The following is a 57,671-nucleotide window of genomic DNA, read 5'->3' as shown; positions in this document are numbered from 1 at the left end:
AAAGTTGAAGTCAGAGAAGAATATTTTTGAATCTTCACTGAATATTATAATAGAAAAATTTGAAGAGTTTGGACTTGAAGAAAGCATGATTACAGATGATAAAAGCATATATGTTAAAAATTTTGTCAGTTTCGTTGATAATTCTATCACTCAGTTTGAAAATAATTATTTATTTGTTTCGAGCGAAGTAGAAGCTCTTAAAGAAAATCTGAAGAATACTGAAAATGAAATTAGGGATATAGAAATTGAAAATAAAACAACAGGAGAATATGTCGAGAAAACAGAAAATGATATAAGAATTCTTATGAACATTCATGGCTTTGATGATTTTGAAGCTGTAAAGAATTCTATTGTCAGTGATGAAACGCTCTTGTCTATCACTAGTGAAATTGACGCTTTCGAGAAAAAAACGAGTGAGCTAAGAGTTAGACACAGTGACAATATCGTTAAGCTAAACGGTAGAAATATATCGGACGAAGAATTGGAAAAACGAAAATCAAGTGTAAATCTTCTAAAAGGCGAAATCGAAAAAGAAAAAAATAACAAGTCGGGACTTGAGGCTATCAATAGAGAGTTGCAAAAAAATATGGAGATTGCTAGGAAAATTTCTGATGAATTGTCTAAAAAACAGATCGAAAAAGATAATATTGACAGCTTGGAAAAAGTGATGAGAGGTAACCGATTTGTTGAATTTTTGTCCAAAATTTACTTGAAAAATATTGTTGTAGATGCTTCAAAGAGGCTGGATAAGATTACAAATGGCAGGTATTCTCTGGAAATTGATTCAGATTATATGTTTGTTGTGAGGGATAATTACAATGGTGGATTAAGAAGGTCAGCAGATACACTATCAGGAGGTGAAACTTTTCTAACTTCACTATCTTTGGCACTAGCTCTATCTTCACAAATACAACTAAAGGGATCGGCACCTTTGGAATTTTTCTTCCTTGATGAGGGATTTGGAACATTGGATGAAGAGCTGCTTGATGTAGTTATGGAATCACTTGAAAATTTAAAGAGTTCGCCCCTGAGTATAGGAGTGATTTCACATATGGAAGAGATGAAAAATAGGATGCCAGTGAAACTTGTTGTTGAGGTGGATCAAATTGAGATGTCTTCAAAAGTATATATTGAGTAGAAAAATACAAAAAGATATAGCAAAAATCGACTGATGTTGTATTCTATAAGGAAAAGAAAAAAAGGAACAAAATTTAATAGACGAGTAGTAGCGATTAGAAAGATTAATTGCAAATACATTGCCATATTCATTACAGTGTATTGACAATAACCGATATAACAGCTATAATATAAGCAAGAATGGAGGCGAATATTATGGCAACTACAAATCTAAACATTAGAACGGATAAGGATATAAAAGAACAAGCCGAACTTATATTTTCTGAATTAGGACTTAATATGACTACGGCTATTAATATGTTTCTAAGAACAACCATTAGAGAAAATGGAATTCCTTTTAGTTTAAAATTGGAGATACCTAATAATACAACTATCGCTGCAATTGAAGAAGGAAGAAAACTTGCACATGATACAAATGTAAAAGGTTATTCCAATATGGATGATTTAAGGAAAGCATTAGAAGTATGAAGTACGAAATAAAATTTACAACACAGTTCAAAAAAGATCTCAAACTTGCGAAAAAACAAAATAAAAATTTGGAAAAGCTATTTGAGGTTGTAGATTTACTGGCGGAAGGTAAAAAGTTGGATTTGAAGTATAGAGATCATGACCTTTCAGGTAACATAAAGGGACAAGAGAGTGCCATATAGAACCTGATTGGCTTTTAGTATATGAGTATCAAAACGATGTGCTTGTATTAATGCTTTATAGATTAGGTTCACATTCTGAGTTATTTAGAAAATAAAAAATACAAATAAATATTAAACCATGAGAGAAGTAAAAAATGCTTCTCTTTTTTTATTTGTCATTATTTGAAAAACTTTGTTGACAAATATCAACCGATAGTACATAGTTTGATATTTTTTAGTGTACTATGATTTATTGTTATGTTATAATTGTATTTAATAAAATATTTTAGGAGAGTGGTTTTTTTGGAATCTGGTAGTCTGTGGATTCAGGTGATAATATTATTGGTATTGATGATTATTTCAGCGTTTTTCTCTGCATCTGAGACAGCATTGATGTCTGTTAGTAAGGTAAAGATTAGGCACTTGAGAGAAGAAGGCGTACGTGGAGCTAGTGTGGTTGAAAAGTTAATATCTGAACCGAAGAAATTGTTGAGTACAATTTTGGTCGGCAATAACGTTGTAAATATTGCTGCGACGTCTATTTCTACATCTTTATTGCTAAAGCTTTTTGGTGCACAGGGAGTTGCAGTGGCAACTGCGATGATGACTGTTTTGATATTGGTTTTTGGTGAAGTTACTCCAAAGACAATGGCTTCAAATAACAAGGAAAGAGTGTCTCTTGGCGTTGCCAAAGTATTGAATGTAATCATTCTTGTTTTGTCACCAATAGTATTTATTCTAAACTTGTTTACTACCATTATTTTTAAGATTTTCAGAATAAAAGACGACGATCCAAAGTCTCTGATTACTGAAGAGGATTTGAAGGTTATGGTAAATGTCAGCCATGAAGAAGGTGTTTTGGAACAGGAAGAAAGAGAGATCATCAACAACGTGTTTGAGTTTGGTGATATGCGTGCAGAGGATGCGATGATCCAGAGAATTGATATGGTTTCTGTCAGTGTGGATGCTACTTTTGATGAGGTTTTGGAGATTTTCAGGGAAGAGAAAAAAAGCAGATTGCCTGTGTACAAGGAAAATATCGACGATATAGTGGGAATTCTTAATATAAAGGATGTTTTCTTTATCAGCAAGGAAGAAATAGAAACATTTTCTGTTGAAAAGTATATGAGAGATGTATTCTTTACTTATGAGTTTAAAAAGATTTCGCAGCTTTTGGAAGAAATGAAGCTGGCAAAGAGTCAGATTGCAATAGTACTAGATGAGTATGGTGGTACTTCTGGACTCCTTACTGTCGAGGATTTGGTAGAAGTCTTGGTGGGTGATATCGAGGACGAATATGACGAGGAAGACGATGAGATAGTTAAAGTGGGCGAAGGTGAGTACATAGTTGATGGTAGCACAAAAATTACCGATGTAAACGACTATTTGTATGATGATTTAGAATCAGATGAATTTGATTCTATCGGTGGATATATACTCGGACATTTAAATGGTTTGCCAGATGAAGGTGAAGTGATTGAGTTAAACGACTCTGTGACCGTCAATATAATTTCTCTTGATAAGAATAGAATTGAAAAATTAAAATTAATTGTCAGAGAGATAGAAAAACAAGAAGACGAAATTTCTTTTAAAGAATATATCGAAAAGGAAAATAGCAAAGATAACGATTAATTTATACTGGCAAAGATAATTTGTACAGATAGAAAAATACAGTTTATTGAGAAAGGCGTCGCATTTTACAGAAAAGATGTGACAGCCTTTTTTAGATAGTAGAAAATGATTTACTAGAAAAATACACGAATAGCGTGTGGGATAGAGGTTTTTTATGGGGAAAAATATTACAATTAGATCGAATAATTTGGACATTTCGACCGATATTAAAAGAATATTGATTGATAAATTTAAATCATTGGATTATACTTTGAGTGAGGATCTAACTGAAGATACAGAGCTTGTTATATCAATTGGTGGAGATGGTTCTTTTTTGCGAGCTGCAAGAGAGATGAATTTTCCGGATATTCCATATTTTTGTGTAAATACGGGACATTTGGGTTTTTTTGCTGAGATTTTGCCAAACGAGGACCAAATTGATTATTTTATAGAGTCTTATCTAAAGGGCGACTACAAAATTAATGAGTTTGACCTTTTGGAAGCAAGTATCATTGGCAACGATTTTACGATTGAAGAAACTGCTGTAAACGAAATTGTCGTTAGGGGAAACAGATCTCGTACTGTACATCTGAATCTGTTTGTTAATGGAAATTATATGGAGACATTTAGTGGAGACGGTTTGATTCTCTCAACTTCTACTGGGTCAACTGCCTATAACTATTCTGCAGGTGGTAGTATCGTCGATAACAGATTAAATACAATCCAGATTACTCCAATTTCTGCAATCAGCACAAATGCGTTTAGAAGCTTTACCTCAAGTATTATTCTGCCAGCAGAGGATACTGAAATTTCAATTTTTCCAGAGTATAAATTCGACCAATCCGTCTTGATAGTTGTTGATGGAGAGGAGACTAAATACAATGATGTAATAAAGATTCAAACTAGAAACAATGGAAAAAAGATCAAGCTTATGCGGCTGTCGGATTATGAATTTTGGGATAGAGTTTATTTGAAATTTTTGAAAACATATGACTATAAATCGTTGGAAAATTATGTTAGAAAAAAATGATAAGTGATAAGGGGCAGATATGTTTACTAAAGAAAATCAAAAGTGGAATAAGTTCGTTATTTCCATTGATGAAGATTGCAAACTAAAAGATTTTTTAATAGATGAAATGAGTTTTTCCATTCGTTCAATTTCTAGAATGAAGAGGGAAAAGAATATTTTTATTAACGGTAAGGTTTCAAAACCTACTGCAGAAGTAAAAAAAGGCGATATTTTAGAGATTGTACTGAATGAGGATGGATCGCAATTTATTCCCCAAAATTTGGGGGTAAGGTGTCTATACAACGACGAGGATTTGCTTATCTTTGATAAACCTCCATTTATGGTAGTGCATCCTACAAAGAGCCATCGGGAAAGCACACTTGCGAATCATGTTTCGTATTTTATTGATACTTTGGATGAAAAGTTTAAAATTAGGTTTGTAAATCGACTGGATATGAATACTTCTGGTATTGTGATTGTCGCCAAAAATGCCTATGCACATCACAAATTATCAAAAGATATGGAAACTAACGACATCTCTAAAAATTATTTGGCTATTGTAGAGGGTGTAATTGAAAAGGATAGAGATACAATTGATCTTCCTATTTACAGAGAAACAGAGGACAGTATTACGAGAGTAGTTGATTCACGTGGTCAAAGAGCAATTACTCATTATGAGGTATTAGAAAGGTATAAAAATCATACATTGGTTAAATTGAAGATAGATACTGGAAGGACTCACCAAATTAGAGTTCATTTGTCATCGATTTCAAAGGGCATAGTTGGTGATGAGCTGTATGGAGTTGTAGATGAGGATTTAATAGGCAGACAGGCGCTTCATGCGTGTAAAATTGAGTTTAATCAGCCGAGATCTTGTGATAGAATTTTGGTGGAATCTGAGCTTCCAGAGGATTTTATACAATTGATTGATAAGCTGAAATATTTGTAGATAGGTAATGTATTTTTTTATGTGGAGGAAGTATGATAATAAATAAGTTTATAATTCATGTACTGGACAAAAATGCGGAATTTCCGATACTTAACGATGTGGAAAACATGATTTCGCCGGAAACTGATGCTTTTTATCAGAAAGTAATCAGAAGAATATTGAGAGATGAGGATCTTAGAAAGGCATCCTTTAACGATTATAATGAAAATGAAATAAGAGTTTGCTGTGACCACATAATTTATGATGAGAAAGCCTTTGTCATGAGTTCTCAAGGTATAGCAAGGTTTTTGTTTGATGCTATGAAGATAAATTCGGAGTTGGACTCGTGTGACCTAGCAGTCGTTTTGTTTACTCACAAGGATCAAAAAAGGGTGGCAATAATAAAGCTTGATTACAAAAAACTATATACTCATGAAATAGGGTATGACGATGACAATAAAGTTGTATCAATCAAGATGATTACTAATGATATTGGAATACAGGATTCACAAAAAATAATTCATTCAGCAATCGTCGGTGTGAGTGGAGTAAATGATGAATGGCATTTGCAGATTCTTGATAAGGTTGCTGAAAAACAGGAAGCTGATTCAAGCTTTGTGACTGATTTCTTAAAAGCTACTAAGGTTAAAGACGAAAAATTCCTTACAAAGACTTTTAGAAACTCTACCGACAACTGGATAACAAATTCCTATAGTAATAATATCAAAGCAGCAGAAAACCTTAGAAGTCTGTTGAACTATACTTTGAAGGAAGGCAACGATATTAATGTCGAGAAATTTATTGAGGAAGGGATATCAGACGAGGATAGAAAGCAAAGCTTCAAGGAAATGATGCAGGAGAAAGAAATCGTTGAAGAATTTCCAATTGATAAAACTTGGGTTGAGAAAAAACTGAAGAGAAGAGGTATTAAGACTAGTACTGGTTTTGATATAAAAGGGTTGCTTGAAGATTTTGAAGATCCGATGAAGTATTCAATAAAGCAAAATGAAGATGGAACAGTGGACATAACACTAAAAAATATTGAATTTTACGAAGAAAAATAGATGTGATTAAGGCAAATAGAAATGGTTGACATTATTGTGGATAAGAATATCCGAAATTAGTGTGAAGAAAAATAACTGCATCTAGGAAATATACAAAAAATAAAAATCTTATCAATACCATTCCGCAGAAGTGCACTCAATAAAGGTACTGGTGGAAAGTAATTGATAAGATTTTTTAATTGTTTGTTTAATTATCTACTTAATTATCTGTTAGATTCAATTAATGAAATTATATCACCGATAGTCTTAACATTGTCTATTTCTTCGTCAGGTATTTTTATTTCGAATTCTTCTTCGATGTTCATAATAATTTCGACAGCATCTAGTGAGTCAGCATCCAAATCCTCAAGAAGATTTGTGTCCATTTTTAGAGTTTCTGGATTTTCGATATTTAGTTGCTCACTAATTATTTCTCTAATTCTCTCAAACATTTCGAACTCCTCCTATGTAATATTGTTATAGAACCTTTAGTATATAATAATATACTATTATTTTTTTTTCAATAAAAAAAATAAAAAAACTATATTTATTTTTCTGAAAATAGTATATAATGAAAATAAGGGAAAATAAAAGCTTTTTTTAATAATATTTACTATTCATTTATGCTAATTATCGGGTAAACGTTATTTTAAAAAATAATATTTTTATAATTTTACATATTAAAATAAATTGGAAGGAGAAGTAAAATATGGTAACAAAGAAACCTACTACAATTAAAGACGTTGCTAGAAAGGCTGGAGTATCGATATCTACTGTTTCTAGAGTTATAAATGACTCAAAACCAGTGACAAATGAAGTTAAACAAAAGGTTTTGGATGTAATAAAGGAGACTGGATATGTTCCAAATCCATTGGCGAGAAGCCTGGTTACAAAGAGAAGTCAGTTAATAGGAGTAATTGTTCCAGAGTTGACTGATACTTTTTCTGCTGATATTCTTAATGGTATTGAGGAAGTATCAAAAATGTACAGCTATGATATCTTGATAGCTAATACATATTCTGAGAGAGAATTGGAATTAAAGAGCATTAATTTGCTTAGAGCAAAGCAGGTTGAAGGGATTGTCATTATTTCATGGGATATAGATGAAGAATTGGTGAATGTACTTGAAAATATAGGAATACCAGTTGTTTTTGTTAGTAAGATGACTGGAAATTTCGATATCTACAACGTGTCCATAAAGAACGCTCCAGCAACAAAGGAGATGACAAATTTCTTAATCGGAAAGGGGCACAAGAGAATTGGTTTAATTAGAACAAATTTGAATGTTCCAGAAATTGCAGACGAGAGATTGAAGGGATACAAGGAAGCGTTGGAGGAAAATGGAATAAAGTATGACGAGAAAATAGTTAAAAGCTGTAATTCAAGCTACGATGACGGTTATGCTACTGCAAAATTGATGCTTAAAGGTAAAAAGAACAAGCCAGATGCCCTATTTGTAACTAGCGACGAAGCTGCAATAGGTGCTATAAATGCTTGTTTTGATTTGGGATATAATGTTCCAGACGATATTTCAGTTGCAGGTTTCAATGATATCAAGTTCGCGAAAATATATAGACCAAAATTGACTACTGTTTCTCAGCCTTTGTTCGACATGGGAGCAGTTGCAATTAGAATGGTTATCAAGATGATAAACGGAGAGGATGTCGGCGATAAAATAGTTGAATTACCTTATAGAATCATGGATAGGGAAAGTGTTTCTGAAAGAAAGGAAAAATAGATTAAATATTTTATCGACATTGGTATGTTGAAATTTAATGATGGAACAAATATTTTTGAAAAGTCAAGATATTAATTATGATTAAAGTACTTTAATATTACAACAATTTGATGTATAATGTTAATATAAACTGAAACATACGATACGGCTATTGTAAGTTCAACCTACATATTTTATACGGGAGACTTCGTTCGTATGTGAATATGATATGCTCGACCTATATAGCTTGAGATTTCAGAAAGCGTAAGACGGGTCACCCATCTGGGTGATGCTCGGGTGTGAATTTGATTGGTCTACGGTGTTTTGGTAGTAAAAGTGTTGTCTTATGGCAACACTTTTATTTTGCATATTTGATATTGCAATTTAGATTTTTACTGTTTTAGAAATTTGTAATATTTAAGATTCTTACAATATTCAAAGTTTTTTGAAGTATTCAATGGTTTTGCAATATAAAAGTGTTTTGTAAAATCAAAGCGTTTTGCAATATTAAAGTGTTTTGTAAAATTAAAGTGGTTTATAATATTTTAGGCGGTTTTGTACTTACATTAGGGGTGGTTGTTTTGCAAAGATTCAAAATGAATTTCGTTTCAGGTATTAAGTATATTCAGGTTTATAATAAAATAAAAACAATGATAATTGTTGGAGATCTAAAAGTCAATGAGAAGCTTCCTGCTATAAGATCGCTGTCAAAAATTTTGAATGTAAATATATCTACTGTCGTTAAGGCATACGAGCTACTGGAAGCTGAAAACTACATTACAAAAAAAATTGGCAGTGGAACCTTTGTATCAGGTGTTTTATTTAGTGGCTATGATAATTCTGGAAAGGATTTAAGTTCAGAAAAAATTTTCAGGTTGGATACTGGAAATCCATCCTCTGATATTTTTCCAATCGATGATTTCAAGAAGGCTATTAATATTGCACTAGATAATGACGGAGATAGTGTTTTTGAATATGATGAAACAAACGGTGTAATGGAATTAAAAGAGGTAATGGTAGAGTATTTGAAAGAGAATGAGATATCGACATCTGTTGACAATTTGATGATTATTTCCGGAGCTCAGCAGGGCTTGGATATAGTATCAAAAACGTTGATAGATTATTCCGATGCAGTTTTTGTCGAAGAGCCAACTTATCCTGGTGCGTTGAACGTTCTGAAAAATAGAAACGCAAAAATCATTAGAATACCATTATTAGATGATGGTATCGATATTGGAATTTTGAAGATGAAAATTGAAAAGATAAAACCGAAGCTGCTTTATGTAATGCCAAACTTCCAAAATCCTACTGGAATTTCATATTCCGAAAAAAAGAAGAAAAAGCTTATAGAAATGGCGGAAGAGATGGATTTTTATATTCTGGAAGACGACTTTATAAGTGATTTTAAATTTGGAGCACAAAATAATAGAACGATGAAGAGTTATGATGTGTATGACAGAGTCATTTATATAAAGAGTTTTTCAAAAATATTGATGCCTGGTCTTAGAGTTGGTATTTTATGCTTGCCTAATGAATTGATGAGTAGGGCGAACTTTTCGAAGCAATCTTCGGATTTGGCTACTTCAACCTTGATACAAAGGTCTTTGTATAGATATATTAAACACTGTGATTGGAAAGCTCATAGAGAATTGGTTGAAAAAATATATACAGAGAGATTTTTTTGCATTAAAAAATATATTAATGAGAAACTATCGCCATATTTTAATATCAGAAAGACAAATGGTGGAATTAATTTCTTTTTGGAACTAAGACGTGGTTACTTTTCCAGAGAGTTTGTTCCATTTATGCTCGAAAGGGGAGTTGCTCTAAAATCTGGATCAATGTTTTATGATAATGAAATAGATGATAGGTATTTTAGAATTAACATAGCGAGGGAACCAGTTGACAGATTATATCAGGCGATAGACATAATCGCCGATTCTATGAATGAGTTTTATAGTGAGGATGATACTATTAAAGAAGATATTATCAAAGAAGATACTTTTAGACAAGTATAAAATTTTTTGTTGGAATATCATTCAAGTTGTAGTATAATCGTTGTGAGTTCGAAAGGAGGTAAAAGATGGATATTTCTAATGAATTTGATAAGGTTAAGCTAGCCAGAATAAATGAATTGGCAAAGCTTGCTAAGGAGAGAGAGCTTACTGAAGATGAGCAAAAGGAAAGAAAGATTTTGAGAGAAGAGTTTTTGGCTAATTTTAGAGCAGGTTTTAGACAACAGTTAGATAATATTACTGTTATAACTCCTGAAACTGATAGTATCAATTAATAGTCTATTATTAGAGTCTAAAGTACACTATTAAAATCTAAGATATATCAAACAATGAAAATAAAGTGGTGCAATGCAAAATGGCTCACGTTATAATACTGTGTGAGTGTTGTGCATTGTACCACTTCTTTTATGCCAGTTATACTATATAGCCTGTAAAAAATTCCTCCCATGATAATTTAATTTTATCACGGGAGGAATTACAATTTTCAGTTTTTTCATAGACAAATATAGTATATTTTTTAATCATTAGAATTAATTACTTTGTCTTCTTCTTCATCTCTAATATCATAATAATCCACAAAAAACTCTAAGAACTTCTTTTCAGTAGGAGTGAATATTTTCTTGCGAGAGTGAATAAAATAAAAATTTCTTTCAAATGAATAGTCTTTTATTCTATATGCATTAATTTCTCCTCTTTTTGCCATTTCTTCTATTGATATAAATGACACAAAAGAACATCCAATTCCCTTTTTAACCATTTCTATTACAGCAGAATTAGATTCAACATTCGCTCTTGTAGTCAGCTGTGATAGGGGAACAGGGCTTGAATTTAACGCCTTTACAATTACGTTTCTTGTGCCTGAACCATCTTTTCTCATAATGAAGCTTAGGTCTTTTAATTTATGTATGTCGATATAGCCATTTTCATTTGGTAGCTCGATTGATTTTGGACAGATTAAAACCAACTCGTCATGAACAAATTCACTATATTTGATGTGTGGATGCTTCTTCTTGGAACCAACTATACCAAATGTAACTCTTTCACTTAATATCTCAGGAACTACCAGATTTGAATCGCAGTGATCAATCGTCAAAGTGATATTTGGGTATTTTTTGCAAAATTTTTCTAAAAAATTAGGTATAATAAATGCCTCGGGAATTGAACTACACACCAAATTTAGCGATCCTTCGATTTTTCCAGAGTATTCCTTGATATCGTATATAGCTTTTTTACAGTCATTCAATATTATTATGGCATGATTATAAAGAACTTTTCCTGAATCTGTCAACGTAATGGATTTGCTGTTTCTATTCAATAATACACATTGCATCTCGTTTTCTAAGTTTTGAATATGTGAACTAACAGTTGGTTGTGTCAGGAATAATTCTCTTGCCGCTTTAGAAAAGCTTTTGTACTTAGCAACAGTTACAAAAACCTCTAATTGCTTAATATCCATAGTTTCACCTCTTTTATTATTTTAACAAAGACAACAATTATTAATAATGTCTTAATATTATCTTTGTGTTTGCTATAAAAATCTTTACTTTTTGTTATGATTATATTATACTATTTTTCTGATAATATTTCAATTTATTTATAGATATTATTTATTGCATATATAGAAAAAAGCTATATTTTTGTTTTTTTTTTTTCAAAAAAAAGTTAGAAAAACGATGAATTTGATTTGATAAGTACTATCTTTTGTTTTTATTTAGAATTTATTTAAAAAATTTTAATTTTTTCTTTATAAATTATTGACATTTTTTGAAATAATGGTATCATATAAGTGTAGAAATGAGTTGTTCATTTTTATAAGTATAATTACCCTATAAACTGATGGCAAACTCCCTCACATCCTCGAATGCCATCAGGGCTATTTTTTCCTATAGACGACACGGTCGTCTATAGGTTTTTGCTTTTTTGTAGGAAAATAATTTTCTATTTGATCATTTATTTCATTTTTTTAAAACCATTTATTATCATGATTTTATTTCTTTGTGTGATAAATTATCTAAAATATTGCGTCTTTTATTGAATCTTTTACTGTATAAATGTCGTAGTTGTATAATAATTTTTTATTTCAGTTGGATGATATAAAGATTTGAAAAATATGTCTATAATTCTCTAGTAGAAAAACAACATTATATAAGATATGGAATTAGACTTAGGAGGAAGAATGAATAATTTAAGAATAAAAGAGATGAATGATGATGAAAAACCAATTGAAAAAATGTTAAAAAAAGGTGCAAAAAGCTTGTCAAATGCCGAATTGATAGCAATTTTAATAAGAACTGGAAATAGGCGCAATAATGCGGTAACATTGAGTTCAAAAATCTTGAAGAAAAGTGTGGATGGAATAAGAGGCTTGAGAGATCTATCGGTTGAAGAGCTTTGTGAAATAGACGGTATTGGAAAAACTAAAGCATCAATACTAAAAGCAGCCTTTGAACTGGGTGACAGAGCGGCTTGTTTTATGCCGAAAAAGCATAAGATTGAAAATCCTTGGGATGTATATTCTTATTACATAGAGGAAATGAGGTATTTAAAAAAAGAAGTTTTCAAGGTAATTTTGCTTAATACAAAAAATGAGATAATATGCGATGTAAATGTATCGGTGGGGAGTTTGAATACATCTATAGTACATCCACGAGAAGTCTTTAGCGAGCCTGTCAAAAAGAGTGCAAATTCTGTAATATTGATGCATAATCATCCATCAGGAAATCCAAGTCCATCAAATGAAGACAAGAGTGTTACACATAGACTCCACAAAAGTGGTGAAATTTTGGGCATAAGTGTTCTGGACCATATTATTATTGGGGATGGAACATACTATAGCCTTAAGGAAAACGGAGATTTTTGATTCCGACAATGTTTTTTTGCTGAAATATAACCTCTTAAAAAATATTTATTTTTTATACCATATTTTAGATAATTTATCACACATTACATACAGAAATTATGGTATACTAAAGAGTGATATTGTAGAATATTATTTATGAAAGTACCTATTAGAAATTAATAGTTAAAATATTTTTCGGGAGGATTTTATGGGATTTTTTAGTAAATTTTTTAAGTCGAATATTAATAACATCATTACTAATGATATGGGGATAGATTTGGGAACTGCAAATACTCTTGTTTATATAAAAGGTCAAGGTATAGTAGTTGATGAGCCATCTGTTGTGGCAGTTAGGGAAGATAACAACGAAATTTTGGCAGTTGGTAAAAATGCCAGTGAAATGGTAGGTAGAACGCCAGAGAATATTATCGCAATACAGCCTGTAAAAGAGGGAGTAATCAATGATTTTGAAGCGACTCAAGCCATGATGAGCTATTTTATCCAGAAAGGCTCAAAAGGAGTTGTAAGCCCCAGGATAGTTATCTGTGTTCCATGTGGAATTACGAAAGTTGAAAGAAAGGCAATTGAAGAAGCTGCTATTCAGGCTGGTGGTAGAGAAGTGTACATACTAGATGAGCCGATGGCGGCAGCAATTGGTGCCAACTTAAATGTAAATGATCCAGAGGGTAATTTGATTGTAGATATCGGTGGTGGTACATCTGAGATAGCAGTTATTTCCCTTGGTGGAGTTGTCGTTGCAAATTCAGCGAGAATTGGTGGGGATGAATTTGACAATGCAATCGAAAACTATGTCAGAAGATCCTACAACATAATAATAGGATCTAGAACCTGTGAAAATATAAAGCTGATGATAGGTTCGGCTTTTCCTGGTGAAAATGAAGCAGAGATGAAGGTTAGCGGAAGGGATATTTTGACTGGACTTCCAAGAACAATTACAATAGCCTCTACTGAAGTCAGAGATGCATTGAGAGAGCCTCTTGCTGAAATTATTGAGGCAATAAGGACAACTTTGGAGCAAACTCCTCCAGAACTGGCATCTGATGTCATGGAAAAAGGGATTTTCCTGACAGGAGGAGGTTCTCTTTTAAGAGGTATGGATAAGCTGATAGAAGCAGAAACTGCGCTTAAGGTCACAATTGTCGAGAATCCGTTGCAATGTGTTGCAATTGGTGCTGGAAGGTCTATAGAGAATGAAGATATCTTCAACAGTATCGTAAAAATGAATGCTGAAAGTTAGTTGGTGGTCTCTGTGAAGCTTAGTAAAGATAGTAAATCGAAATTTACCATCAAAAGTATTGTTGCTTCAGGGGTGGTAATACTTTTGGTGGTTGTGACTGCATATTCTTTTTCTAATAGAGGTAGGGTGCAGTTTTTAGAAGAAACGCCATTTTCTAGTGTTTTTTATGGATTCGGGAAGCATCTAAACAACGTCGTTACTACTACAGGGGGATTTATTGATGATTTGATAAATTTCAGAAGTAACTCGATGAAATTAAAAGAACTAAATGCTGAAAATGAAAAGCTGAGACAGGAATTAATCGAACAAAGCGACAATGAAAACAAACTTGAATCACTAGAGATGTTAAAAAAATCTCTGAATTATGTAGATAGCAATAAGAGAAATCAGCTTGTTTCCGCAAGCATTATCGGTAAAAACGAGGGTGATTGGTATAAGACCTTTGTCATCGATGCTGGTGCTGACAGTGGTGTGGTAAAAGATAGTATTGTCATCAATGGAGATGGCGTTGTCGGTATTGTGTTTAGTGTGAGTAACAAGTATTCAAAGGCAATATCAATTATCGACTCAAGAGCGTCTGTAAGTTTTAAGATATCGGGTAAGGAAGCAAGCAAAGGGGTAATTACAACGTCATCTGATGTTGGTAGCTCTGATTTTAGTGATGTCGATAAGCTATTGCAAGGATATTTCTTTGACACAAAGGCAGTTGCAGAAAAAAATGATCTGATAGTGACGTCTGGGCTTGGTTTGTATCCTGAAAATATTCCAATAGGTAAAATTTCAAAAGTTACGTACGATAAAAATAAATCTATGAAATATATAAAAGTCAGACCGAGTGTAGATTTTAAAAAGCTTGATATCGTGAGCATAATACCACCTAGAAAGCTTGATTAGGAGGTAGCTATGAAGAATATATTTGTATTTATAGTCGGTTTGATAATAATAGTGCTTGAAACATTTTTTACAAACTATATTGGAGCCTATTTTAGCGTAAATATTCTGTTGATTTTCGTTATTTTTATTTCGTTGTATATCGACAGAAGTTATTCTCTAATAATTACAGGTATTCTAGGGCTTATTGGTGATTTGGCAACGGGAGGTATTATTGGTGTTACATCAATACTATTTCTTGGGACATCGTATTTTTTGTCAAGTATCGAAAAGTCAATTTTCAAGGATAATAAATTGATAGTTAGCTTGTTGGTTTTTGTCGTAAGTATTGTATATTCAATACTTGATGTGGTTACTGCCTCAATATTTTTTATGCCAACTCCACTTTTGGTGGGCTTATTAAAGTCTGTTATCGTAATTCCAATTTCAAATACAGTGGTGGCGTATGTTCTATATACAATATTTAGCGATAAGCTGATCAAGCTTAGAGTGGAGTAAATATGAGTAAAACGAAGAAGAATTCAGAAATAAAAGTCAGACTTAGTATGATTAATAAAGTTTTACTTGTTATACTTTTGGTTGTTGCAGGTAAAATTGTCTATATGACAACCTTTAGACATTCATACTATACTAATATGGCAAATCAAAAGACCTATAAGCAAATTATGGTCCAAGCTCCAAGAGGAGAGATAAGAGATAGAAATGGAGTCCTGTTGGCTGGAAACGAACCTCAATTCACCGTGCAGGTAGTGGCAGACTCCTTTAATAAGGTTGGAAAAGAAAATCAGAAAGAAGCGAATAAGATCGCTTACTCTATTTTGAATATACTGGAGAGAAAAAATGAAAAGTATACCGATGAGTTTCCGATTACTATAGAGAACGGAAAGTTTTCTTATACTTTTGACAAGAATATAAGAGCATTTAAGGATGACAATGCAATTCCTCAGAATTATAACGCAAAGCAAAGCTTCTATCATTTTGTGGATTATTTGATAAAAAATGAGGTTCTAAGCCTAACTGACAGAAAGCTTGAACCTGTTGATTTACAATCAAAACTAAATTCCTTGGGATATTATCCACCGATATTGGTATCGAATTGGACGTTTACTCAGGAAAAAGATAAGGAAGACTGGCTTGACGGTTATAATAAGCTGGACAAAAATACGTCTGCACAAAACGCTTTTAAAGCGATTAGAGAGTACTACGAAATAGACCCTTCTATGAGCGATAAGGAAGCCAGGAAGATTATGATTGTAAGAGATATGCTAAAGTCAAAGGTATATACACAATACAATCCTGTGACCTTGGCGAGAGGTATCAAATCTGATACTGTTGCTGAAATAGAAGAAAATTCCATGAATTTGTCGGGTATTTCAGTTGCTGTCGAGCAGAAGCGTATATACCCACAAGGAAATCTCGCTGCACATATACTGGGGTATTTGGGAAAAATACCATCTACGAAAGCGTTGAAATATATAAAAAATGGATACGATCCAAATGAGTTGGTGGGAATATCGGGAATTGAAAAAAGCTATGAGGAAAAGCTGAGAGGATCTGCCGGATATAAAGAGGTAAAGGTCGATAGTGTGGGAAGAGTGATAGAAGAGATGAAATCCGTTAATCCTACTTCAGGAGGAAGCGTTCAGCTAACTATCGATAGCAAATTACAAAAGGTTGCCGAAGAATCATTGGAGAGAGCAATAAAATCTGCCAAAACTGGATCGACCTTTAAGAGCCAATTCGGAAATATTAATATTAAAGAAACTGCACCAAAGGCAAATTCGGGTGCAATTGTCGTGATGGACGTTACAAGGGGTGACACATTGGCGATGGCAAGTTATCCTAATTTTGATCCAAATAAATTTGCAAATGGGATAACTTCGGAGGAGTATAGTAATTATATGCCAAAAAATAAAAACGACACTCTTGCTCCAAACCCACTTTTGAATTTGGCGACACAGGGTGCGTTTCAGCCGGGATCGACCTTTAAGATGATAACTGCTATGGCAGCATTGGAATCTGGATTAAATCCCAATTATACAATCAATGACCCTGGTGTTATCAGACTTGGAAATAGAAATTTTGCAGATTATATCTGGCATCATGGAGGCAAAAATCACGGAATAGTAAATCTTTACAAGGCTATTCAAGAGTCATGTAACGTTTACTTTTATATTATTGGTAGTGATAGGAATTGGGTTACAGGCGAAAACTTAAACCATGGAATGGGTGCTTCCAAAATACTTGAGTATGCCAAAAAGTTTGGATTAGATGAAAATACAGGTCTTGAAAAGCAAATCGAAACAAGAAATGGTAAAGTACCTAGTGAGAAGCAAAAGAAAGAAAATATCAAACTACAGTTGAAAATTGCACTTGATAGAACTATGAGATTCCATTTTGAAGGTCTAGATTACACAAAGAATAAGGATGAATTCGATAAAAATATAGACGAAATAGTCAGTTGGATAGATGAAAAGGAAATACCTGGAAGAACTGAGACGATTGAGCGTTTGAAGAAGATGGACGTGAAGGAACAGTATGTGACTTCGGATGCAGACTATATCGTTTATAGCTATTTTAATTTTGCAAAGTGGAGAGTAGGAGATACATTTAACCTGGCTATCGGTCAAGGGGAAAATGCATATAATCCAGCTCAGGTTGCCAGATATATTTCTGTTATCGCAAATGGAGGGTACCTAGTCAATATGAATGTTGTCGATAAGGTTGAATCTTCCAGTGGCAAAACTATAGAAGAGCCAACTCGTAAGCTTGAAAAGGTAGATTTCAAAAACGATTCATACCTAAAAGATTTGAAAATAGGTATGGTGAGAGTTTCTGAAATAGGGCTGGCGAAGGATGCTTTTTCAAAATTTCCAATAAAGGTGGCTTCAAAAACTGGTACTGCCGAAAAGACAGGAAAAATTCCTAGCGATAATGAGTTCGAATATCTAAAATCACATTTGTCATCATATTCAGTCAGTGAGAGTGAAGTTATGGCGAAATATGAAAAGCTAAAATCTGACAAAGAGTACGAGTTGACAAATAACAAGATTAAAGAGTTAAAAGCCAAAATTTCGAATACCAACACGAGTAGGGAAGATAGAGAAAAATATCAGAAGGAGCTTGATCGTGGAGTAAAGGTCAAATTGGAAAATAACGATAAAGTAAATGCAACATATTTAAGAATGGCAATCAAACAGTTAAACCACAATATAACCGACGATGATATTGATAGATTTAAATCTGACTATGGTTCATTCGCTTGGTGTGTGGCGTTTGCACCTGCTGATAATCCAAAAATTGCAGTGGCTTGTTTGATTCCTCAGGGAGAAACGAGTTCTTACGCTGTATTACCAATCAGAGAAGTAATTGGGCAGTATTATGGATTGTTAAATGAAGGAGAAGAAAAAAATCAGCCAGAACAATAAGATTCTGGCAGATTTTTTACAAATATATGGGGAAGTAGGCAGTTAGATGAAAAAAATTGATTACAAGAGAAAAATAAGAATAGTAAAAAGCCTCGACTGGAAGCTTATAGCTATTGTATTTACAATTTTTTTGTTCGGATTGGTGGTTCTTAGTAGTGCTACTCATGCGAATGTTACAGGTGATTTCTCGCAGATTTATAAACAGGTGTTGGCTTTTGGCATAGGTACAATTGTAATCGTAATTTTATTGATGTTCGACTACGATAGTATTGGAAAGCATTACAAAGAGCTGTACATTGTCAGTTTTTTGCTACTGGTTGTATTGCTGATACCGGGAGTCGGAGATGTACAATTTGGTGCAAAATCATGGATAAAGATTGGAAATTTTAATCTTCAGACTTCTGAGATTGTAAAATTCACCTTTATTCTTAGCTATGCGAAAATCATCGACAACAATAAGGACAATATTGGAAATGTAAGAGTTTTGGGTAAGTTGTTTGTGTATGCGTTTCCGTTTATTGGATTGCTGTTGGCGCAACCTGATTTGGGAACTGCTGTGGTGTTTATGTGTATAATATTCTTTATGCTTTATACTGCTGGATTGAGTAAAAAAATAATAAGAAATATCATAATTGGAGCGGCGATACTCACACCGATTATGTATCTTTTTATGGCTCCTCATCAAAAGGTGAGAATTTTAAATTTGTTCAATCCACAAGCTAGTACAAACTATCAGGTATTGCAGTCGATGATAGCAATTGGGTCTGGTGGTATTTTTGGTAAAGGGCTTTATTTGGGCTCACAGAATCAGGAGAACTTCCTCCCAGTAAGAGATTCAGATTTTATCTTTGCTGTTATTGGCGAGGAGCTGGGACTGATAGGAATGCTATTTGTAATTGTGATGTTTGTACTTATGATTACAAGATTGCTGATGATAGCAAAAAAATCGAAAAATACTTATGGCACTTTTATTGTGGTAGGCATTACAGGAATGTTTACATACCAGACTATACAGAATATAGGTATGACTGTCGGTTTAATGCCAGTGACCGGTGTGACACTTCCATTTGTAAGTTATGGTGGTAGCTCGATTATAACGTCACTTGCAAACATTGGTATTGTTTTAAATGTATATTTGAGGAGAAGAAGGTTGGGAATTTACTCCTAACCTCTTTTGCCTATATAGGTTATTTGGAAAGGTTTATAATAGTGAATAAAATAAATAAAAGATTGAATAAAGAGATTGCTAAGGTAGATCTTGGAAAGATTCTAAAGAAAGTAGAAAAACCAGCGAGATATTTGGGAAATGAAACAAATACAATCCACAAGGATACAAATGATGAAAACTTGATAAGATATGCTCATTGTTTTCCAGATGTTTATGAGGTGGGGATGAGCCATCTTGGGTCTCATATCTTGTATAATTCGTTGAATCAAGATGAAGACGTGTATTGTGAAAGAGTATATGCTCCATCAGTAGACATGGAAGAAAAGATGAGAGAAAACAATATTCCTCTATTTGCTCTTGAATCGAGGGAGGCAATAACTAATTTTGATTTTGTGGTATTTTCTCTACAATATGAGCTCTGTTATACAAATATTTTAAATATGCTTGATTTGGCAAATATTCCACTACTTTCAAAGGACAGAGATGAAAAATGTCCTCTTGTTATGGTGGGTGGTTCGTGTGCGTATAATGTTGAACCTATGGCTGACTTTGTTGATATAGCTCTTCTTGGTGAAGGGGAGCAATTGAATAGAGAAGTCGTTCGGGCATATATTGATTGGATGAAAACTGACCCATACAACAATGGGAAGACGAAAAGAGATTTTTTAGAGCTGGTATCAGAAATTGATGGTGTTTATATACCTTCGTTTTACGAATTTGAATACAATCAAGACGGAACTATTTCTGAATTGAAGGTGATAAATGAAAATGCTCCTAAAAATCCTAGAAAGAGAATAATAACTGATATGGATGCAATTGAGTATCCGGAGAAAATGATTGTTCCTTTTATAGAAACTATTCATGATAGAATTGTTTTGGAATTGTTTAGAGGCTGTACGAGAGGTTGTAGGTTTTGTCAGGCTGGTATGATATATAGACCAATTAGAGAGAAAACTGTCGACAGATTGAAAGGAATAGTCGATAATATGATAAAAAATACTGGATATGATGAAATTTCATTGTCATCCTTGAGCACAAGTGACTATAGTCATATTGAAGAGATAACAGATTTCTTGGTTGATGAGTATGCATCTCAGAATATAGGCGTATCTTTACCATCCTTGCGACTTGATAATTTCTCGATGGAAATTGCTGAAAAGATTCAACAGGTAAGAAAAACTGGACTAACTTTTGCTCCAGAAGCAGGTTCTCAGAGAATGAGAGATGTAATCAACAAAGGAGTTACTGAAGAGGATTTGAGAAATGCTGTTGGCAAGGCATTTCAGATGGGATGGAACAGTGTGAAGCTGTACTTTATGATTGGATTACCTACTGAAACATATGAGGATTTGGATGGAATTAGAGATTTGGCTTATGAGGTTATTGATATTTACAGAGATATAAATGGTGGTAAATTGAGAAATAAATTTGGGGTAACTGTATCAACTTCAACCTTTGTGCCAAAAGCTTTTACACCATTTCAGTGGCATGGACAAGATACTCAGGAGGAAATAAGAGAGAAGCAAAAATATCTTGTTGGAAGATTGAGAAATGGAAATATAAAATACAACTATCATGAATCGAAATCTAGCTTGATGGAAGCTATTTTCTCCAGAGGAGATAGAAGGCTCGGAAAGGTACTATTGGAAGCATTTAATAATGGTTCTAAATTTGACGGTTGGTCAGAGCATTTTGATTTTGATAGATGGATGAGATGCTTTGATGCTTGTGGCTTGGATCCTAGTTTTTATGCTCATAGGGAGAGAAGCTACGAAGAAGTATTGCCATGGGATCATATAGATGTAGGTGTAACAAAGGCGTTCTTAATCAGAGAAAATGAGAAAGCCAAGAATAATGAATTGACTGAAGATTGCAGGTGGGGATGTAAGGGCTGTGGAGTCAATGTTAATGATATTGGAAGGGGATTGTGTTAATGTCTAAAATAATGAGAATTAAATTTACAAAGCTGGGCGATATGAAATATATTTCTCACCTAGACGTTCAACGTCTATTTCAAAGGGTATTCAGAAGGGCAGCGGTCAGGCTATCATACTCGCAGGGATTTAATCCTCATCCCAAAATGAGCTATGGTAATGCACTTGCTTTGGGGGTAGAAAGCCATGGAGAATATGTAGATATTGAAATCGAGGATGATATATCTCCAGAATTATTGGTGGAAAAGATTAACAACCAGTTGCCAGAAGGTATGGACTTTATCAAATGTGTGGAAATACAAACTGGCGTAAAATCTTTGGCAGGTAATATTGAATACGGGAATTACGATTTTGTTATTGAAAATGTGGATAATTTTACAAAGTCTGAAGTAAGTGATAAAATTGATAAAATACTGTCATTGGATATGTTGAATGTTACGAAGAAGAACAAAAAAGGAAAATTAGTCGAGATGGATATCATACCTATGATAAAAAGCTTGGAAGTGAAATCTGTTGAGGATGATAAAATAACAATAAATTCAATAATCTCAACAGGTTCGATAAAAAATCTAAATACAAACGTATTTTTGCCTAAATTAATTGAGCTGCTGGACGTTTCGATCGATCCTTTGGAAGTTGATGTTATCAGAAATGATTTGTATTTTGTCGAGCAAGGTGAACTGGTAAGCCCAATATAGAAATTAGGTGTATTATGAAGCAATTTGTTATTGAAAATTTTGTGAATGCAAAAAAGCTAGCTGTGATAAATAATGGAAAATTCGAGAAGATAATTATTGAAAGTAATTTTTCAAACAACAGGATAAACAATATTTATAGAGCCAAAATAGTGAAAAAAATACCTTCTATGGATGCCGTATTTATTGATTATGGCGGTGAAAATAATGGATTTTTGAAGCTAGAAAATTTAAATAAGCTTGAAGCATTATATCCCAATAGTTCTCTGAATATCGGCGACAATGTGATGGTTCAGCTGATAAAGGAAGAAAAGGGGCTAAAAAGAGCAAAGTTTTCCACAGATATAAGCATACAGGGAAGATATGTCGTTTTGGTATCAAATGGCGAAAAAATACTTTTTTCGAGCAAGATAAAATCCTCACATGAGCGTAATAGATTGGGAAGTATTGTGGAAGAGATAATTTCTGAGCTGAACGTAAAACGTGGATTTATTATCAGAACAGAGTCTATTGGTTTGGAAAAGGACAGACTAAAAAAAGACATTGAAAAGGTATGTAAGGAATATGCTGATATTCAACGATTATATGAACAGAAATTTGAACCTGAGTGCATATTCAGTAGTGGCGGAGAGATATTAAAGTTTATTGAATTTAATTTTGGTGATAACGTAGAGAAAATTGTTTGCTCGTTTGAGGGGAGTTTTGCCAAAGACGAAATTTTTCTAGAGGATATCAAAAATATTGTTAAGGGAGATGGCAGAGAAAATCTTACCAAAATTGTCAAGTTGTCTGGAGTAGATGTTTTTGAGTCATATGGTATTAATAATATGCTGAAAAAATACAAAGCTAGAAAGATTTGGATGGATAAGGGAGCATATATTGTGATTGATAAGACTGAGGCTATGACTGTTGTGGATGTGAATTCAGGTAGAAATATAGGAACTGGAGATTACGAAAACACAATACTAAATATAAACTTATCTGCAGCATCCGAAATTTCAGATCAAATTATGGTAAGAGATATTTCTGGAATAATTTTGGTAGATTTTATCGATATGAAAAAAGAGGAAAATAGAGAAAAAATCATAGATGAAATGAACAGAAAATTTGGATGCGACGATAGAAAAAGTAAAATTCATGGGTTTACGAAGCTTGGTCTGCTGGAAATTTCAAGAATGAGAAAAAATGACTCATTTGAGAGCTATTATTTGAAGGACGGAATTTCTGATATAAAATCAGATGATTCCTTGATTGATGATCTAGAGCGACTTCTCATTTATACAAAATACCATTTAAACAAAAATATCTTGAATATTTATTCAATAGATGGAGTGGGGGGGCTAAAAGAATGTATTGAAAAATTTGTAGAAGCTGGTGCAGAGTTTAAACATGAGCTGATATTCAATGATAAGCTGCTGACAAGCAGAGCGCATATATTGGATAAATTGAAAGAGAAATACAATATGGAAATAAGAGTAAATAAAATCGTTTAAAATAATAATCAAATATCATATATAGATTATAATGTGAATCAACTACAATAGTCATCTGATTTACTTGATTGGATACTAGAAAATCATATTTCAAGGATAGCTAATGAAGTTGTTGAAAATATAGATATTAAAATTTTAGTAAAAAATCTACTTACAAAACTCGTAAGGAAGGCACAAATAAAAAAATACAAATAAAAAGGCATATCATACATTCATTTCATTTGATGTGCCCTCTTAACCGTTAGATTTTTAGGTCTAACTTTTGGAGGTGCATCATTAGTGAAGAATGTGGGTATGCCTTTTATTTGTTACTCTTATGAGTTAGCTACTTTTGATTTAATACTCGTCAAAGAAATTTTCATCCTGTACCATCGTTATCAATGGTGAAAGAGGAGTATCCCATGATTCGTGATCAGTATGAAGAAGCTTATGAGCCAAGTGAGAGCTTGGTTTTTCTAGATAGTCGTCATACAGTTTTTTGATTGATGGATTTTCGTGAGAATATCTCAAGTACATTGATCTATCAATATCATATAGCTTTTCTCCTCTAGCGCTAGCGAGTTCCATACCTTCTCTAATAGGTTGTCCTCCACCACCAGAACATCCACCGGGACATGCCATTACCTCTACAAAATCATATTTCACATCACCCTTAATTATGCTGTCCATAAGTTTTCTAGCATTTCCAAGACCACTGACAACTGCCACATTTACTTGATTTCCATCTATGTTGAATTTTGACTCCTTCCAGCCTTTATTACCCCTTACAGATTTAAATGAATCGGGATCTGGGTTCTTACCAGTCACTAGGAAATAAGCAGATCTCAACGCAGCTTCCATAACTCCGCCAGTAACTCCAAATATTGCACCAGCGCCACTTCCAATTCCAAGTGGGGAATCAAATGATTCTTCTTTTAGCATTGTGAAATCCAAATTTTCGGCTTTGATGATTTTTTCCAATTCTCTAGTCGTTATAACGACATCGACATCTCTATCTGCTTGTGAATCATTTATTGAAGGGATTCCAGCCTCATGCTTCTTTGCCGAACATGGCATTATAGAAACACAGAAGATTTTATTTGGATTTACCCCCAATATGTCGGCATAGTATGATTTTGCTACTGCACCAAACATCTGCTGTGGAGATTTTGATGTGGAAAGGTATTTAACCATATCTGGGTACTGAGATTTCATAAATCTCACCCAACCAGGGCAACATGATGTGAATAGAGGATACTTCATGTTTCCTTCAGAGTATAGCTCCAAGAATTCAGTACCTTCTTCCATTATAGTAAGGTCTGCACTGAAATTAGTATCAAAGACATAGTCAAAGCCTATTCTTTTTAGAGATGCTACCATCAATCCAGTAGTTGCATGGCTGTCATCCACATTCAAAAATTCTGCCCAAGCAGTTCTAACGGCAGGTGCCACCTGAACAACTGTTATTAGCTCTGGATCTTCTAATGCCTTGTATACCTTGTCTATGTCATTTCTAACCATCAATGCACCGACTGGACAGTGTGTGATACATTGTCCACATAAGGAACAGTCGGCTTGCTCTATATTTCTATTCCAAGAAACATCCACCGTTGTACGATATCCACTGTTCACGATATCCCATATATTTAGACTCTGTATCTTGTCACAGACTTGGATACATCTCATACATTTTATACATTTTGAAAAGTCTTTTTGAAGAGGGAAGTCGGGATTCCAGCTTCTCTGTTCAAAGTCTATGTCGAAATTTACATTTAATACATTTAAATCATTTGAAATTTCCTGAAGTGAGCAGTTTCCACTTCTAACGCAAGTGGCACACTTAAAGTCGTGCTGAGATAGTATTAATTCAACGTTTGTCCTTCTGGCATTTCGTACCTTAGGACTGTTAGTTCTTATTACCATACCTTCTTTTACAACGTTATTGCATGATGTCAATAATTTTTCCTTGCCTTCCACTTCAACGACGCAGACTCTACAAGCGCCAATTTCATTTAAATCTCGAAGGAAACACAGCCTAGGGATTTTAACTCCAGCCAAAACGGCAGCATCAATTATTTTAGTTCCTTCTTTAACTTCTATTTGTTGATTATCTATAGTTAATTTTACCATCTTGATGTTCTACCTCCTCTAAAGTTACCCCATCCGAAATGATCACATCTCAAGCATCTTGAGGCTTCCTGAGCAGCCTCGTCAGCAGTCAGACCGTATTCGATTTCATCGAAGTTATCTTTTCTTTCGTCTACTGGAACTTCCTTCATATTTGATCTTGCACATGGCTTTCTGTCATCCCATCTGATATGTGGAAGGTCAATGTCAACACTTATTAGGTGATTGTATCCAAGGTATTCATCTATATTTGCAGCGGCAACCTTTCCGGCACCGATGGCTTTGATTACTGTAGCTGGACCTGTAACACAGTCACCACCGGCGAACACACCTGGAAGGTTTTCTATTTCACTTGAGTTAAGGGCTTCTATAATACCTCTTTTTACTGGCATTCCAAATTCTTTAAAATGCTTTGATTCTATATTTTGTCCTATCGCCACTATTACATGATCACATTCCAAGCGAACTGAATCACTATTTGCATTTCTAGGTCTAGGTCTACCAGCGGAGTCCATTTCACCAACTATTTGTGGTTTTACCCATAGAGCAGTTGTGTTGTTGTTTTCATCAAATTCTATTCTTTCAGGAGACATTAATGTTTGTAGATCGCATCCTTCTGCTATAGCACCTTCGATTTCTTCTACTAAGCACGTCATATCCTCCTGTCTTCTTCTATATGCTATCGTTACTTTTTCAGCATTGCATCTGATTGACGTACGAGCAACGTCCATTGCGACATTACCACCGCCTATTACTACGACACGTTTTCCAGTTAAATCTGGATAATCCTCGTCTCCGATTTTTTTCAGCATTTCCACTGCAGAAACGACTCCGTTTGAATTTTCACCCTCGATTCCAAGTTTTTTGTCGTCATGGGCACCGATTGCGATATATACAGCATCATATTCATTTGCAAGCTTTTCGATTTTTAAATCTTTTCCAATTTCAACATTGGTATGAACTTCGACTCCTGTGGCAAGTATCGCATCGATATCCTCTTGAAGTCTTTCTCTAGGTAGTCTGTAGTTTGGTATACCGTATCTAAGCATTCCACCAAGCTTGTCTTTTTCTTCAAATACTTCGACCTTATGTCCCATAAGTGATAGATAGTACGCTGCACTTAAACCACTTGGGCCTCCACCAACTATGGCAACTTTTTTGCCAGTGCTATCAGCACAAGGTGGTGGTGGAACTACTCCGGCATGATCTGATGCATATTTTTTCAAGCCTCTTATATTCAATGGTGCATCGACAAAAGTTCTTCGACACCTTGCCTCACAAGGATGCTCACATACCAATGCACAAGCTGTAGGGAATGGGTTGTCCTTTCTGACAAGCCTTACTGCATCGGCATATCTGCCTTCTCCAACTAGAGCAATGTATCCAGGAATATCAACTCCTGCTGGACATAGTGTTACACATGGAACGGAAATATTTCTATCCATAGAGCACTTGTTTTTCTTTATGTGCGAAATATAGTCATCTCTGAATCCCATTACTCCGGATAATACCATTTGGGCGGCTTCAGTTCCTATTGCACAGTCTGCAGAATTGATAATGGAAATAGCTGTATGCTCAATCATTTCCAGAGTTTTCTCTGTTGCCTTATTGTCTAGAACGTTTTCCATAAGTTGCTGTAATTTACCCAAGCCGACTCTACAGGGTACACATTTTCCACAAGTTTGTGCATGACAAAGTTTTAGAAATGCAATGGATGCCTCTACTGGACAAATTCCAGGGGGGCTTGCTATTATTCTTCTTTCGATATCTTTGTATAGACCTTCTACAACTAATTGTGCAGCGTCTGGTGTATTAATATATAATCTACTCATATTTCCCTCCCGTGACTGATTTTCTGTTTATTGAACTGTGTTGAATTATTAAATTATAGCGAAAATATTTTAAGTCAAATTCCAATTGTTACTTTAATTAGTAATTATTTCGTGTTTTCAGAATAATTGAAATGTTTGAGATAAAACTAACATTTCCCCTATAATAACAAAATCCGATTCGAAATCGGATCTAAATCAACAAATGTAATAAACGAAAATTTTGATTATTCTTATAATAACATAAAACTAATTTTTTTTCATCAATTTTTTTAATAAAATTAAAAAAAAAGAGAATAAATCTCTTTTTTACTTTGGATATGAAATTGTCAAACTCATTCCATCGACTGCAACTTCGCTGTCCTTAAACACGCTCGTTGCATTGCTTTTATAGTCGTTGGGACTATCTATTGAAGGCGAGAAGTGAGTTAGTAATAGTTTCTTTACATTTCCCTTTGAAGCGAGGGTTGCGGCTTCTCTAAATGTCATGTGTTTATTTTTGACTGCCTTTGAAATATCAATATCATCGCCATACATTGCTTCGCAAATAAATAAATCACTGTCCGAAATAAACTCAGGAATACTGTCTATTGGTCTGGTATCAGTGATAAAACTAAGCTTTATACCTTTTCTTTCATCTTCTAGGACATCCTCAGGTGAATAGAATTTATCATTTATATAATAGGTTTTACCTTTTTGTAGATGGTTCCAAATATACTTAGGTACGGAGTTTGCTTCAGCTTTTTCAACACTGAATTTTCGGCTTCGAGTGAAGTAAAGTGAATAGCCTATACACTCTGTAGAATGGTCTAGAGAGATTGTGTTTATTTCTATATCCTTTAAAACATCACCTACAACAGAAAAGTTACCTATTGGATTTTCTATTACACGCAACTCGAAAGGCAGTCCCTCCCATAGGATCATCATTGCAGAAATAGCTCTTCTTATGCCACTAGGTCCAACTATTGTAAGAGGGGATCTTTTTTCAGCGTTTCCCATCGTTGAAAGTAGTCCCAATAGTCCATTTATATGGTCGCCATGCAGGTGGCTGATGAGAATTAGATCTATTCCTTTAAAACCACAGCTGAATTTTTTCATGGCTATTTGAGTTCCTTCGCCGCAATCTATTAATATTTTTACTCCCTTGTAATTCAGTAATACACTGGAACAGAATCTGGTGTGAGAGGGAACATTTCCTCCCGTACCAATCATTGTTAAATTAACCATTGTACACCTCTTTCGTTAAAGTATTTGATATGTTAATAATTGGCATGTGATTTATTACCACAAACTTATTACTACAGAACTTATTACTATATAATTTATTGCTATATATTTTATTGCTATATATTTTATTGCTATATATTTTTTATCCTATGTTACATTATAATTCATAGAATTGTTAATGTAAAATAATATTTAAGGATAATTTTTATTATTTATGATATAATTTTATATGAAAAATTCATTGTGTGAGAGGTTTGATATGTCCAAGATTTCAAATATAGAGGTTCAAAAAAATAATAAGAATAGAGCAAATTTGTTTGTAGATGGAGAATACTTGATATCATTGGATATAAGCCTCGTGTACAAAATGAAGCTAAAGATAAACGATGAGATTGACAGACAAAAGCTTGTGGATATTATAAAATTGGATAATTTTGAGAAGGCGAAAATAAAGGCATTGGACTCACTTAGTAGATCCAATAAGTCAGAGAAAAAAATAATTGAAAAGCTGTCAGATTCATTTGATGAAGAAACAATTGACAGAGTAATAGATTTTTTGAAGTCGTATGCATTTATTGACGATGAAAAGTACGCAAAAATGTTGGTAAGAGATAATCAGAATGTCAAACGAGTAGGAAAAAACAGAATCAAACAAAATTTATATTCTAAAGGTATTTCTTCAGATGAAATCGAAAATGCAGTTTCAGCAATAGATGAGGAATTAGAGCTTGAAAATGCAATATATTTGGCTGAAAAAAAATACAAAAAGATAAGTGGAGAAGAATATATTAAGGTTAAAAATAAAATATTTCAACATCTTGCCTACAAGGGATTTGATTATGATGTCATAAAATCGGCGATTGATAGAGTTTTAGAAGAGAAATTAAAAGGTTAATTTAAGATTATTTGGTAGAATAAGGATAGATTATGAAAAATATATTGTTGATAGGAATTAGTATACTGATAGGTGTTTTCTGTATTGTAAAGTTGTATATTGATGAGAGATAACAAAAATGTATATTTGTAAATGATGAGAGATAACAAAAATGATTAATTTTTTTTGAGAAATTATGATATAATATAGATATCATGCGCTGAAGGGAATAATGAAATGAATTTACAAGAAAGGTTAGACCTGTCTTACGAAAAAAATTGCAAAAAAGTGGAGTCGTTTATTGGTTCAGATAGGAAGATGAAATTGGGAATAATGGGAGGTACTTTCAATCCTATTCATAATGCTCATCTTGCAACAGCCGAGTTTATCAAGGACAAGTATAATTTAGACAAAGTTGTTTTTATTCCAACTGGCGATCCACCTCATAAAAAGATTATTTTGGACAAGTTCCATAGGTACAATATGGTTGTTTTGTCAGCCATGAAAAATGACGATTTTTTCGTTTCTGATTTTGAGATTAATAAAAAGGAGCAAAGCTATACGGTAGATACATTAAGGTATATTGTGGAAACTTACCCCAATGAAGAGCTATACTTTATCACTGGATCGGATGCGATAAATCAAATTGAGAGCTGGAAAGATTTTAGAGAAAACTTTAGGCTGGCAAAATTTATTGGTGCCATAAGACCAGGAATAGGAATTTTGGAAACACAAGAAAATGTTGAAAGGTTTAGAAACGATTACTGTGCAGATGTGGATTTGGTATATGTACCTTCACTTGAGATTTCTTCCACATATATAAGGAGCAGAGTAATGACAAATAAAAGCATTAAATACCTTGTTCCTAGCAGGGTTGAAGAATATATTTATGAACATGGATTATACAAACGAGGAGTCAGTTGTAATGAATAAATCAGAAATGATTGAAAAACTTAGAGATTATTTGCCAGAGAGAAGAATGGTTCATTCAATGAATGTTGCAAAATCAGCTATGGAGCTTTGTGATATTTATGGTGGTGATAGGGAAAAGGCTGAGATAGCCGGAATATTACATGATGTGGCGAAATATGTGAAGTTTTCGGATGTAGAGTCATATTGTCATAAATATGGAATTGAGCTCGATGACATAGAGAAAACAAATACTTCGCTTTCACATAGTATTTTGGGGATGTATATAGCAAAAAATGAATTTGGAATCGATGATGATGAAATTCTAAATGCTATAAGATTTCATACGACAGGTAGACCCGCCATGAGTTTGCTGGAGAAGATAATTTTTATTGCCGACGTTGTGGAGGTTGGAAGAGATTATCCTGGTGTTGATGTTGTAAGAGAATTGGCTTTTGGAGGGGAATTGGAAGAGGCTATCGTCCATTCAATAGATGGAACTATATCTGTAGTTTTGAGTAAAAAAGCCGTTTTGCATACTAGGACTGTTGAAGCAAGAAATTATTATGTTAAGCTTATCAAAGATAGAGAAAAAGCTAGAAATAGTGTGGTTATTTAAGAAGGATTTTGTAAGTGGTATTGGAATATGGAGGTAAATATGGAGACAGTGGAAAAAATGGCTAAACTGATCTATGACGCTATTGATGACAAGTTGGGTCAGGATATTGCTGTTTTAAATGTAGGAAAGGTTTCAAGCCTGTGTGATTATTTTATTATAGCTTCTGGTTCGTCTAGTAGACAGGTGAAGGCCATTGCTGACAGCGTTGAAGATGCAATGACAGAGATTGGTGTAGAGCCAAGAGGCAAAGAAGGTAGAGAAACACAGAATTGGATTCTTTTGGACTATGGTGACATTATAGTTCATGTTTTTGATGAAGAAAACAGAGGTTTCTATAATCTAGAGAAGTTGTGGAAAGATGCACCATACGTAGAGTTATAGGTTATTATCGTTTTTGAAACATAGAGTTAATATAATAAAATACGGTGTTTTTGATAAAAATAATTTTTTAGATATATATAATAAAAAAATTGTATATTTATTATTAAAAATAATAAAAAAATTAAAAATAGTATTGACTATATAAATACTGTGTGATATCATTAGAAAATAATTTAAATAAATATGAATTATCTGAAAATTAAAGATGATTATTTTATATGGATCGGAGTAGTAGGTGTTAGGAAGTTTTTCAGAGAGTTATCGGTTGCTGTGAGATAACAATGGACTGCATCGAACTTGTCGATATAAAACCATAAACCGTTGTTGGTTTAAAGACTTACCGAGTGAGCTGTCTAATAGATGGCTAATTAGGGTGGTACCGCGAGATATACTCGTCCCTAGACAATTATTGTTTAGTGACGAGTTTTTTTATTGGATAATTATTTATTTGTTTTGTGAAATTCGATCAGGGTTAATGTTTTGGAGGTAAAATATGAGTGTATATGATTTTAGAGAAATTGAAAAAAAATGGCAGACAAAATGGAAAGACAACAACCAATATAAGATGGATACAAGGGATGAAAGCAAGCCAAAGTACTATTGCTTGGAAATGTTTCCTTATCCATCAGGAAAAATCCATATGGGACACGTTAGAAACTATTCAATAGGTGACGTTGTTGCTAGATTTAAAAAAATGGAAGGCTATAATGTGCTTCATCCAATGGGATGGGATTCATTTGGATTACCTGCAGAAAATGCAGCTATAAAAAATGGAATTCATCCTCATATTTGGACTATGTCAAATATAGAAGAAATGAAAGAACAGTTGAATGTGCTTGGTTTAAGCTATGATTGGGACAGAGAGGTAACGACATCGACTCCTGAATACTATAAATGGACTCAGAAGATATTCTTGGAATTTTATAAAGAAGGATTGGCATATAAAAAGAACTCTTTCGTTAACTGGTGTCCTTCATGTGAAACTGTTTTGGCAAATGAGCAGGTTGTTCAAGGATGTTGTGAAAGATGCGACTCAGTAGTTGAGAAAAAGGAATTAGAGCAGTGGTATTTTAAAATTACTGATTTTGCTGAGGATTTGTTGAAGGATTTGGATAAGCTTGATGGTTGGCCAGAAAAGGTTAAGTTAATGCAAAGAAACTGGATTGGAAAGAGTCATGGTGCAACTATCGACTTTAAAATTAAAGATAGCGATGAAACAATTACTGTTTATACAACTAGACCTGATACTGTATATGGAACTACTTTTATGGTCGTTGCGCCAGAAGCTCCACTTGCCAGAGAACTAGTAAAGGGAACAGAATATGAAGCTGTTTTGGATAATTTCCTAACAAAAATTCATTCTTTATCTTCAATTGAAAGAGAGTCTGCGAGCCTTGAAAAAGAGGGCGAATTTATTGGTAAGGTCGTAATAAATCCATTGACAGGAAAAGAAATTCCAATTTGGGTAGCAAACTATGTGTTAGCTGACTACGGAACTGGGGCTGTAATGGGTGTACCTGCACATGATGAGAGAGATAATGATTTTGCTGTTAAGTATAATTTCGATATTATTCCTGTAATCGACGAAAATGATAAGATGATCAATTCACAGGAATTTAATGGAATGACAAAGGAAGAAGCATTTGACGGCATTATTGAAAAGCTTGAAAGCGAAGGAAAAGGGAACAAAAAGACAAATTACAGATTGAGAGACTGGCTGATATCTAGACAGAGATATTGGGGCTGTCCAATACCTGTGGTATACTGCGACGATTGTGGAATAGTTCCAGTTGACGATGCTGATCTACCTGTGTTATTGCCAACAGATGTTGAATTTACTGGAAGGGGAGAATCTCCACTTACAACATCAGAGTCATTTAAGTCTTGCACTTGTCCAAAATGTGGAAAGCCAGCGAGAAGAGAAGTAGATACTATGGATACATTTGTCGACTCTTCTTGGTACTTTATGAGATATATTGACAATAAAAATGAGGAAAATGTATTTGATTCAGATATAGTGAACAAATGGATGCCTGTTGACCAGTATATTGGTGGTGTTGAACACGCAATTCTTCATTTATTGTACGCTAGGTGGTTTACAAAGGCATTTAAGAAAATGGGCTGGACTGTACATGATGAGCCATTCCAGAATTTACTAACTCAAGGTATGGTATTGATGGATGGAAGTAAAATGTCGAAATCAAAGGGCAATACAATATCTCCAATGGAAATAATAGAAAAATTTGGTGCTGATACTGCCAGATTGTTTATTTTATTTGCTGCACCACCTGAAAGAGACTTGGATTGGTCTGATGCGGGCGTAGAGGGTTGCTTTAAGTTTATAAATAGAGTGTACAGAGTAGTGGATGAGTTGTCTTACTTGGCTGGAAAAGACGTTGAATTTGGAGAATTGAATAAACAGGATCAAGAGATGAGAGCCAAGACAAACTCAACAATGAAGAAGGTTACTGAGGATTTAAGTGTTAAATTCGGTTTTAATACGGCAATAGCATCATTGATGGAATTGGTCAACGAACTATACAAGTATAAAGAGCTTGATAATAGAAATGAAGCAGTTCTGAAAGAAGCTCTTGAAGCTATTGTAGTTATAATTGCACCATTTACACCACATCTTGGTGAAGAGCTATGGACAATGATTGGCAAAGAGGGAAGCGTGTTTGATATTTCTTGGCCAAAATATGATGAATCTGCAATACAATTGGATGAAATTGAAATAGTTGTTCAGGTAAATGGAAAAGTTAGAAGTAAAATAATGGTTCCTGTTGAAATTACCGAAGATGAAATGAAAGAATCTGCACTTTCAGATGATAGAGTGAAGGAGTTTATTGAAGGAAAATCGATAGTAAAAGTCGTTTCAATTCCTTCTAAATTGGTAAATATTGTTGTGAAGTAAAAATTTAAAAAATATATCGAAAGAGTATTGAAATATAGGAAAGACTATGTTAAGATATGTGTGTAGGATGCTTGAAACGATGAAAGTATCTTAGAAAAACTAGGAAGTATTTTCATGGACATATAGGCAAACTATATTGAAAAGAATATTTTATATATGATTATAAGGGTTATTGCTGATGCGATGCCCTTTTTCTTGTGAAAAAACACCTTTGTTTACCGTCAGTTAATTTGGGTGTAATTGTTATTTTGTAGGAGGATTTATAATGGATAATCAAAGGAAGAGAGAACTAAAAGGTGCGACACTTCTCATGTTCACTTCTATAATCTGGGGAGTTGCATTCGTATTTCAAAAAACAGGAATGGAACATATTGGACCATTTGCATTTAATTTTTTCAGATGTGGAGTGTGCGTTTTGTTTTTATTCGCCATGAATTTTTTCTTTTCACAAAGAAATAAGAGGTCGACAGAATTGGTAGCCGAGGAAAATAAGTATAAATGGTATAAGGATAAACCGCTTATAACTGGTGGATTGGTTACTGGAACAGCATTGTTTCTCGCAATGAGCACACAGCAGATAGGAATGGTAAGCACGACAGCATCAAAAGCTGGTTTTATTACTACGATGTATATAGTCTTGGTACCTATTATGGGAATGTTTTATGGGAGAAAGGTAAATGGCAAAATGTGGCTTTGTGTATTGGTTGCCGCAGTTGGATTATATCTGCTGTCAATTAAGGAAGGATTCATCATTGAAAAAGGTGATTTTTTTGTATTCCTTTCAGCTATTTTCTTTGGACTTCAGATTATTGCAATAGATTTATTTGCACCAAAGGCAGATGCGATTAAGCTTTCAATGATACAATTCATAACATCTGGTACACTTTCCTTTATAGCGATGCTATTCCTTGAAACAGTTACTGTTCAAGGTGTAATGTCTGCTGGTGTGGCAATACTTTATACTGGGTTGTTTTCAAGTGGAATAGGATTTACTTTGCAGATTGTGGCACAGAAGAATTTGCAGCCGACTGTTTCATCATTGATTATGAGTACAGAATCGGGAATATCAGTAATTGCCGGAGTTTTGATTCTAGGTGAAATGTTGACTAAAAGAGAGATTTTGGGATGTATAATAATGGCAGTTGCGGTTGTAGCAGCTCAAGTTAAGCTACCGAAAAATCAAGCGAATCAGTAAAAATTATTAGTTTTCAAAAATTAGGTAAATTCTACTTTTATCAATTTACTAGAATTTACTTTGCGAATTAACATTTTCAAAAATTATTTATGAAATATATTGACTCTTGGCAGTCGATTTAGTATAATATTAAGGTAATGCCGCACGGTAGAGGTAGCTGCACACTTTTTGTAGTGCTTGGCACAAAATTTTACATATTGTAAATACCTGATCCGGCGAGTTTGAGAACAAGGAGGTGTATATATGTACGCTATAGTGAAAACTGGAGGAAAGCAGTATAAGGTTTCTGAAGGTGATGTTCTTTTCGTTGAAAAGCTAGAGGCTAACGAAGGTGATGTTATAACTTTAAACGAAGTATTAGCAGTTAATAACGGTGAACTTAAGTTAGGTACTCCTGTAGTTGAAGGCGCATCTGTTCAGGCTAAGGTTTTGGAACAGGGTAAAGATAAGAAGATTATCGTTTATAAGTATAAGCCAAAAAAAGACTATAGAAGAAAGAACGGTCATCGTCAGCTATATACTAAGTTAGTAGTTGAAAAGATTAACGCTTAATAAGATAATATGATAAAAGCAATCTTTTATTATGATGAAAAAGAGAGAATAATAGGCTTTGAGTTAAAAGGTCATGCAGGTTATGATGAATTTGGATATGACATTGTCTGTTCGGCTGTTACAAGCAATTCTATTGCAGTTATTAACTCGCTAGATAGCCTGTTGAAAGTCAGTCCCAAAAAAATAGTGGCAGAGGATGGAAATATAATTCTTGAATTGTTTGAGAAGGATATCGAAAAATCACAGTTGCTATTGAGACATTTGAGACTTGCTTTGGAGGAAATTAGTAAAGAATATCCAAAAAATATAAAAATATTTGAGAAGTAGGGGGTGACTCCAGATGTTAAAAATGAATTTACAGCTTCTTGCATCTAAAAAAGGGGTAGGTTCTTCTAAGAACGGTAGAGATTCTATCTCAAAGAGACTTGGTGTAAAGAGATATGATGGTCAAGTTGTTACTGCTGGTTCTATAATAGTTAGACAGAGAGGTACAAAGATTCATCCAGGAACTAATGTTGGTAAGGGTGGAGATGACACTTTATTTGCACTAATCGAAGGAAAAGTTAAATTTGAAAGATTGGACAAGAAGAGAAAGAAAGTAAGTATATATCCAGTAGAATTGGCTGAATAATACAATGATAGAGCTATCACTTTGATAGCTCTTATTTTTTGTAAAGATGAGTATTGTAAAGATATAAAAAAATAGAGAAAAAAATCACGAAAAGTGGTAAAATAATAGATGATAGTATTTAGAAAGGACACGGCATATGTTTGTAGACAAGGCGAAAATATTTGTCAAGGCCGGTAACGGAGGAAATGGATCCGTTTCATTTAGGCGTGAAAAATATGTACCTGCAGGTGGACCAGATGGTGGAGATGGTGGTAGAGGCGGCAGTATTATTATTGAAGCTGATGGAGCACTGAGAACTCTTATGGACTTTAAATATAAAACAAAGTATTCTGCACCAAGTGGTGAAGATGGTTCAAAGAAAAGAAGAGCCGGCAAAAATGGTGAAGATCTTTTATTAAAGGTGCCTGAAGGGACAATTATTAGAGATGAAAAAACAGGTCTGGTTATCGCAGATTTGAAAAATAGTGGCGACAGAATTGTGGTTGCAAAGGGTGGCTTTGGTGGAAAAGGAAATCAGCATTTTGCTAATGCTGTTAGGCAAGCTCCTGCATTTGCAAAATCAGGAACTGATGGACAGGAAAGATGGATTGTGCTTGAATTGAAGATGATAGCAGATGTTGGATTATTAGGCTTCCCTAATGTCGGAAAATCAACTTTTCTTTCTATTGTTACCTCAGCGAAACCCAAAATTGCAAACTACCATTTCACTACAATTACTCCTAATCTAGGAGTTGTAAAGACTAGACATGGTGAAAGTTTTGTAATGGCTGATATTCCTGGAATAATAGAGGGTGCAGCAGATGGAGTTGGACTAGGACACGATTTCCTGAGACATGTTGAAAGGACAAAAGTGCTTATTCATATTGTAGATATTTCAGGTATTGAGGGTAGAGATCCTATTGAAGACTTTGAAAAGATTAACTCGGAGCTTAAATTATATAATGAAAAATTGGCAAAAAGACCGCAGATTGTGGTTGCAAATAAATCAGATTTGTTGTTCGACGACAGTATTTATGCTGATTTTAAGAAAAATCTAGAGGATAATGGATATGAAGTATTCAAGATGTCTGCAGCGACAAGAGAAGGTGTTGATGAGGTTATAGATAGGGTTGTTCAGGTATTGGCAGAATCAAGTGAAATTGAGCTTGTATCTGAGGATGAAATCTATAGACCAGAAGATGATGTAAATGAAGATGAGGGATTGTTTATTGAAGTTGATGAAAATGGAGTATATGTTGTTAAAGGCAAGGAATTGAGAAGAATAATGTATTCTGTAAACTTTGATGATGTAGAGTCACTTCAGTACTTCCAAAATCAAATGGAATCTCGTGGTGTGTTCGATAAGCTGAGAGCCATGGGGATTGAAGATGGTGATTCGGTTAAGATATATGAACTCGAATTCGAATTCTACAATTAAAGATATTAATGGAGGAGCAAAGTGTTAAAGGGAAAACAAAGAGCGTATTTGAAGTCTTTGGCAAATAGTATGAAGCCGATTACTCAGATAGGTAAAGATGGTGTGAGCACGGACTTTCTAGAGTCACTTGATGATATGCTGAGAGCCAGAGAGCTAGTAAAGGTTAATATACTGGAAAACTCTGGGCTTGATGCCAAGGAGTGTGCAAATTTTGTATGTGAAAAATTGCGCTGTGAGTTTGTTCAGGCAATAGGATCTAAATTTACTGTTTATAGAAAAAATATTGAAAATCCTAAAATAATATTTCCTGGACATGAACAGGCTGTTGCTAAAAATAAAAAGACTATAGCCAAGAAGTTTGTGACAAAGAGAATGGGTAGATAGCAAAGGCTATAGAATAGCCAATTTGTTTAGTATGATTTTATTATGCATTAATATTGCGTAGAGTTTTGACTATGCGCAGTATTAGTGTGTAAAAAATATTAATAAATATCAATTAAATATCAATAATCAAAGAGAAGGTGGTTTATCATGGAAAAAGTAACTTTGAAAGACATTCAAAACGCTAGAGAGGTAATTAAGGATATCATTCTTGAAACTGATATTCTTGAAAACGTTAGACTGTCTGAAAAAACTGGTGCCAGAATATTTTATAAGTGTGAAAACTTGCAGAGAACAGGTTCTTTTAAGGTGAGAGGTGCTTGCAATAAGATTGCGAGTTTGACTGAAGAAGAAAAATCACATGGTGTTATAGCATCAAGTGCCGGAAACCATGCTCAAGGTGTTGCATTGGGGGCAAAGCAAGCAGGAATCAAGGCTACGATATGTATGCCTGCAAATGCGCCTCTATCAAAGGTGGCTGCAACAAAGAGCTATGGTGCAAACGTTGTTTTAAACGGAAATGTATATGATGATGCACTGGCAAAGGCCAAGGAGATACAAGCTGAAACAGGTGCGACATTCTTGGATCCATTTAACGATAAATATGTCATTGCAGGTCAAGGAACAATTGGTCTTGAAATATTCGAGCAGAGAAGCGGAGAGGTAGATACTGTAATTGTACCAATCGGTGGAGGTGGTATTATTGCTGGTATTGCAACTGCTTTAAAGGGATTAAATCCAGATATCAAAATTATTGGTGTTCAGACAGCAAATATTCCTTCAATGAAGGTATCATTTGAAGCTGGAAAGGTAACGTCAGCATTTAATGATATAACTATAGCAGATGGTATTGCAGTAAAAACTCCTGGAGATTTGACATTTGATATTATTTCAAAGAACGTGGATCAGGTTATAACAGTTACAGAAGAGGAGATAGCAGAAGCAATTTTGTTTATGATGGAAAATCAGAAATTGGTGTCTGAAGGTGCTGGTGCAGTAAGTACTGCTGCGTTACTTTCCGGAAAATACGTTCCAAATAAAGGGGAAAATGTTGTTTGCGTTGTTTCTGGTGGAAATATTGACATAAACACTCTTTACAGAATAATGAGCGTTGCATTGAAAAAACAAGGTAGAAGGATAAGTTTTATTGCTGAAATACCTGATGTTCCAGGTTCATTGTCAAAATTGGTTTCAATAATAGCAAACAATGGAGCCAATATATTGAATATTTCTCAGGAAAAGCTGGCAGAGGGAAAATTTGTTAAAAAACAAATAGTTGAAGCGACAATAGAAACAATAGATTTTGACCAAATTAATAGAATTAAGTCAGATTTTATTGAAAACGGAATAAAAGTAGAATTTATATAAAAAAACATTTTTTTATTGTATTGACAGTCAAAAAAGTGTTATAATTATTGTGAAAGATAAAGTGATTTTTAGGAGGAAAAAATTATGTCAGAAGTTATTTTCACAGATAAGGCTCCAGCAGCTGTTGGACCATATTCACAGGCAATAAAGGCGGGTAATGTAGTATATTGTTCTGGACAAATTCCATTGGTTCCAGAAACTGGAGCATTAGTTGAAGGTGATATAAAGGCTCAAGCTGAACAGTCGTTAAAGAACGTTAAGGCTGTGGTTACTGAAGCTGGTGCTGACTTAACTAATATAGTTAAAACTACTGTTTACTTGGTAGATATGGCGGACTTTGGTGCAGTAAACGAAGTTTATTCTGATTTCTTTGGCGATCACAAGCCAGCAAGATCTTGTGTTGCTGTTAAGGAATTGCCAAAGGGGGCAAAGGTTGAAGTTGAGGTATTGGTTGTACTGTAATCATATCCTTAAATAGTTTAAGATTTGTTATTTGTTTTTTGGGATCTGCATCCTTTGATGAGGATTTAGTTTGTTTTTTTTGGAAACTCCAAACAGAAAGACTATTATTTTCTATGAAATAAATCATGGAATTTAGCAGTCTTTTTTGTTGACAAAATCATATTTTTGGTGGTATACTTATCAAGTGATGAAGGGGAGTAGCACTATACAATTATTGTATATCTGTTAGTCGTCAGTACAGCGAAAGCTCGGTTAATGGACAAGGATAGCCTTGATAGCAAGACCTTCAGAATAAGCCTTGATGTGGGTTTATTTTGAATGTCGTGTTATCGAGGTTTTTTTATTATTATTTTAAATTTTTGGAGGAAGAAAGCAAAAATGAATTCTATTAAAGACAAAAAGTATTATTTGATGGATTCAGATTCAGTTGTAGAAATATTTGACTCAAATGTTTCTGGACTGTCAAGTGATGAAGTTAAAAAAAGGCAAGAAAAATTCGGTAAAAACGAATTGAGAGAAAAAGAATCAGACCCTACATGGAAGATATTTCTGGAAAGCTTCAAGGACCCGATGGTAATAATCTTGATTGTAGCTGCTGTTATACAAATAATAACAGGCTCTGTGATGGAATCGCTTATTATTTTCTTGGTGCTTATATTAAATGCTGTTTTGGGAACTATTCAGACTAAAAAAGCGGAATCATCTATCAACAGCCTTAAGCAGATGTCTGTACCTAGTGCAAAGGTAATAAGAGATGGTGAAAAGATGACGATTTCTTCAAAAGAAATTGTACCTGGTGATATTGTGTTGCTTGAAGCAGGTGACTATGTTCCATCTGATGGTAGGTTATTAGAGGCTGAATCTTTAAAGATAGTCGAGGGTATGCTGACAGGTGAATCTGAACCAACTGAAAAATCTATTCACAAGCTTGATGAAGATTGTACCGTTGGTGATAGGGTCAATATGGTGTATTCAACATCAATGGTTGTAAACGGAAGAGCTAAGTACGTATGTACGGAAATTGGTATGGATACAGAAATCGGTAAAATTGCTGACCTTCTTGAAAATACAGATGTGAAACAAACACCATTGCAATCAAATATTGAAAGTTTTTCAAAAAAGCTTGGAGTCGCAATAGTAGTGATTTCTTTGTTGATATTTGCGATACAGGTATTTAGAGCATTGACTCATCCAACTGGTCAAGACATAAAGGCAGTAGTATTAAATTCGTTTATGTTTGCTGTTGCAATTGCAGTCGCTGCAATTCCAGAGGCGCTATCTTCAATTGTTACAATCGTGCTGTCTGTTGGAACAAAAACTATGTCGAAGAAGAACTCTATAATTAGGAAGCTGCCAGCTGTTGAAACATTGGGTTCCACATCAGTTATATGTACTGATAAAACAGGAACTCTTACGATGAACAAAATGACAGCAGTAAAATATTTTACATACGATGGAAGCAGCCTTATTTCTAGAGACGTCGAGGATAAACCGGTTCTTGAGGATATAAGCTTTGATAAATTAAATTCTGAAATGATGTTAAATTATGCATCTGCACTATGTAATGATTCGACTGTTAGCGAGGAGGGGCTAGAAATTGGTGATCCAACAGAGGTTGCGCTGACAGTATTTTCAGATAAAATGGGTTATATAACTAATAGAGTGAGAGATACCTTTGCTAGAACTCAAGAGATACCTTTTGATTCTGATAGAAAACTAATGTCAACAGCTCATAAAATTAATGGAAAAAATATTATGTTTACCAAAGGTGCTCCAGATATTGTCTTATCTAGAAGCGTAAAAGTATTGATGGGTGAAAATGTTGTCGACATGAGTTCTGAAATATTGGAAGCTATAAAAAATCAGAATGAAGAGTACTCAAAAAATGCGCTTAGAGTGTTGGCTTTTGGATATAAGGAATTCAACGATGAAATATTAGATGTCGATTTTGAAGATAATTTCGTATTTATCGGACTGATTGCTATGATAGATCCACCGAGAAAAGAAGTTATATATGCAGTTTCGAAAGCCAAAAGTGCTGGAATAAAGCCGATAATGATAACAGGAGACCATAAAACTACTGCAGTGGCAATCGGTAAAGAAATTGGAATATTTGAAGATGGCGACTTATCCTACACAGGTCAAGAATTGGATGATTTGACTGATGAAGAATTAGATAAAAATCTTGAAAAAATAAGCGTGTATGCGAGAGTTTCTCCACAAAACAAGATTAGAATTGTAGGTGCATGGCAAAAGAAAAATAAGGTAACTGCAATGACGGGGGATGGAGTAAATGACGCACCAGCATTGAAAAATGCTGATATTGGTATTGCTATGGGAAGTGGTACTGAGGTTGCAAAGGATGCATCTGCAATGGTCTTGGTTGACGATAACTTCGCAAGTATTGTGGATGCAGTTGAAGTTGGTAGAACTGTATACAGCAATATCAAGAAATCAATTACATATTTGTTCTCAGGAAATTTGGGTGCAATAATATCTATATTGTTTGCGGTATTCGCCGATTGGTCAAATCCTTATACAGCCCTACAGTTGATATTTATTAATATGGTCAATGACTCATTGCCTGCAATAGCATTGGGTATGGAGGGTGCTGAAAAGGGAGTAATGAACAGACCACCAAGAGATAAAAATGAAGGACTTTTGGGTGGAGGAACTTTACAGGCGATACTTTCCAGAGGTGTATTCGTGGGTATTGCCGCAATTCTTGCACAGTTTTTAGGTATGAAATCATCTCCAGAGATGGGTGTGGCTATGGCGTTTACAACATTGCTGTTATCTAGAACTTTTCAAACATTTGCCTGTAGATCTGATTATAATACTTCTTTTGGCATTGGTTTTTTCACTAACAAGTATGTATTGATGGCAGTGGTTGTTTGCTTGACGCTGCTTGGAGTGGTATTGCTTCCACCAGTTAGACCTATATTTATGATACCAGCAGAATTTTCTACTACAAATTTATTGACTTCATTTGGGTTGGCATTGGCTTCGGTTGCTTGTATGGAAGCTGTGAAGATAATAAGAAAAAATAAGTAATAGAATAATAAATAAAAAAACAATAAAAATAAATAAAAATTATTCTCAATTAGATATTGACAAATTGGATGAAATATTTTATTATATTAACAAGGATGATAATCATTATCATCCTTGTTATTTTAGAAAAAATGGTCTCGGGTGAGATAATCACTATTTGAGACTTGGGAGATAATTTGCAAGTGTTTTAAGGGGGAATGATTATGGGTCTATTAGTTATCGGTGGACACGAAAGAATGGAAAAAGATTACTATAAAATGGCAAAGAACATGGGATTTAAACCAAAGATATATACTACTATGTCTAGTCAAGTGAAAAATTCAATCGGAAGTCCCGATGCTATTATTATAATGACTTCGACAGTTTCACACAAGCTGACAAAAATTGTTGAAAACCAAGCGAAAAAGATGAATATTCCAATTTTTAGACACAAGAATAGCAGTAAGGTGGCTTTTTCGGAATGTCTCAACGAAATAAATGTTTGTTTGGGTAATTGTGAAAATTGTAAAAGATGCAAGAACAATTAACATAAAAATTTGGTTAAGGTAGTTTAACCAAAAAAGTGGTAGCAAAATTTGTAATAATACAATATGCTACCACTTTTGTTTTGTCATTATTTTTTATATTAATTGCTAATAAGTTTATTTTATTCTTTTCTAGAGTTGATATCTTCAGGTTTTGTTGAATTAGAATTATTATCGGAGGAATTAGTATCGCTATCATCTAATTTACTTGTCTCGATGTCGTTTTTAGCTTTTCTTGAGCTAAGTCTTCCAAGTATCGCATCTTTTAATATTCCAATTATTAATATCAAGAATAGAAGAATTACAATTACAGGAACACCAATAATTACATATTTTGAAGGAACTATCTTTATCTTAGATGATATTTCATCGTCCAAAAACTTATAAAAAGAGCTCTTTTCAAATGTAGAAAAGCCACCTCCGAATGTGTTTGTGAAGAATCCCTTTATTTCTTTAAACATTCCCCAAATACCATGTGCTGAATTTTCTATTTCAGATTTTACTTTTTTTCCGCTGTTGACTACTTTGTTTACAACGCCAGCTTCATTTTTATTATCAGTATTTGATTTGTTTGAATCAGATTCTGAGGATTTATCATTTGATGATGAATCTGAAGCTGAGGTATTATTTGTAGAATCTGAGCTGTCCTTACTAGAATTTTTGTTTTCATCATTTAGGAAAGGTATTTTTGATTTGATGATATCCCAATATGAATTAACATCATTTTCAGCGATCAAGGCAATGCTGGAAACCATATTTGTTTTTTGGTAAATATTCATTGTTCCTATTACATCACCTTTTTTAACAGGCAAATCAAGCTTATCAAAATTAAACTTTTTTGTGTAGTCGCCTGTATTTATTTTTTCATTTATATCCTGTGTAACACTAAAGCTATTGGCAGGGGAAAACTTAACCTTGTTAGGCGAAGCAAATTTGATGTTTTTTTCACCGACTAAATCCTTTTTATCAAAAATTGTGACCGTTTTGAAGTTGTCGAACCCATAATCCAATAATGCTCTAGAATCGTGATATAAATTTCCAGATGGGGCGAAAAATACTGATGATATCATTCTTATTCCGTCTTTTTCACCAGTTGAAACCAGACAATTACCAGCATCGTCAGTATAGCCTGTCTTTATTCCATCGACAACCTCATATTTTATAGGTGTTTGTTTTCCCTTATAGTCCATAGAGTCTGTTGATGTCAAAAATTTATTACTATTTATCAGTGTTCGCTCTACCTTACAAGTATTGCTTACTTTGAATTTTACACTTTTCTTTGCTACAATGCTTTTTATCAGGTTATCTCCATAGGCAACTCTTGATAAAATTGTCATATCTTTCGCAGTTGTGTAGTGGTTTTCGTCTGGCAATCCATGAGGGTTGTTGAAATGAGTCTTTTTTGCTCCGTACTTCTTTGCTTCCTCATTCATAAAATCTATAAATTTTTGAGGATTTCCGCCACCAAAATGCTTTGCCAAGACATAGGCGACATCATTAGACGAGTGTATTAACAATGATTCAAGCAGTTCATTTACAGTGAATTTTTCTCCGTTTTCAAGATACATGCTTGAGCCGTCTACCTCTGGCATATCCTTTATTTCTATTTGCTCATTTAGGTCTTTTGCCTTCTCTATAACACAAAATGCAGTCCATATTTTTGTTGTAGATGCAGGATAGATTTTACTTTCAGCATTTTTTTCGTATAAAATTTTTCCGGAATCATAATCCATCAAGACCATGTATTTTGCTTTTAGATTGTCAAATTCTTTGATCTCGGCAAAAGATAAAATCGTAGACGTCGAAAATAACGTTATCGTTGATACCAGCACAATCAATTTTGAAGCTATTTTTTTCATATAAATAATCAGATAAGTTGATATCTGCTCCTTTCCAAGAAAAATAATAAATCGTTTAATTTCGTACTATATTTTCGAAAAATAATTCAAGTATTAGTTCAATACAGTACTACCTTCTAGTATACCATAAAGTTTGAAAAAAATTCCACAAGAATAATTAAAAATCATTTCTTTGTGACTATAATATTAATAATACAAAAAAGAGGTGTGGTGTGGCTATGGAAAGATACAAAAAAATGATTAAAGATAAGATTGTAGAAATAGGTGTGAAGAAAGTTGTACTGACTGGTCTAATATTGGCAATAGTGATGATAAGGATAGTTTTTCCACAGTTAAATTCGACTTTTGGAAAAAGATATTTGATTGAAGGTAATGGAGTCAATTCATCTAGTGAAGGAAGAGATGAAGCTTTGAGAATCGAAAATCAAAGCGACAATTCTCAGAACAATATTGTTAAAGAAGAGGATAGCAGTGGAGCATTAGACAAAAATATTACGGTTTATATTACTGGGGCTATTTCGAGTCCAGGTGTAATAACCTTAAAAACAGGCAGCAGATTAGACGATGCAGTGAAGAAATTGGGTGGGTTATCGAAGGATGCAGATTATAATAGGATTAACTTGGCGATGATATTAGAAGATGGACAACACTATATTATTCCGATTGTAGGTCAGCAAGAAAATAATCATCAGGTAGCTGTATCAGAAATTACTGGTGGGACAAATGAAAGCAACTCTGTAGGTTCTTCACAGAAAAATAATGATACTGCGAATAATTCAAAGATAAACATAAATATTGCCTCTAAAGATGAGCTAGAAAAAATACCGGGAGTTGGACCGGCGACTTCTCAAAAAATAATAGACTATAGGGAAAAGTCGGGTAAATTTGAGAAAATTGAGGATATAAAGAAGGTAAGCGGAATTGGAGATAAAAAATTTGAAAATATGAAAGAATATATAGGAGTAAATTAGAATTTTAAAATAATTGGATTGTTTTTATCGATATGGTATAATTAAAGTAATTACTACGATTTATTATTGGGAGGATATAGTATGCTTTTCTTAGATAGAGACGATATAAAAAATGTTTTTAATATGAAGGATGCAATTGAGGCTGACAAGATTGCTTATTCTATTTTTAGCGATGGGAAGGGTGAGTCGCCTTTGAGGACGAACTTTGAATCCAAATCGGAGAAGGGTAATGTTTTATTTATGCCTGGATATGTTGGAGATTTGGGTGTTGCTGGTTTAAAGGTAGTCTCAGTGTTTCCAAATAATGATAAGCATGGACTTCCTTCTATTTCTGGGACAGTAATGCTAGTCGATGATAAAACTGGTCTATTGAAGGTGATATTGGACGGAACCTATGTCACAGAACTGAGAACTGGTGCTTCGACAGGTGCTGCAATAAGTCTTTTTGCTAGAAAAGGCTCAAGAATAGCTTGCTTATTTGGAACAGGAGGACAGGCAGAATCACAGTTTGATGCGATTTTGGCAGCCTGTGATACGATTGAAGAAATCAGGGTATATAGTAGAAATAAGAATAATAGAGTTAAGTTTGTAGACAAAATGGTTGAAAAATATGGAACAGATTTGATAAAAATAGTTGCTGCTAACGACAAGGAAAGTGCTTTGGATAATGCGGATATAATTGTCCTGGCTACCACTTCACAAGTTCCTGTAATAAATGGAGATTTAATTAAAAAGGGATCTTTGATAAGTGGAATTGGTTCATATACACCAGCCATGCATGAGATAGATGAAAAGACTTTATTGAAAGCTGACAAAATATATTTTGATTCAAAGGATGCAGTTTTGTCGGAGGCAGGGTGCTTTATTACACCTTTAAAAAACGGAACAATTTCCGAAGACAGGTTTACAGGAGATATTGGGGATTTTATAAATGGAAAGCTAATCGGAAGAGAAAATGATGATGAAATAATAGTTTTCAAGTCTGTAGGAATCAGTGTTCAAGATTTGGTGACAGGAGAATTAATCTATAAAAAGGCTGTAGAAAAAGGCGTTGGAAAGCAAGTATAGTTTATTAATAGTTGAATTTTGAGGGGATATTGTCAATTGATATTGTCCCCTTTCTAGTTAATTCAGATCTTATAGAAATAATAATTAGATAGTTGAAGTGATAAAGGAGAAAAAATGGCAAAAGAGATATTGAAATTGACAGATATGACAAGTGCTGGTGGCTGAGCTGCTAAGATAGGACCAGAAGAGCTGGCTTCAGTTCTTTCGAAATTACCAAAAAATACTAGTGATAAAATGAAAAACCTAATAGTTGGATTAGATACTGCTGATGATGCGGCAATATACAAGCTGACAGATGATATTGCACTGATACAGACTCTGGATTTTTTTACACCGATGGTAGATGATCCATATATGTTTGGTCAAATTGCAGCAGCAAATGCGTTGTCAGATGTGTATGCAATGGGTGGTGAGCCAACTGTTGCGATGAATATAGTCTGCTTTCCATCCTGCCATGATATGGAAGTTTTAGGCGAAATACTTAGGGGCGGAGCTGATAAGGTAAACGAAAGTGGATGCTTATTGGTTGGTGGACACACAGTCGATGACAAGGAGCCAAAATATGGGCTATCGGTATCGGGCGTTGTTCATCCAGACAAGGTGCTTGCCAATTCTACTTCGAGGGTTGGAGATAAACTGATATTGACAAAACCTTTGGGTGCAGGTATTATGAATACGGCCATGAAGCCCGGCTTGGTGGATAATAAGACTGCTGATTATGTGACTACTGTGATGTCGCATCTCAACAAGTATGCGGCAATGAGCTTTAAAAAGTTTCCAGTAAATGCGGCTACGGATATTACGGGATTTGGAATGCTGGGGCATACGCTAGAGGTTGCGAAGGCATCAAATGTAACAATAAGACTGGATTCAAAGGCTATTCCAATCATGGATCAGGCCTTAGATTTTGCAAGAATGGGAATTATTCCAGAGGGTGCTTACAAGAATATGGGATATGTACAGGATGATGTAATCATATCAGAAAATATAGAGGAGGCTCTTTCAGATATTTTACACGATCCTCAAACGTCTGGTGGATTGCTAGTATCATTGCCTGCTGAGTATGCAAAAGATATGTGCAAAGATATGCTAGAAAACGGATCTATTTGTGCAGAAATAGTGGGAGAGGTAGTAGAAAAAGAAGATAAATTTGTAATAGTCTATTAAATTATAGAAAATTAAACATTGGAGAATAAGTAATGAGCGAAACTAAAACAAACAATAAGAGAAGTTTATTTGCAAAATTGCCTTCAGTCGACGAGATATTAAACGAGAATGAAATTGAAGAAGTATTTGCAAGAATACCTAGAAATACTGTGGTTGACTCTGTTAGAGAAGCGATTGAGTATTATAGAAAAAAAATTATTTCACTTGACGAAAGAGATGTTGAGAATTTTGAACTGAGTAATGAAGATGTGGTCAATAGAGCCATATTCCTTTCTGATAAGTCGTTTGAGCTTTCACTGAAGAAAGTGATAAATGCGACAGGTATAGTTGTCCATACAAATTTAGGGAGATCATTGTTGAGTGAATCGATAAAGGATGAATTGTGGGATGCGGCCTCCAGATACTCAAATCTTGAATACGATATTGAGAAAGGGGCAAGAGGTTCGAGATACTCGCATTTAACGGATATGATAAAAAAGATTACCGGTGCAGAGGATGTGTTGGTTGTTAATAACAATGCTGCTGCGGTATTATTGGTGTTAAGTACGCTTGCAAAAGGTGGAGAAGCAATCGTTTCAAGAGGCGAGCTGGTTGAAGTTGGTGGAGCATTTAGAATACCGAGTATTATGGCACTTAGTGGTTCAACATTGATAGAGGTTGGAGCTACAAACAAAACGCATTACTCCGACTATGAGGATGCAATAAATGAAAATACAAAGGTATTGATGAAGGTGCATACGAGCAACTATAGAATAGTTGGTTTTTCTGAAAGTGTGTCGTTAGAGGAAATGAGAGAATTGGGCGATAAATATGATATTCCTGTTGTTGAAGATCTGGGAAGCGGAGTTTTTGTAGATTTGTCAAAGTATGGTATGACTTACGAGCCAACAGTAAATGATTCATTAAAAAAGGGCGTAGATATCGTAAGTTTTAGTGGTGACAAAATGCTGGGAGGTCCTCAGGCAGGTATTATTGTCGGTAAGAAAAAATACATTGAAAAAATGAAGAAAAATCAACTTACAAGAGCATTGAGAGTTGATAAAATGACAATTGCAGCATTAGAGGCCACACTGAGACTTTATCTTGATGAAGAAAGAGCCGTAAAGGAAATACCTACATTGAGAATGCTGACATATACAATGGACGAGATCGAAGAAAAAGCAAAAAAGCTATATAGTCAAATTAAATCAAGGCTTGAAAACTCTGACGGTGGATTATCTGAACGACTTGAATTATGTATTGAAAGATGTGTTGGTCAGGTTGGTGGTGGATCTATGCCTACCGAAGAATTGGATTCTTTTGCAGTGGTCATAAAAACTAAAGATATGAGTTTGAATAAGTTTGAAGAGGCACTGAGGCTGTCAAAATCTCATATTATCGCAAGGGTTTATGACGAAAAATATGTTTTGGACTGCAGAACTATTTTTGAATCTCAATTTGAAGATATAGCAAAAGAAATTGAAAATATATTACTAGAAAAATAGGGGGATATATGAAGCATATTGTTGTTGGTACTGCTGGTCATATAGATCATGGTAAGACCAGTTTAATCATGGCATTGACTGGAAGAGAAACAGATACGTTGGAAGAGGAAAAGAAAAGAGGAATATCGATCAATCTTGGATTCACGTATTTTGATCTTCCGAGTGGAAAAAGAGTTGGAATAGTCGACGTTCCAGGACATGAAAAATTCATAAAAAATATGTTGGCAGGCGCCTCTGGATTGGATATGGTGGTTTTGGTAGTCGCAGCAGATGAGGGAATGATGCCGCAGACGATAGAACATATTGATATTCTTTCCTACCTAAAAATAAAAAAAGGTCTTGTAGTCATGACAAAATGTGATATGGTTGACGATGAGATGCTGGAGCTGGCTGAAGACGACATAAAGGAGGGGCTAAAAGGAACTTTTCTTGATGGAGTAGAGGTGCTGAGAGTAGATTCTCTTTCAAAAAGGGGTATTCCTGAATTAATTGCAAAGCTTGATGAAATGAGTGAAGAAGTTGAAGAAAAGAATACAATACTTCCACCTCGTCTGAATATCGATAGGGTATTTTCGATAAAAGGATTTGGAACAGTTGTGACTGGGACAATTATTGAAGGTATAATAAAGGTTAATGATGAGCTTGAAATTTATCCAAGTCATAAAAAGGTAGTGGTAAGAAATATACAAGTCCACAGTGAAAATGTCGACGTGGCTTATGCTGGCCAGAGAACAGCGATTAATCTTTCTAATGTAAAAGTAAACGACATTGAAAGAGGAGATATTCTCGCTGCATCTGATTCAATGTTGGAATCAATGATGCTCGATGTGAAGATTAAATTATTGAATCACGAAGGATGCAAGCTTGAAAACTGGGATAGATTAAAGCTTTATCATGGAACAAAAGAAATTTTGTGTAGGGCTGTCCCATTGGAAATTGAAAATATGAAGGCTGGAGATGAAGGCTTCGTTCAATTGAGACTTGAAGAAAAGATTGTCTGTAAAAAGATGGATCCGTTCGTTATAAGGACTTATTCGCCAATGGATACAATTGGTGGTGGTGTTATTGTGGATGTATCTAATGTAAAGCATAGCATTAACAAAGATATAAAAAAAATATTGGAAGATTTGAGAATTAAGGAATCTGGAGATGAAAAGCTTGTTTTAGATATATATTTGAAAAACAATTCTTATAAATTTCCCAAAATTCAAGATATGATGGCATATGTTGGAGTTGACAAAGAGAGAATTGAGAATTTGCTAGATGAATTGAGTTCAGAAAATAAGACCATAGATATTAACGGAAAAATAGTTCATGAGGAATACTACAGATTACTTAAAAATAAGCTTTTAAGAATTTTGAAAAAATATCATGAGGAAAATAATCTTAGACTAGGTATGCCAAAACAAGAGGCAGGAACAAAGGTAGAATCAAGCTTTAAAATTAAGGATATTGATTCATTTTTGGATCTGGTACAGTCTGATGGTGAAATAAAGATAATTGATAATACAGTTTCTCTGTTTGATTTCAAGGTTGAGCTGAATGAAGAGGAAATTTCAATTAAAAATCAGATTTTATTGGAATTAAATAAAAATGGATACGAAGATATATCTACAATTGAAGATATTTGTAAAAATGACAAGAAGAAAAAAAGTGTGCTTGACTCCATGATAGGTGCTGAGATTGAACTTTTGGATGATGAAAATATTATTGCTACAGAGCTGTATGAGAAAGCCAAGGAAAAATTGATTGATTATATTAATAAAAATGGCGAAATTAGCCTTGGTGAATTTAGAGATATGATGAATTCCAGTAGAAAGATTAGTATGTTTATATTAGAAAGCTTTGATAAGAAGAAAATTACTAAAAGAGTAGAGAATAAGAGGATACTATATTAATAGAAGTGTACGCAAAAATATTTTATAAATTGATACCAATCATAAAAAGATATCTATAATATGGCTATAAAAAGTGACCCTTGCGATGGTTTAACCAATCGCTAGGGTCACTTTACTATATAAATATCTAGCCAATATTAATTATTTTTATAAATTATTTTTTCTGACCGTCTTTTAAGAATCTGATTTTTTCAATATGCATTGTTTCTAGTATATTATCTGTTTCATGGTATACTGGAATGTTCATCTTTGGAGCAACTCCCATTACAGTATTTGTACAGTCAGTACAGTTAGAAATAATAACTGTCTGAGCACCAGCTTTCTTAAGGTTAAGCATTTTTTCAGCCTGTCCTGGACAATGTCCTGGATTTTCACATTTCAAAACTCCGCCTTTTCCTTCAATAGCTTGCTTACATTTCTGAACTCCTACAACTTCGGCACCCATGTAACCAGCGATTTCTCTTAATCTATCTTCGTTACCACCACATGCACATACTAGAATACCCATTTTTCTAGTATCCTTTGGATATGGTTTTGTAACCAATATACCACCAGTAGCTTTAACTATTGGTGCATCAAGAGAAGTGCTCTTTCCTGTGAAAGGTCCACCCATTATTATTTCACCGTAATTGTCATATTTGAACAATCCGCCAGCTCTATCTATCAAATCTCCAACTCTTGTACCTATTGGAACATTTCTGAAAACTTCGATTTGATTTGCAGTATTTAAGTAACCTGCAACAGTCAAATTCTTTTCGATTAGCGGTTTTAATTCATCAACAGCATCAGCTATTGCACACATAGTTTCTGAATTTATTACAACAGCATTTGCAGCAGAAGGCAACTTATCTGTTTCAAGAACTATACCAAGACATTCTCTTACTACAGCTCTTTCTTCTCCCATTGGATAAAGGTCAGGCATTGCCTTAACAGTAATTCTCTTGTCTCCATCAGCCTCTACAACTTTTTGCATTGCCAATATTTCTTTTTCATGTACTTCCTTTAGTGCGAAAACACCATGTGCAGCATTACATGCTTCCATACATAGCTTCATACCTCTTAAAAGCTTTTCAGGCTCAGCAAGTAATTGCTCCATATTATGAGAAAGTATAGGCTCACATTCCGCAGCATTACATAGTACATATCCAGTTCCACCTAAATCAGTTCCTAGCTTAACATGAGTAGGGAATCCTGCACCACCAAGACCAACTATACCTGCATTTTTAACAGTTTCAGCTATTGTTGCTCCCTTTTCAATCTTCACATAATCTTCAGATTGAACTTCATTTGCTTCAATTACTATTTCATCTTCTGTGATTTCAGTAACTTTACCATCTACACTTGCGTGCAAATATGCTCCAAGACCTTCAAAATCGGCAACTAACTGCCCTCTTTTTACTTCGTCTCCAACCTTAACAACTGGAGTATTCTTTGCACCAATATTTTGCTTTAATAATAGATGAATAAAATTTGACATAGTCATGCCCTCCTAAAAATATTTTTTTGAAATTTTTAAATTAATAATACAGTATGTTGTTGTATATATGTTTTGTTTGTTGTATATTTTATATTTTCAAAAAAGCATTTTTTGTTTGCTGATAGGCATATTATAGCATTACATAGAGAAAAATTAAAGTAAAAATGGAAAAGTTAAAATATTAATAATAAAAATCCAGTTTATTTATGTGTGATTTTGCATTTTTATACTGGATTTAATTAGATAATTATACCAAAATACGAGTAAATTTGTTCGACATAAAAATACCCGAGTACCAATTTTATATATATTTTGATATAATGTAATAAATATATTATTGGCGAAAGGTGAGGATAGGATTGTTTGATTTGCCATTGGTAATAAATGAAGAAATAGACAAAAATCACGATATTTTGATGGATAAATTTAAATCGTTACTGAATATTACTCAACAAATAAATGAGGGTATTTCCATGATTGATGTAAATGGAGTGGTTATTTTATGGAATTCCTTTATGGAGGAGAGATATAATATTCCTGCTTCAGAAATGTTGGGAAGAAAGATGAGCGACTTTTTAGAGGATACAATATCCGAGAGAGTGTTGAATACAAAGGTTGCTATGAGTGATGTATATTATAGCCAAAAGCATGACTTTGAGGAGCAAGAGCTATATGGATATGTGTATGCAAATCCAGTTTATTACGAAAACGAATTTGTTGGAGTTATATGCACAGAGGTGGACATAATAGATGCCAGTGAATTATCAAAAGAGCTAGAGGCTACGAGAGAAAAGATAAAATTCTTAGAAAATGAAGTAAAATCCCTGTCAATGAATAATTTTGACAAGATACTAGGCAAGAATAGGGCAATTGTGAAAGCGAAAAGTATTGCCAAGCAAGTTGCCAAGACAAATAGCTCGATATTGATTACAGGTGAAGGCGGTACTGGAAAAGAAGTATTTGCTAGGGCAATTCATAAGTACAGTGAGCGAAAAGGGACATTTGTTCCCGTTAATTGTGGCGCCATTCCTCCTGAACTGTTTGAAAGTGAGTTTTTTGGTATTGCACCAGGAGCAATTCGTGGTGGGGCAAAGGCAGGTAAAAGTGGAATATTTGAATTGGCAAATGGAGGTACGGTATTTTTGGATGAAATTAGTGAGTTACCGTTAAATTTGCAGGTTAAGCTTTTGAGAACAATGAGAGAGAAAAAAATCAGAAGGATAGGCGGAACAGAAGAAATAAATATTAATGTAAGAATAATATCCGCCACGAATAAAGATCTTGCTCAAATGGTTGAAGAAGAAGCATTCAGAGAGGATTTGTACTATAATTTAGATGTAGTAGAAATAAATCTACCTCCTTTGAGAGAAAGAAAGGAAGATATAGGTTTATTAATTTACTATTTTCTCGAAAAGCAATGTAAAGAGAACAATAAACCTTTTTTGAAAATTAGCAAGGATGCTTTCAAAGTTCTAGAGCGTCACGAGTGGAAGGGTAATATTAGAGAATTAAAGAGTACGGTGGAAAATATGGTTGTATTGACATCAAAAAAGACTCTTGATATTGACGATATTCCGAATTACATTCTTGATTCTGTAAGTAAAAATAAGCAGATGGAGATTTATCCGATGGATCTGAACGAAGCAATTAAACGCTTGGAGGTTAATAAGATTATAGAAGCCCTAGAAATTTCAAAGGGAAATAAGAGTAAGGCTGCCAAAATACTTAATATTCCTAGAACCACTCTGTACTATAAAATAGATGCATATAATATAGAATAACTAATGTGAGATTTTTGAACATATGATAATAACTACATTTGCGATTAGTGATGGAAAGTTCTTTTAAAAGCATATAATTGCTTGTAAGAGCTATTATGATCGCTTGTAGTAGTTATTATGATTGTTTGTGGTAGTTATTATGGTTGCTTGTGGTAGTTATTATGGTTGTTTGTAATAGTTATAAAGTGATTTTATAATAGCTGCAAGATACTTTTTGTGGAAATTATTGTTAAAAAACAACAAAATGTGTAAATGTTTTCAGCGAAATATGATTCAAAAAAAGAAAAATGAAAATAAATTAAAAATTTAAGTGAATTTGTGAAAAAATTATATAAATATTAGTTAATACAAAAAAAAATAAACTTAATTTAGTTAAGAAAGAAAAATAAACAAAAATAGAAAAAAAATAGCAAGAAAAAGTTAGAAAAACTAACCAAAAAGTGTCGATACATTGACATATGTTCAAAATTTGAACAAAATATTTTTTGAGTAAAAACAACAAACAAAAACCGTAAATTGATTGATAAAACTGAGTATATAAATTGATGATTATTAAAATACAAATAGAAAACAAAAAAATGTGTCGAAAAACAGTCAAATTTAATGTGTTCGATATTAGTTATAGAAAAAATCTATTTATTATTTATGTATTTATTGCTATAATAAAAATATAAATTAAAAATACACAAAAATCCTTGGTGATTTTTCGTATATTATTTAATAATATGTTTTGTTGTTGGTTTTGAATATTTTAAAAAAGAAAGGTATTTGCAAGAATACAGAGTGGAATTTAGTAGTGTTGCCATTATGATTGGCGTAATAAATCATTATTAAATTAACAACGAATTAAATTGTTTAATTGTTAGAATGATGGGTATATACCTTGAGTTTTGGTTTTGTTTAATAAGCATATTAAAAAACATTTGTTTACGAGGATGCAACTTGAACCTAAATTTTGTACATAAAGTACATATAATAGTAGTATTAAATAATATTAAATTAAATTAACAGTAACATCAAAGGTGCATCGTTAAAATAATATGCTTTTTATATCATAATAACATAATAAAAAATTATATTAAGGAGGTTTTTTGCTATGTCAATAACTAATGAAACAGCAAAAGCCCATGCTAATGATCCCGCAGTCTGCTGTTGTAGATTTGAAGCAGGGACAGTAGTTGAGGCTGCTAATCTTGAAGATCCAGCGATATTTCCAGATCTAATTGATTCTGGATTATTGGAACTTCCAGAAAACTACTTGACTATAGGTCAGGTTTTAGGTGCAAAATTAAAGGAAACTTTGGATGCGCTTACTCCAATGACAACTGATAATGTTGAGGGATATGTAGATCCATCTGCTGAGGAAGCTGCAGAGGAAGAAGCTGCTGAAGAGTCAGTTGCAAGCTTTGTTGCACCTCAGGCACAGTCAGCTAATGTTGGTGGTGTAATAAAAATCAACATAGGTGAAGGTAAGGGAATAAGCTTAGAAATTCCTACTGGTTTAGGTGGTGGAACAGTTGCAAATGCTGTTGCTGCTTCTGTACCAGCTGCTACAGTTGGAGTACCAGTTGAGGAAGAAAAGACTACAGTAATTAGAAGTCTTACTAAGAAACACTACAAAATAGATAAGGTTGTTTTCGGTGACAAGACTGAAATCAATGGAACTACACTTACAATAAGAAATCCTGAAACAATTTGTGCAGAAGCAGTTGCTACTGAAGAATTGGT

General features: G+C 33.9%; 47 protein-coding genes, 1 other RNA gene, 1 pseudogene and 1 other annotated feature (2 of these 50 running past the window's edge). Of the genes and pseudogenes, 42 read left to right on the top strand and 7 right to left on the bottom strand.

What is annotated here, in order from left to right:
- The 7 genes and pseudogenes from FYJ71_RS09750 to FYJ71_RS09720 all read left to right on the top strand — a co-directional run.
- Positions 1 to 1,138, top strand: partial view of an AAA family ATPase gene (locus FYJ71_RS09750; RefSeq protein ID WP_154538669.1) — the final stretch only. Its footprint begins 2,450 nt before the window's first position; only the last 1,138 of its 3,588 coding nucleotides appear in the window; its start codon lies beyond the left edge, outside the window; it ends in the stop codon at positions 1,136 to 1,138.
- 194 nt (positions 1,139 to 1,332) lie between these two features.
- Entirely contained in the window at positions 1,333 to 1,605 is a 273-nt protein-coding gene (locus tag FYJ71_RS09745; RefSeq protein WP_154538668.1) for a type II toxin-antitoxin system RelB/DinJ family antitoxin, read from the top strand.
- Positions 1,602 to 1,882: pseudogene (locus FYJ71_RS10150) on the top strand (type II toxin-antitoxin system YafQ family toxin). Before FYJ71_RS09745 ends, FYJ71_RS10150 begins: the two are co-directional and overlap by 4 nt.
- A 187-nt stretch (positions 1,883 to 2,069) precedes the next feature.
- Positions 2,070 to 3,398 (top strand): HlyC/CorC family transporter, encoded by a 1,329-nt coding sequence (locus FYJ71_RS09735; RefSeq protein ID WP_154538667.1) that lies wholly within the window; start codon positions 2,070 to 2,072, stop codon positions 3,396 to 3,398.
- A 154-nt stretch (positions 3,399 to 3,552) separates the two neighbouring features.
- A complete protein-coding gene (locus tag FYJ71_RS09730; protein WP_154538666.1) occupies positions 3,553 to 4,407 on the top strand; it encodes an NAD(+)/NADH kinase in 855 nt (284 codons plus the stop codon).
- Between the two features lie 19 nt (positions 4,408 to 4,426).
- Positions 4,427 to 5,335 carry an RluA family pseudouridine synthase gene (locus FYJ71_RS09725; RefSeq protein WP_154538665.1) on the top strand — a complete coding sequence of 303 codons (909 nt, stop codon included), beginning with the start codon at positions 4,427 to 4,429 and terminating at the stop codon, positions 5,333 to 5,335.
- Positions 5,336 to 5,367: 32 nt separating this feature from the next.
- On the top strand, positions 5,368 to 6,378 hold the full coding sequence (locus FYJ71_RS09720) for a nucleoid-associated protein (protein ID WP_154538664.1): 1,011 nt from the start codon (positions 5,368 to 5,370) through the stop codon (positions 6,376 to 6,378).
- 203 nt (positions 6,379 to 6,581) lie between these two features.
- Here FYJ71_RS09720 and acpP read toward each other — a convergent pair whose 3' ends face one another.
- Positions 6,582 to 6,809: an acyl carrier protein gene (acpP, locus tag FYJ71_RS09715; protein ID WP_091993783.1), complete on the bottom strand. Its 228-nt coding sequence runs from the start codon at positions 6,807 to 6,809 to the stop codon at positions 6,582 to 6,584.
- A gap of 257 nt (positions 6,810 to 7,066) precedes the next feature.
- Between acpP and FYJ71_RS09710 the strand changes: the two genes are divergently transcribed.
- The 4 genes from FYJ71_RS09710 to FYJ71_RS09695 all read left to right on the top strand — a co-directional run bounded on the left by FYJ71_RS09710 (position 7,067) and on the right by FYJ71_RS09695 (position 10,364).
- Positions 7,067 to 8,095, top strand: a complete 1,029-nt coding sequence (locus tag FYJ71_RS09710) for a LacI family DNA-binding transcriptional regulator (RefSeq protein ID WP_154538663.1) — start codon at positions 7,067 to 7,069, stop codon at positions 8,093 to 8,095.
- A gap of 124 nt (positions 8,096 to 8,219) precedes the next feature.
- A non-coding RNA gene (ssrS, locus tag FYJ71_RS09705) (6S RNA) lies at positions 8,220 to 8,409 on the top strand.
- Between the two features lie 237 nt (positions 8,410 to 8,646).
- Positions 8,647 to 10,092, top strand: coding sequence for a MocR-like pyridoxine biosynthesis transcription factor PdxR (gene pdxR, locus FYJ71_RS09700; protein ID WP_328597757.1), 1,446 nt, complete (start codon positions 8,647 to 8,649; stop codon positions 10,090 to 10,092).
- Positions 10,093 to 10,157: 65 nt separating this feature from the next.
- Positions 10,158 to 10,364 carry a DUF896 domain-containing protein gene (locus FYJ71_RS09695; RefSeq protein ID WP_154538662.1) on the top strand — a complete coding sequence of 69 codons (207 nt, stop codon included), beginning with the start codon at positions 10,158 to 10,160 and terminating at the stop codon, positions 10,362 to 10,364.
- A gap of 242 nt (positions 10,365 to 10,606) precedes the next feature.
- Here the strand turns inward: FYJ71_RS09695 and FYJ71_RS09690 are convergent, their stop codons facing one another.
- Complete coding sequence (locus tag FYJ71_RS09690; RefSeq protein ID WP_154538661.1) at positions 10,607 to 11,545, bottom strand: selenium metabolism-associated LysR family transcriptional regulator; 939 nt, start codon at positions 11,543 to 11,545, stop codon at positions 10,607 to 10,609.
- A 720-nt stretch (positions 11,546 to 12,265) separates the two neighbouring features.
- Between FYJ71_RS09690 and radC the strand changes: the two genes are divergently transcribed.
- The 9 genes from radC to FYJ71_RS09645 all read left to right on the top strand — a co-directional run bounded on the left by radC (position 12,266) and on the right by FYJ71_RS09645 (position 23,795).
- Positions 12,266 to 12,949, top strand: a complete 684-nt coding sequence (gene radC, locus FYJ71_RS09685) for a RadC family protein (protein ID WP_154538660.1) — start codon at positions 12,266 to 12,268, stop codon at positions 12,947 to 12,949.
- Between the two features lie 187 nt (positions 12,950 to 13,136).
- A complete protein-coding gene (locus FYJ71_RS09680) occupies positions 13,137 to 14,186 on the top strand; it encodes a rod shape-determining protein (protein WP_154538659.1) in 1,050 nt (349 codons plus the stop codon).
- 12 nt (positions 14,187 to 14,198) lie between these two features.
- Complete coding sequence (mreC, locus tag FYJ71_RS09675; RefSeq protein WP_320640983.1) at positions 14,199 to 15,080, top strand: rod shape-determining protein MreC; 882 nt, start codon at positions 14,199 to 14,201, stop codon at positions 15,078 to 15,080.
- 9 nt (positions 15,081 to 15,089) lie between these two features.
- A complete protein-coding gene (mreD, locus tag FYJ71_RS09670) occupies positions 15,090 to 15,575 on the top strand; it encodes a rod shape-determining protein MreD (protein ID WP_154538657.1) in 486 nt (161 codons plus the stop codon).
- Between the two features lie 2 nt (positions 15,576 to 15,577).
- Positions 15,578 to 18,505: a penicillin-binding transpeptidase domain-containing protein gene (locus FYJ71_RS09665; protein WP_154538656.1), complete on the top strand. Its 2,928-nt coding sequence runs from the start codon at positions 15,578 to 15,580 to the stop codon at positions 18,503 to 18,505.
- A gap of 46 nt (positions 18,506 to 18,551) precedes the next feature.
- On the top strand, positions 18,552 to 19,673 hold the full coding sequence (locus FYJ71_RS09660) for an FtsW/RodA/SpoVE family cell cycle protein (protein WP_154538655.1): 1,122 nt from the start codon (positions 18,552 to 18,554) through the stop codon (positions 19,671 to 19,673).
- Positions 19,674 to 19,747: 74 nt separating this feature from the next.
- A complete protein-coding gene (locus tag FYJ71_RS09655) occupies positions 19,748 to 21,607 on the top strand; it encodes a TIGR03960 family B12-binding radical SAM protein (protein WP_328597756.1) in 1,860 nt (619 codons plus the stop codon).
- Positions 21,607 to 22,305: a TIGR03936 family radical SAM-associated protein gene (locus tag FYJ71_RS09650; RefSeq protein ID WP_154538653.1), complete on the top strand. Its 699-nt coding sequence runs from the start codon at positions 21,607 to 21,609 to the stop codon at positions 22,303 to 22,305. The genes FYJ71_RS09655 and FYJ71_RS09650 overlap by 1 nt, the downstream gene beginning before the upstream one ends.
- Before the next feature lie 14 nt (positions 22,306 to 22,319).
- On the top strand, positions 22,320 to 23,795 hold the full coding sequence (locus tag FYJ71_RS09645) for a ribonuclease E/G (RefSeq protein WP_154538652.1): 1,476 nt from the start codon (positions 22,320 to 22,322) through the stop codon (positions 23,793 to 23,795).
- A gap of 336 nt (positions 23,796 to 24,131) precedes the next feature.
- On the opposite strand, the gene FYJ71_RS09640 is transcribed toward FYJ71_RS09645, so the two are convergent.
- The 3 genes from FYJ71_RS09640 to FYJ71_RS09630 all read right to left on the bottom strand — a co-directional run bounded on the left by FYJ71_RS09640 (position 24,132) and on the right by FYJ71_RS09630 (position 28,957).
- The gene (locus tag FYJ71_RS09640; protein ID WP_154538651.1) at positions 24,132 to 25,904 is read right to left on the bottom strand and encodes an NADH-dependent [FeFe] hydrogenase, group A6; all 1,773 of its coding nucleotides are present in this window, start codon (positions 25,902 to 25,904) and stop codon (positions 24,132 to 24,134) included.
- Positions 25,898 to 27,733: an NAD(P)-binding protein gene (locus FYJ71_RS09635; RefSeq protein ID WP_154538650.1), complete on the bottom strand. Its 1,836-nt coding sequence runs from the start codon at positions 27,731 to 27,733 to the stop codon at positions 25,898 to 25,900. The genes FYJ71_RS09640 and FYJ71_RS09635 overlap by 7 nt, the downstream gene beginning before the upstream one ends.
- 306 nt (positions 27,734 to 28,039) lie before the next feature.
- Positions 28,040 to 28,957: a ribonuclease Z gene (locus FYJ71_RS09630; protein ID WP_154538649.1), complete on the bottom strand. Its 918-nt coding sequence runs from the start codon at positions 28,955 to 28,957 to the stop codon at positions 28,040 to 28,042.
- Positions 28,958 to 29,216: 259 nt separating this feature from the next.
- On the opposite strand from FYJ71_RS09630, the gene recX reads away from it, so the two are divergent.
- The 15 genes from recX (at position 29,217) to FYJ71_RS09555 (ending at position 44,241) form a co-directional block, all read left to right on the top strand.
- Positions 29,217 to 29,852 (top strand): recombination regulator RecX, encoded by a 636-nt coding sequence (gene recX, locus FYJ71_RS09625; protein ID WP_154538648.1) that lies wholly within the window; start codon positions 29,217 to 29,219, stop codon positions 29,850 to 29,852.
- 216 nt (positions 29,853 to 30,068) lie between these two features.
- On the top strand, positions 30,069 to 30,764 hold the full coding sequence (gene nadD, locus FYJ71_RS09620; RefSeq protein ID WP_154538647.1) for a nicotinate-nucleotide adenylyltransferase: 696 nt from the start codon (positions 30,069 to 30,071) through the stop codon (positions 30,762 to 30,764).
- On the top strand, positions 30,757 to 31,359 hold the full coding sequence (gene yqeK, locus FYJ71_RS09615; protein ID WP_154538646.1) for a bis(5'-nucleosyl)-tetraphosphatase (symmetrical) YqeK: 603 nt from the start codon (positions 30,757 to 30,759) through the stop codon (positions 31,357 to 31,359). Before nadD ends, yqeK begins: the two co-directional genes overlap by 8 nt.
- 39 nt (positions 31,360 to 31,398) lie before the next feature.
- The gene (rsfS, locus tag FYJ71_RS09610) at positions 31,399 to 31,740 is read left to right on the top strand and encodes a ribosome silencing factor (RefSeq protein WP_154538645.1); all 342 of its coding nucleotides are present in this window, start codon (positions 31,399 to 31,401) and stop codon (positions 31,738 to 31,740) included.
- A 209-nt stretch (positions 31,741 to 31,949) separates the two neighbouring features.
- Positions 31,950 to 32,143: a binding site (T-box leader), on the top strand.
- Between the two features lie 90 nt (positions 32,144 to 32,233).
- On the top strand, positions 32,234 to 34,654 hold the full coding sequence (gene leuS / locus FYJ71_RS09605) for a leucine--tRNA ligase (protein ID WP_154538644.1): 2,421 nt from the start codon (positions 32,234 to 32,236) through the stop codon (positions 34,652 to 34,654).
- A 265-nt stretch (positions 34,655 to 34,919) separates the two neighbouring features.
- Complete coding sequence (locus FYJ71_RS09600; protein ID WP_154538643.1) at positions 34,920 to 35,849, top strand: DMT family transporter; 930 nt, start codon at positions 34,920 to 34,922, stop codon at positions 35,847 to 35,849.
- Between the two features lie 243 nt (positions 35,850 to 36,092).
- The gene (gene rplU, locus FYJ71_RS09595) at positions 36,093 to 36,401 is read left to right on the top strand and encodes a 50S ribosomal protein L21 (RefSeq protein ID WP_091993750.1); all 309 of its coding nucleotides are present in this window, start codon (positions 36,093 to 36,095) and stop codon (positions 36,399 to 36,401) included.
- 9 nt (positions 36,402 to 36,410) lie between these two features.
- Complete coding sequence (locus FYJ71_RS09590) at positions 36,411 to 36,728, top strand: ribosomal-processing cysteine protease Prp (RefSeq protein ID WP_154538642.1); 318 nt, start codon at positions 36,411 to 36,413, stop codon at positions 36,726 to 36,728.
- 13 nt (positions 36,729 to 36,741) lie between these two features.
- On the top strand, positions 36,742 to 37,032 hold the full coding sequence (rpmA, locus tag FYJ71_RS09585) for a 50S ribosomal protein L27 (protein ID WP_091993747.1): 291 nt from the start codon (positions 36,742 to 36,744) through the stop codon (positions 37,030 to 37,032).
- Positions 37,033 to 37,168: 136 nt separating this feature from the next.
- Positions 37,169 to 38,449: a GTPase ObgE gene (obgE, locus tag FYJ71_RS09580; protein ID WP_154538641.1), complete on the top strand. Its 1,281-nt coding sequence runs from the start codon at positions 37,169 to 37,171 to the stop codon at positions 38,447 to 38,449.
- Positions 38,450 to 38,470: 21 nt separating this feature from the next.
- Positions 38,471 to 38,833: a YhbY family RNA-binding protein gene (locus tag FYJ71_RS09575; RefSeq protein WP_320798450.1), complete on the top strand. Its 363-nt coding sequence runs from the start codon at positions 38,471 to 38,473 to the stop codon at positions 38,831 to 38,833.
- 147 nt (positions 38,834 to 38,980) lie between these two features.
- Complete coding sequence (gene ilvA, locus FYJ71_RS09570) at positions 38,981 to 40,198, top strand: threonine ammonia-lyase (protein WP_154538640.1); 1,218 nt, start codon at positions 38,981 to 38,983, stop codon at positions 40,196 to 40,198.
- Positions 40,199 to 40,282: 84 nt separating this feature from the next.
- On the top strand, positions 40,283 to 40,660 hold the full coding sequence (locus FYJ71_RS09565) for a RidA family protein (protein WP_091993740.1): 378 nt from the start codon (positions 40,283 to 40,285) through the stop codon (positions 40,658 to 40,660).
- Positions 40,661 to 41,038: 378 nt separating this feature from the next.
- The gene (locus FYJ71_RS09560) at positions 41,039 to 43,714 is read left to right on the top strand and encodes a cation-translocating P-type ATPase (protein WP_154538639.1); all 2,676 of its coding nucleotides are present in this window, start codon (positions 41,039 to 41,041) and stop codon (positions 43,712 to 43,714) included.
- 203 nt (positions 43,715 to 43,917) lie between these two features.
- On the top strand, positions 43,918 to 44,241 hold the full coding sequence (locus FYJ71_RS09555) for a DUF2325 domain-containing protein (RefSeq protein WP_091993737.1): 324 nt from the start codon (positions 43,918 to 43,920) through the stop codon (positions 44,239 to 44,241).
- A 119-nt stretch (positions 44,242 to 44,360) separates the two neighbouring features.
- On the opposite strand, the gene FYJ71_RS09550 is transcribed toward FYJ71_RS09555, so the two are convergent.
- The gene (locus FYJ71_RS09550) at positions 44,361 to 46,097 is read right to left on the bottom strand and encodes a D-alanyl-D-alanine carboxypeptidase family protein (RefSeq protein WP_154538638.1); all 1,737 of its coding nucleotides are present in this window, start codon (positions 46,095 to 46,097) and stop codon (positions 44,361 to 44,363) included.
- Positions 46,098 to 46,315: 218 nt separating this feature from the next.
- Between FYJ71_RS09550 and FYJ71_RS09545 the strand changes: the two genes are divergently transcribed.
- The 5 genes from FYJ71_RS09545 (at position 46,316) to selB (ending at position 52,685) form a co-directional block, all read left to right on the top strand.
- Positions 46,316 to 47,068: a helix-hairpin-helix domain-containing protein gene (locus tag FYJ71_RS09545; protein ID WP_154538637.1), complete on the top strand. Its 753-nt coding sequence runs from the start codon at positions 46,316 to 46,318 to the stop codon at positions 47,066 to 47,068.
- An 81-nt stretch (positions 47,069 to 47,149) separates the two neighbouring features.
- Positions 47,150 to 48,136: an ornithine cyclodeaminase family protein gene (locus FYJ71_RS09540; protein WP_154538636.1), complete on the top strand. Its 987-nt coding sequence runs from the start codon at positions 47,150 to 47,152 to the stop codon at positions 48,134 to 48,136.
- A gap of 114 nt (positions 48,137 to 48,250) precedes the next feature.
- Positions 48,251 to 49,303, top strand: coding sequence for a selenide, water dikinase SelD (gene selD, locus FYJ71_RS09535; RefSeq protein ID WP_154538635.1), 1,053 nt, complete (start codon positions 48,251 to 48,253; stop codon positions 49,301 to 49,303).
- A 32-nt stretch (positions 49,304 to 49,335) separates the two neighbouring features.
- Positions 49,336 to 50,787: an L-seryl-tRNA(Sec) selenium transferase gene (selA, locus tag FYJ71_RS09530; protein WP_154538634.1), complete on the top strand. Its 1,452-nt coding sequence runs from the start codon at positions 49,336 to 49,338 to the stop codon at positions 50,785 to 50,787.
- 8 nt (positions 50,788 to 50,795) lie between these two features.
- A complete protein-coding gene (selB, locus tag FYJ71_RS09525) occupies positions 50,796 to 52,685 on the top strand; it encodes a selenocysteine-specific translation elongation factor (protein WP_154538633.1) in 1,890 nt (629 codons plus the stop codon).
- Positions 52,686 to 52,839: 154 nt separating this feature from the next.
- Here selB and prdC read toward each other — a convergent pair whose 3' ends face one another.
- Positions 52,840 to 54,162: a proline reductase-associated electron transfer protein PrdC gene (prdC, locus tag FYJ71_RS09520; RefSeq protein ID WP_154538632.1), complete on the bottom strand. Its 1,323-nt coding sequence runs from the start codon at positions 54,160 to 54,162 to the stop codon at positions 52,840 to 52,842.
- Positions 54,163 to 54,521: 359 nt separating this feature from the next.
- Between prdC and FYJ71_RS09515 the strand changes: the two genes are divergently transcribed.
- A complete protein-coding gene (locus FYJ71_RS09515; RefSeq protein ID WP_235899120.1) occupies positions 54,522 to 55,943 on the top strand; it encodes a sigma 54-interacting transcriptional regulator in 1,422 nt (473 codons plus the stop codon).
- 1,096 nt (positions 55,944 to 57,039) lie between these two features.
- Positions 57,040 to 57,671 carry the 5' end (the start) of a D-proline reductase (dithiol) proprotein PrdA gene (prdA, locus tag FYJ71_RS09510; RefSeq protein ID WP_154538631.1) on the top strand. 1,282 nt of this gene lie beyond the right edge of the window, so only the first 632 of its 1,914 coding nucleotides appear in the window; it begins with the start codon at positions 57,040 to 57,042; its stop codon lies off the right edge, out of view.

This window comes from Peptostreptococcus porci, from assembly GCF_009695815.1.
Classification (GTDB): domain Bacteria; phylum Bacillota; class Clostridia; order Peptostreptococcales; family Peptostreptococcaceae; genus Peptostreptococcus; species Peptostreptococcus porci.
Note: the sequence above shows the minus strand (reverse complement) of the source record. Positions and strands in the feature narration are given on the sequence as shown.

Excerpts from the sequence above, each read along its gene's own strand:
- FYJ71_RS09545 (WP_154538637.1), top strand. The coding sequence starts at position 46,316 with ATGGAAAGATACAAAAAAATGATTAAAGATAAGATTGTAGAAATAGGT.
- FYJ71_RS09550 (WP_154538638.1), bottom strand. The coding sequence starts at position 46,097 with ATGAAAAAAATAGCTTCAAAATTGATTGTGCTGGTATCAACGATAACG.
- FYJ71_RS09720 (WP_154538664.1), top strand. The coding sequence starts at position 5,368 with ATGATAATAAATAAGTTTATAATTCATGTACTGGACAAAAATGCGGAA.
- FYJ71_RS09630 (WP_154538649.1), bottom strand. The coding sequence starts at position 28,957 with ATGGTTAATTTAACAATGATTGGTACGGGAGGAAATGTTCCCTCTCAC.
- nadD (WP_154538647.1), top strand. The coding sequence starts at position 30,069 with ATGAATTTACAAGAAAGGTTAGACCTGTCTTACGAAAAAAATTGCAAA.
- FYJ71_RS09690 (WP_154538661.1), bottom strand. The coding sequence starts at position 11,545 with ATGGATATTAAGCAATTAGAGGTTTTTGTAACTGTTGCTAAGTACAAA.
- radC (WP_154538660.1), top strand. The coding sequence starts at position 12,266 with ATGAATAATTTAAGAATAAAAGAGATGAATGATGATGAAAAACCAATT.
- yqeK (WP_154538646.1), top strand. The coding sequence starts at position 30,757 with ATGAATAAATCAGAAATGATTGAAAAACTTAGAGATTATTTGCCAGAG.
- selA (WP_154538634.1), top strand. The coding sequence starts at position 49,336 with ATGAGCGAAACTAAAACAAACAATAAGAGAAGTTTATTTGCAAAATTG.
- rpmA (WP_091993747.1), top strand. The coding sequence starts at position 36,742 with ATGTTAAAAATGAATTTACAGCTTCTTGCATCTAAAAAAGGGGTAGGT.
- prdC (WP_154538632.1), bottom strand. The coding sequence starts at position 54,162 with ATGTCAAATTTTATTCATCTATTATTAAAGCAAAATATTGGTGCAAAG.
- FYJ71_RS09645 (WP_154538652.1), top strand. The coding sequence starts at position 22,320 with ATGAAGCAATTTGTTATTGAAAATTTTGTGAATGCAAAAAAGCTAGCT.
- FYJ71_RS09660 (WP_154538655.1), top strand. The coding sequence starts at position 18,552 with ATGAAAAAAATTGATTACAAGAGAAAAATAAGAATAGTAAAAAGCCTC.
- ilvA (WP_154538640.1), top strand. The coding sequence starts at position 38,981 with ATGGAAAAAGTAACTTTGAAAGACATTCAAAACGCTAGAGAGGTAATT.
- FYJ71_RS09560 (WP_154538639.1), top strand. The coding sequence starts at position 41,039 with ATGAATTCTATTAAAGACAAAAAGTATTATTTGATGGATTCAGATTCA.
- FYJ71_RS09590 (WP_154538642.1), top strand. The coding sequence starts at position 36,411 with ATGATAAAAGCAATCTTTTATTATGATGAAAAAGAGAGAATAATAGGC.
- selB (WP_154538633.1), top strand. The coding sequence starts at position 50,796 with ATGAAGCATATTGTTGTTGGTACTGCTGGTCATATAGATCATGGTAAG.
- FYJ71_RS09635 (WP_154538650.1), bottom strand. The coding sequence starts at position 27,733 with ATGAGTAGATTATATATTAATACACCAGACGCTGCACAATTAGTTGTA.
- rplU (WP_091993750.1), top strand. The coding sequence starts at position 36,093 with ATGTACGCTATAGTGAAAACTGGAGGAAAGCAGTATAAGGTTTCTGAA.
- obgE (WP_154538641.1), top strand. The coding sequence starts at position 37,169 with ATGTTTGTAGACAAGGCGAAAATATTTGTCAAGGCCGGTAACGGAGGA.
- FYJ71_RS09710 (WP_154538663.1), top strand. The coding sequence starts at position 7,067 with ATGGTAACAAAGAAACCTACTACAATTAAAGACGTTGCTAGAAAGGCT.
- FYJ71_RS09680 (WP_154538659.1), top strand. The coding sequence starts at position 13,137 with ATGGGATTTTTTAGTAAATTTTTTAAGTCGAATATTAATAACATCATT.
- FYJ71_RS09650 (WP_154538653.1), top strand. The coding sequence starts at position 21,607 with ATGTCTAAAATAATGAGAATTAAATTTACAAAGCTGGGCGATATGAAA.
- FYJ71_RS09540 (WP_154538636.1), top strand. The coding sequence starts at position 47,150 with ATGCTTTTCTTAGATAGAGACGATATAAAAAATGTTTTTAATATGAAG.
- leuS (WP_154538644.1), top strand. The coding sequence starts at position 32,234 with ATGAGTGTATATGATTTTAGAGAAATTGAAAAAAAATGGCAGACAAAA.
- recX (WP_154538648.1), top strand. The coding sequence starts at position 29,217 with ATGTCCAAGATTTCAAATATAGAGGTTCAAAAAAATAATAAGAATAGA.
- FYJ71_RS09725 (WP_154538665.1), top strand. The coding sequence starts at position 4,427 with ATGTTTACTAAAGAAAATCAAAAGTGGAATAAGTTCGTTATTTCCATT.
- FYJ71_RS09565 (WP_091993740.1), top strand. The coding sequence starts at position 40,283 with ATGTCAGAAGTTATTTTCACAGATAAGGCTCCAGCAGCTGTTGGACCA.
- rsfS (WP_154538645.1), top strand. The coding sequence starts at position 31,399 with ATGGAGACAGTGGAAAAAATGGCTAAACTGATCTATGACGCTATTGAT.
- mreD (WP_154538657.1), top strand. The coding sequence starts at position 15,090 with ATGAAGAATATATTTGTATTTATAGTCGGTTTGATAATAATAGTGCTT.
- FYJ71_RS09695 (WP_154538662.1), top strand. The coding sequence starts at position 10,158 with ATGGATATTTCTAATGAATTTGATAAGGTTAAGCTAGCCAGAATAAAT.
- FYJ71_RS09730 (WP_154538666.1), top strand. The coding sequence starts at position 3,553 with ATGGGGAAAAATATTACAATTAGATCGAATAATTTGGACATTTCGACC.
- acpP (WP_091993783.1), bottom strand. The coding sequence starts at position 6,809 with ATGTTTGAGAGAATTAGAGAAATAATTAGTGAGCAACTAAATATCGAA.
- FYJ71_RS09640 (WP_154538651.1), bottom strand. The coding sequence starts at position 25,904 with ATGGTAAAATTAACTATAGATAATCAACAAATAGAAGTTAAAGAAGGA.
- FYJ71_RS09665 (WP_154538656.1), top strand. The coding sequence starts at position 15,578 with ATGAGTAAAACGAAGAAGAATTCAGAAATAAAAGTCAGACTTAGTATG.
- FYJ71_RS09555 (WP_091993737.1), top strand. The coding sequence starts at position 43,918 with ATGGGTCTATTAGTTATCGGTGGACACGAAAGAATGGAAAAAGATTAC.
- FYJ71_RS09600 (WP_154538643.1), top strand. The coding sequence starts at position 34,920 with ATGGATAATCAAAGGAAGAGAGAACTAAAAGGTGCGACACTTCTCATG.
- FYJ71_RS09745 (WP_154538668.1), top strand. The coding sequence starts at position 1,333 with ATGGCAACTACAAATCTAAACATTAGAACGGATAAGGATATAAAAGAA.